Source organism: Oceanobacillus salinisoli, assembly GCF_009733865.1.
In the GTDB taxonomy this organism is placed as follows: domain Bacteria; phylum Bacillota; class Bacilli; order Bacillales; family Amphibacillaceae; genus Oceanobacillus; species Oceanobacillus salinisoli.
The window spans coordinates 346029-403699 of sequence record NZ_WOFB01000001.1; the positions used below are offsets into that span (position 1 = coordinate 346029).

Annotated in this window: 62 protein-coding genes, 1 pseudogene and 1 riboswitch (1 of these 64 only partly in view); of the genes and pseudogenes, 42 read left to right on the forward strand and 21 right to left on the reverse strand. The window is 37.6% G+C overall.

All coding sequences use genetic code 11. The annotated features are described in order from the left end of the window. Positions 1–20: 20 nt before the first annotated feature. On the forward strand, positions 21–821 hold the full coding sequence (locus GMJ66_RS01560; RefSeq protein WP_156288580.1) for an ATP-binding cassette domain-containing protein: 801 nt from the start codon (positions 21–23) through the stop codon (positions 819–821). Here GMJ66_RS01560 and GMJ66_RS01565 read toward each other — a convergent pair. Both GMJ66_RS01565 and GMJ66_RS01570 read right to left on the reverse strand, forming a co-directional pair. After that, positions 795–1067: a YqhV family protein gene (locus GMJ66_RS01565; RefSeq protein ID WP_156288581.1), complete on the reverse strand. Its 273-nt coding sequence runs from the start codon at positions 1065–1067 to the stop codon at positions 795–797. The two genes, GMJ66_RS01560 and GMJ66_RS01565, sit on opposite strands and share 27 nt — an antisense overlap. A gap of 288 nt (positions 1068–1355) precedes the next feature. Beyond that, positions 1356–1784, reverse strand: coding sequence for a DUF2512 family protein (locus GMJ66_RS01570; protein WP_156288582.1), 429 nt, complete (start codon positions 1782–1784; stop codon positions 1356–1358). Between the two features lie 233 nt (positions 1785–2017). On the opposite strand from GMJ66_RS01570, the gene GMJ66_RS01575 reads away from it, so the two are divergent. The 4 genes from GMJ66_RS01575 to GMJ66_RS01590 all read left to right on the forward strand — a co-directional run bounded on the left by GMJ66_RS01575 (position 2018) and on the right by GMJ66_RS01590 (position 4941). Continuing rightward, positions 2018–3196 carry a DHH family phosphoesterase gene (locus GMJ66_RS01575; RefSeq protein ID WP_156288583.1) on the forward strand — a complete coding sequence of 393 codons (1179 nt, stop codon included), beginning with the start codon at positions 2018–2020 and terminating at the stop codon, positions 3194–3196. Positions 3197–3431: 235 nt separating this feature from the next. Then, on the forward strand, positions 3432–3914 hold the full coding sequence (locus tag GMJ66_RS01580; protein ID WP_156288584.1) for a DUF2243 domain-containing protein: 483 nt from the start codon (positions 3432–3434) through the stop codon (positions 3912–3914). After that, a complete protein-coding gene (locus GMJ66_RS01585) occupies positions 3904–4698 on the forward strand; it encodes a cytochrome c oxidase assembly protein (RefSeq protein WP_156288585.1) in 795 nt (264 codons plus the stop codon). The genes GMJ66_RS01580 and GMJ66_RS01585 overlap by 11 nt, the downstream gene beginning before the upstream one ends. An 81-nt stretch (positions 4699–4779) precedes the next feature. Then, positions 4780–4941, forward strand: coding sequence for a hypothetical protein (locus tag GMJ66_RS01590; RefSeq protein ID WP_156288586.1), 162 nt, complete (start codon positions 4780–4782; stop codon positions 4939–4941). 124 nt (positions 4942–5065) lie between these two features. On the opposite strand, the gene GMJ66_RS01595 is transcribed toward GMJ66_RS01590, so the two are convergent. After that, complete coding sequence (locus tag GMJ66_RS01595) at positions 5066–5524, reverse strand: YndM family protein (protein ID WP_156288587.1); 459 nt, start codon at positions 5522–5524, stop codon at positions 5066–5068. A gap of 173 nt (positions 5525–5697) precedes the next feature. Between GMJ66_RS01595 and GMJ66_RS01600 the strand changes: the two genes are divergently transcribed. The 4 genes from GMJ66_RS01600 to GMJ66_RS01615 all read left to right on the forward strand — a co-directional run bounded on the left by GMJ66_RS01600 (position 5698) and on the right by GMJ66_RS01615 (position 8866). Beyond that, entirely contained in the window at positions 5698–6372 is a 675-nt protein-coding gene (locus GMJ66_RS01600; RefSeq protein ID WP_156288588.1) for a DUF421 domain-containing protein, read from the forward strand. 135 nt (positions 6373–6507) lie between these two features. After that, the gene (locus GMJ66_RS01605) at positions 6508–6774 is read left to right on the forward strand and encodes a hypothetical protein (RefSeq protein WP_197046568.1); all 267 of its coding nucleotides are present in this window, start codon (positions 6508–6510) and stop codon (positions 6772–6774) included. Positions 6775–7312: 538 nt separating this feature from the next. After that, entirely contained in the window at positions 7313–8083 is a 771-nt protein-coding gene (locus GMJ66_RS01610) for a DUF2935 domain-containing protein (protein WP_156288650.1), read from the forward strand. A 117-nt stretch (positions 8084–8200) separates the two neighbouring features. Next, positions 8201–8866 (forward strand): Dph6-related ATP pyrophosphatase, encoded by a 666-nt coding sequence (locus tag GMJ66_RS01615; protein WP_197046569.1) that lies wholly within the window; start codon positions 8201–8203, stop codon positions 8864–8866. A 187-nt stretch (positions 8867–9053) separates the two neighbouring features. On the opposite strand, the gene GMJ66_RS01620 is transcribed toward GMJ66_RS01615, so the two are convergent. Beyond that, complete coding sequence (locus GMJ66_RS01620) at positions 9054–9278, reverse strand: hypothetical protein (RefSeq protein ID WP_156288590.1); 225 nt, start codon at positions 9276–9278, stop codon at positions 9054–9056. 93 nt (positions 9279–9371) lie between these two features. After that, positions 9372–10466 carry an MGDG synthase family glycosyltransferase gene (locus tag GMJ66_RS01625; RefSeq protein WP_197046570.1) on the reverse strand — a complete coding sequence of 365 codons (1095 nt, stop codon included), beginning with the start codon at positions 10464–10466 and terminating at the stop codon, positions 9372–9374. Between the two features lie 190 nt (positions 10467–10656). On the opposite strand from GMJ66_RS01625, the gene GMJ66_RS01630 reads away from it, so the two are divergent. The 4 genes from GMJ66_RS01630 to GMJ66_RS01645 all read left to right on the forward strand — a co-directional run bounded on the left by GMJ66_RS01630 (position 10657) and on the right by GMJ66_RS01645 (position 15047). Then, on the forward strand, positions 10657–11214 hold the full coding sequence (locus GMJ66_RS01630) for a YkoP family protein (protein WP_156288592.1): 558 nt from the start codon (positions 10657–10659) through the stop codon (positions 11212–11214). Between the two features lie 258 nt (positions 11215–11472). Beyond that, positions 11473–12339, forward strand: a complete 867-nt coding sequence (locus GMJ66_RS01635) for a metallophosphoesterase (RefSeq protein ID WP_156288593.1) — start codon at positions 11473–11475, stop codon at positions 12337–12339. Positions 12340–12491: 152 nt separating this feature from the next. Then, a complete protein-coding gene (locus tag GMJ66_RS01640; RefSeq protein WP_231514779.1) occupies positions 12492–13223 on the forward strand; it encodes an endonuclease/exonuclease/phosphatase family protein in 732 nt (243 codons plus the stop codon). A gap of 354 nt (positions 13224–13577) precedes the next feature. Continuing rightward, positions 13578–15047: an alkaline phosphatase family protein gene (locus GMJ66_RS01645; protein WP_156288594.1), complete on the forward strand. Its 1470-nt coding sequence runs from the start codon at positions 13578–13580 to the stop codon at positions 15045–15047. Here the strand turns inward: GMJ66_RS01645 and GMJ66_RS01650 are convergent, their stop codons facing one another. Both GMJ66_RS01650 and GMJ66_RS01655 read right to left on the reverse strand, forming a co-directional pair. Beyond that, positions 15048–15941, reverse strand: coding sequence for a diacylglycerol/lipid kinase family protein (locus GMJ66_RS01650; RefSeq protein ID WP_331279650.1), 894 nt, complete (start codon positions 15939–15941; stop codon positions 15048–15050). It abuts the gene before it with no gap. A gap of 225 nt (positions 15942–16166) precedes the next feature. Then, positions 16167–16748: a lysophospholipid acyltransferase family protein gene (locus GMJ66_RS01655; protein WP_156288596.1), complete on the reverse strand. Its 582-nt coding sequence runs from the start codon at positions 16746–16748 to the stop codon at positions 16167–16169. A gap of 155 nt (positions 16749–16903) precedes the next feature. Here GMJ66_RS01655 and GMJ66_RS20355 point away from each other — a divergent pair, with 155 nt between their 5' ends. The 4 genes from GMJ66_RS20355 (at position 16904) to GMJ66_RS01670 (ending at position 20753) form a co-directional block, all read left to right on the forward strand. Continuing rightward, positions 16904–17050, forward strand: a complete 147-nt coding sequence (locus GMJ66_RS20355; protein ID WP_197046571.1) for a hypothetical protein — start codon at positions 16904–16906, stop codon at positions 17048–17050. Between the two features lie 109 nt (positions 17051–17159). Further along, complete coding sequence (locus tag GMJ66_RS01660) at positions 17160–18383, forward strand: zinc-dependent alcohol dehydrogenase (protein ID WP_156288597.1); 1224 nt, start codon at positions 17160–17162, stop codon at positions 18381–18383. Positions 18384–18419: 36 nt separating this feature from the next. Continuing rightward, positions 18420–19523: a class II aldolase/adducin family protein gene (locus GMJ66_RS01665; protein ID WP_156288598.1), complete on the forward strand. Its 1104-nt coding sequence runs from the start codon at positions 18420–18422 to the stop codon at positions 19521–19523. Positions 19524–19646: 123 nt separating this feature from the next. Continuing rightward, the gene (locus GMJ66_RS01670; RefSeq protein ID WP_156288599.1) at positions 19647–20753 is read left to right on the forward strand and encodes a glycosyltransferase family 4 protein; all 1107 of its coding nucleotides are present in this window, start codon (positions 19647–19649) and stop codon (positions 20751–20753) included. Between the two features lie 42 nt (positions 20754–20795). Here GMJ66_RS01670 and GMJ66_RS01675 read toward each other — a convergent pair whose 3' ends face one another. The 5 genes from GMJ66_RS01675 to GMJ66_RS01695 all read right to left on the reverse strand — a co-directional run bounded on the left by GMJ66_RS01675 (position 20796) and on the right by GMJ66_RS01695 (position 23297). Then, positions 20796–21644 (reverse strand): alpha/beta hydrolase, encoded by an 849-nt coding sequence (locus GMJ66_RS01675; protein WP_156288600.1) that lies wholly within the window; start codon positions 21642–21644, stop codon positions 20796–20798. Between the two features lie 198 nt (positions 21645–21842). Further along, positions 21843–22139, reverse strand: a complete 297-nt coding sequence (locus GMJ66_RS01680; RefSeq protein WP_156288601.1) for a hypothetical protein — start codon at positions 22137–22139, stop codon at positions 21843–21845. A gap of 118 nt (positions 22140–22257) precedes the next feature. Further along, a complete protein-coding gene (locus tag GMJ66_RS01685) occupies positions 22258–22764 on the reverse strand; it encodes a DUF3231 family protein (RefSeq protein ID WP_156288602.1) in 507 nt (168 codons plus the stop codon). Between the two features lie 146 nt (positions 22765–22910). Further along, positions 22911–23078 (reverse strand): hypothetical protein, encoded by a 168-nt coding sequence (locus GMJ66_RS01690; RefSeq protein WP_156288603.1) that lies wholly within the window; start codon positions 23076–23078, stop codon positions 22911–22913. A 12-nt stretch (positions 23079–23090) separates the two neighbouring features. Continuing rightward, positions 23091–23297 (reverse strand): heavy-metal-associated domain-containing protein, encoded by a 207-nt coding sequence (locus GMJ66_RS01695; RefSeq protein ID WP_156288604.1) that lies wholly within the window; start codon positions 23295–23297, stop codon positions 23091–23093. Positions 23298–23413: 116 nt separating this feature from the next. Here GMJ66_RS01695 and GMJ66_RS01700 point away from each other — a divergent pair, with 116 nt between their 5' ends. The 8 genes and pseudogenes from GMJ66_RS01700 to GMJ66_RS01735 all read left to right on the forward strand — a co-directional run bounded on the left by GMJ66_RS01700 (position 23414) and on the right by GMJ66_RS01735 (position 28655). After that, positions 23414–23629, forward strand: a complete 216-nt coding sequence (locus GMJ66_RS01700; protein WP_156288605.1) for a WYL domain-containing protein — start codon at positions 23414–23416, stop codon at positions 23627–23629. Positions 23630–23756: 127 nt separating this feature from the next. Next, a pseudogene (locus tag GMJ66_RS01705) lies at positions 23757–24307 on the forward strand (shikimate kinase). 592 nt (positions 24308–24899) lie between these two features. After that, positions 24900–26159 carry a uracil permease gene (gene uraA / locus GMJ66_RS01710; protein WP_156288606.1) on the forward strand — a complete coding sequence of 420 codons (1260 nt, stop codon included), beginning with the start codon at positions 24900–24902 and terminating at the stop codon, positions 26157–26159. A gap of 146 nt (positions 26160–26305) precedes the next feature. Then, positions 26306–26719, forward strand: a complete 414-nt coding sequence (locus GMJ66_RS01715) for a PfkB family carbohydrate kinase (protein WP_156288607.1) — start codon at positions 26306–26308, stop codon at positions 26717–26719. An 18-nt stretch (positions 26720–26737) separates the two neighbouring features. Next, entirely contained in the window at positions 26738–26887 is a 150-nt protein-coding gene (locus GMJ66_RS01720; RefSeq protein WP_156288608.1) for a hypothetical protein, read from the forward strand. A gap of 267 nt (positions 26888–27154) precedes the next feature. Next, positions 27155–27418: a hypothetical protein gene (locus tag GMJ66_RS01725; RefSeq protein WP_156288609.1), complete on the forward strand. Its 264-nt coding sequence runs from the start codon at positions 27155–27157 to the stop codon at positions 27416–27418. Positions 27419–27567: 149 nt separating this feature from the next. Next, positions 27568–27840, forward strand: a complete 273-nt coding sequence (locus GMJ66_RS01730) for a YppG family protein (RefSeq protein ID WP_156288610.1) — start codon at positions 27568–27570, stop codon at positions 27838–27840. A gap of 101 nt (positions 27841–27941) precedes the next feature. Continuing rightward, entirely contained in the window at positions 27942–28655 is a 714-nt protein-coding gene (locus tag GMJ66_RS01735; protein ID WP_231514780.1) for a class I SAM-dependent methyltransferase, read from the forward strand. A 552-nt stretch (positions 28656–29207) separates the two neighbouring features. Here GMJ66_RS01735 and GMJ66_RS01740 read toward each other — a convergent pair. Beyond that, positions 29208–30788, reverse strand: coding sequence for a peptide chain release factor 3 (locus tag GMJ66_RS01740; RefSeq protein ID WP_156288611.1), 1581 nt, complete (start codon positions 30786–30788; stop codon positions 29208–29210). A gap of 451 nt (positions 30789–31239) precedes the next feature. Here GMJ66_RS01740 and GMJ66_RS01745 point away from each other — a divergent pair, with 451 nt between their 5' ends. The 3 genes from GMJ66_RS01745 (at position 31240) to GMJ66_RS01755 (ending at position 34132) form a co-directional block, all read left to right on the forward strand. Next, positions 31240–31809 (forward strand): O-acetyl-ADP-ribose deacetylase, encoded by a 570-nt coding sequence (locus tag GMJ66_RS01745; RefSeq protein ID WP_156288612.1) that lies wholly within the window; start codon positions 31240–31242, stop codon positions 31807–31809. A gap of 202 nt (positions 31810–32011) precedes the next feature. Then, positions 32012–32098, forward strand: a riboswitch (cyclic di-GMP riboswitch). 82 nt (positions 32099–32180) lie between these two features. Next, positions 32181–32792, forward strand: a complete 612-nt coding sequence (locus tag GMJ66_RS01750) for a WxL domain-containing protein (protein ID WP_156288613.1) — start codon at positions 32181–32183, stop codon at positions 32790–32792. A 305-nt stretch (positions 32793–33097) separates the two neighbouring features. Beyond that, positions 33098–34132: a WxL protein peptidoglycan domain-containing protein gene (locus GMJ66_RS01755; protein WP_156288614.1), complete on the forward strand. Its 1035-nt coding sequence runs from the start codon at positions 33098–33100 to the stop codon at positions 34130–34132. 356 nt (positions 34133–34488) lie between these two features. On the opposite strand, the gene GMJ66_RS01760 is transcribed toward GMJ66_RS01755, so the two are convergent. Next, complete coding sequence (locus GMJ66_RS01760) at positions 34489–35028, reverse strand: transcription repressor NadR (RefSeq protein WP_156288615.1); 540 nt, start codon at positions 35026–35028, stop codon at positions 34489–34491. Positions 35029–35505: 477 nt separating this feature from the next. Between GMJ66_RS01760 and nadC the strand changes: the two genes are divergently transcribed. The 4 genes from nadC (at position 35506) to GMJ66_RS01780 (ending at position 39873) form a co-directional block, all read left to right on the forward strand. Further along, positions 35506–36360, forward strand: coding sequence for a carboxylating nicotinate-nucleotide diphosphorylase (gene nadC, locus GMJ66_RS01765; RefSeq protein ID WP_156288616.1), 855 nt, complete (start codon positions 35506–35508; stop codon positions 36358–36360). After that, on the forward strand, positions 36350–37378 hold the full coding sequence (locus tag GMJ66_RS01770; RefSeq protein WP_156288617.1) for a TAXI family TRAP transporter solute-binding subunit: 1029 nt from the start codon (positions 36350–36352) through the stop codon (positions 37376–37378). The genes nadC and GMJ66_RS01770 overlap by 11 nt, the downstream gene beginning before the upstream one ends. A gap of 37 nt (positions 37379–37415) precedes the next feature. Then, positions 37416–39389, forward strand: a complete 1974-nt coding sequence (locus GMJ66_RS01775) for a TRAP transporter permease (RefSeq protein WP_156288618.1) — start codon at positions 37416–37418, stop codon at positions 39387–39389. Positions 39390–39504: 115 nt separating this feature from the next. Further along, positions 39505–39873 (forward strand): hypothetical protein, encoded by a 369-nt coding sequence (locus tag GMJ66_RS01780; protein ID WP_156288619.1) that lies wholly within the window; start codon positions 39505–39507, stop codon positions 39871–39873. A gap of 53 nt (positions 39874–39926) precedes the next feature. Here GMJ66_RS01780 and GMJ66_RS01785 read toward each other — a convergent pair whose 3' ends face one another. Together GMJ66_RS01785 and GMJ66_RS01790 are read right to left on the reverse strand one after the other, a co-directional pair. Next, entirely contained in the window at positions 39927–41837 is a 1911-nt protein-coding gene (locus tag GMJ66_RS01785; protein WP_156288620.1) for a vWA domain-containing protein, read from the reverse strand. A gap of 15 nt (positions 41838–41852) precedes the next feature. Further along, positions 41853–42725, reverse strand: coding sequence for an AAA family ATPase (locus GMJ66_RS01790; protein ID WP_156288621.1), 873 nt, complete (start codon positions 42723–42725; stop codon positions 41853–41855). A gap of 290 nt (positions 42726–43015) precedes the next feature. Here GMJ66_RS01790 and GMJ66_RS01795 point away from each other — a divergent pair, with 290 nt between their 5' ends. After that, on the forward strand, positions 43016–43585 hold the full coding sequence (locus GMJ66_RS01795) for a biotin transporter BioY (protein ID WP_156288622.1): 570 nt from the start codon (positions 43016–43018) through the stop codon (positions 43583–43585). A 506-nt stretch (positions 43586–44091) separates the two neighbouring features. Here the strand turns inward: GMJ66_RS01795 and GMJ66_RS01800 are convergent. Next, positions 44092–45003: an endonuclease I family protein gene (locus GMJ66_RS01800; RefSeq protein WP_156288623.1), complete on the reverse strand. Its 912-nt coding sequence runs from the start codon at positions 45001–45003 to the stop codon at positions 44092–44094. Positions 45004–45255: 252 nt separating this feature from the next. Between GMJ66_RS01800 and GMJ66_RS01805 the strand changes: the two genes are divergently transcribed. Then, positions 45256–45981, forward strand: coding sequence for a YkgJ family cysteine cluster protein (locus GMJ66_RS01805; RefSeq protein ID WP_156288624.1), 726 nt, complete (start codon positions 45256–45258; stop codon positions 45979–45981). 169 nt (positions 45982–46150) lie between these two features. Here GMJ66_RS01805 and GMJ66_RS01810 read toward each other — a convergent pair whose 3' ends face one another. After that, positions 46151–47305: an acyl-CoA dehydrogenase family protein gene (locus GMJ66_RS01810; protein ID WP_156288625.1), complete on the reverse strand. Its 1155-nt coding sequence runs from the start codon at positions 47303–47305 to the stop codon at positions 46151–46153. 450 nt (positions 47306–47755) lie between these two features. Here GMJ66_RS01810 and GMJ66_RS01815 point away from each other — a divergent pair, with 450 nt between their 5' ends. Further along, a complete protein-coding gene (locus GMJ66_RS01815; RefSeq protein ID WP_156288626.1) occupies positions 47756–48115 on the forward strand; it encodes a DUF378 domain-containing protein in 360 nt (119 codons plus the stop codon). A gap of 122 nt (positions 48116–48237) precedes the next feature. Continuing rightward, positions 48238–49362, forward strand: a complete 1125-nt coding sequence (locus tag GMJ66_RS01820; protein WP_156288627.1) for a M20 family metallopeptidase — start codon at positions 48238–48240, stop codon at positions 49360–49362. A 307-nt stretch (positions 49363–49669) separates the two neighbouring features. Here GMJ66_RS01820 and GMJ66_RS01825 read toward each other — a convergent pair whose 3' ends face one another. Next, positions 49670–50098 carry a CBO0543 family protein gene (locus GMJ66_RS01825; RefSeq protein ID WP_156288628.1) on the reverse strand — a complete coding sequence of 143 codons (429 nt, stop codon included), beginning with the start codon at positions 50096–50098 and terminating at the stop codon, positions 49670–49672. A 214-nt stretch (positions 50099–50312) separates the two neighbouring features. Between GMJ66_RS01825 and GMJ66_RS01830 the strand changes: the two genes are divergently transcribed. Both GMJ66_RS01830 and GMJ66_RS01835 read left to right on the forward strand, forming a co-directional pair. Beyond that, on the forward strand, positions 50313–51488 hold the full coding sequence (locus GMJ66_RS01830) for a PcsB-like coiled-coil domain-containing protein (RefSeq protein WP_156288629.1): 1176 nt from the start codon (positions 50313–50315) through the stop codon (positions 51486–51488). Positions 51489–51733: 245 nt separating this feature from the next. Next, positions 51734–52711: a multicopper oxidase domain-containing protein gene (locus GMJ66_RS01835; RefSeq protein WP_156288630.1), complete on the forward strand. Its 978-nt coding sequence runs from the start codon at positions 51734–51736 to the stop codon at positions 52709–52711. 370 nt (positions 52712–53081) lie between these two features. Here GMJ66_RS01835 and GMJ66_RS01840 read toward each other — a convergent pair whose 3' ends face one another. Continuing rightward, positions 53082–53405 carry a hypothetical protein gene (locus GMJ66_RS01840; protein WP_156288631.1) on the reverse strand — a complete coding sequence of 108 codons (324 nt, stop codon included), beginning with the start codon at positions 53403–53405 and terminating at the stop codon, positions 53082–53084. Positions 53406–53613: 208 nt separating this feature from the next. Here GMJ66_RS01840 and trhA point away from each other — a divergent pair, with 208 nt between their 5' ends. Further along, a complete protein-coding gene (gene trhA, locus GMJ66_RS01845; RefSeq protein ID WP_156288632.1) occupies positions 53614–54255 on the forward strand; it encodes a PAQR family membrane homeostasis protein TrhA in 642 nt (213 codons plus the stop codon). An 11-nt stretch (positions 54256–54266) separates the two neighbouring features. Beyond that, positions 54267–55013 (forward strand): DNA/RNA nuclease SfsA, encoded by a 747-nt coding sequence (gene sfsA / locus GMJ66_RS01850; RefSeq protein WP_231514781.1) that lies wholly within the window; start codon positions 54267–54269, stop codon positions 55011–55013. Positions 55014–55264: 251 nt separating this feature from the next. Here sfsA and GMJ66_RS01855 read toward each other — a convergent pair whose 3' ends face one another. After that, on the reverse strand, positions 55265–55882 hold the full coding sequence (locus GMJ66_RS01855) for a YdhK family protein (protein ID WP_231514782.1): 618 nt from the start codon (positions 55880–55882) through the stop codon (positions 55265–55267). Positions 55883–56591: 709 nt separating this feature from the next. Here GMJ66_RS01855 and GMJ66_RS01860 point away from each other — a divergent pair. Together GMJ66_RS01860 and GMJ66_RS01865 are read left to right on the forward strand one after the other, a co-directional pair. Beyond that, on the forward strand, positions 56592–57359 hold the full coding sequence (locus GMJ66_RS01860) for a tyrosine-protein phosphatase (protein WP_156288633.1): 768 nt from the start codon (positions 56592–56594) through the stop codon (positions 57357–57359). Positions 57360–57567: 208 nt separating this feature from the next. After that, positions 57568–57671, forward strand: the start of a protein-coding gene (locus GMJ66_RS01865; protein WP_407939179.1) for a mechanosensitive ion channel family protein. It continues 730 nt past the right edge of the window; the window shows 104 of its 834 coding nt (coding positions 1–104); it begins with the start codon at positions 57568–57570; its stop codon lies beyond the right edge, outside the window.

Genomic DNA, 57671 nt, shown 5'->3' on the forward strand with positions numbered 1-57671 from the left:
AATCAAGGGGGGGAATGGAAATGAAACCGTTCGGGCAGCAGGGGATCAACGTTTCCATGAAAAAGGTTGAAAAAAATTATGAGGACCGTGAAGTTTTGAAAGGATTGGATTTACAAATAAGGGAAGGCGAATTCGTAGCAATCGTAGGTAAAAGTGGCTGTGGAAAAAGTACTTTGTTACGACTGGTTGCCGGTTTAGAAAAGGTAAATGGGGGATCAATAGAACTGGATGGAGGACCTCTAAAGGGGTTAAATAAACAAGCGCGAATGATGTTTCAGGATGGCCGACTACTTCCATGGAAACGGGTCATCGACAATGTACGCTTAGGCCTGCCTTCTCATATGAAAAATAAAGCGATTCAAGCTCTTACTCAAGTTGGATTGAAGGATAGGGTAGAAGATTATCCTTCCAAACTTTCAGGAGGGCAAAAGCAGCGAGTGGCATTGGCACGTGCATTGGTTCATGATCCAGCTTTACTCCTTCTGGATGAACCTTTAGGTGCGCTTGATGCTTTGACACGCTTGGAGATGCAAGCATTGATTGAATCCTTGTGGAAACAAAGAAAATTCACCTCTATTCTTGTAACACATGATGTGGAAGAAGCGGTGGTTATTTCAGATCGGGTCATTTTAATTGAAAACGGAAAAGTGAGCTTAAATCAGCCCATTCATTTACCCAGACCACGTCAACGTACCAATCCCGCTTTTTCTATGTATGTAGATGAAATTTTATCACGCATTCTGAATCGCAAAAACAATAAAAACTATAGTATGGTCGTAAATAAAGAGTCAGAATCACTTTTTAACTCCATAAATAATTAAGGCGACTCCTAAAAATATCCAAAAGAATTTAGAATATGATATTTTATCGGATATCCCAACGATTCCAATGGTTGTTGTAATAATTAATATTAAAGGACCGACAAAAGCAAGAGAACTATTTATAATGAGGGCTTTGTCCACCTCATTTAATTTAATCATCAGATAAGCGGCAAATATTTCAATCGAACCGGAAAGCAAACGCAATAATGCCATTGCAATAACAGCTTTTTCTATTAAGCTAAACATCTTTTTCCTCCTGTGACATGTGCTAATGACATTATATGCACAACTTGTCCATTTAAAGACTTAAAAAGAGAATCTTTCATCGTTTTAGCTGAATGTAAACAAAACCTCTCTCCAGTAAAATGGAGAGAGGTTTTGTTCCACGTTAGGAAAGTATAAAATTTTAGCATGAAGAGGATTCGACGTAGTTAAAATTTTAATGTACCAAGTATAAGAAAAACTAACACATTCGCTAAAAAACAAGCGAATGCGAGTTTTTCTAAGATAAATTTCGGGAAGTGACAGGCATCATCAGTCTTTTTTCTTAGTTTTGGGGTCGATTTCTTCACTGTATTCTGTTTGCATATGGTGGCTGCGCATAAAGTCTTTTTCTAATCCTGCAAATACTTGGCTTTTCATATAGCGGTGAAAGAATATTTCACAAATAGCAATAATAAGTGCGGCAATAAATGCAGCAGATTCTACCGGAATATTAAATGCAAACATTGCATTTCCAAGTGCCCAAATTCCTAAATAGGCGAGCACAAAGTCACCAATTACCGCTAGTACGTTACCTATTCTCGGTAACAGAAAGACATCACCAGCAAATGCAGCTGCAGATAGGAGAATACTTGTAGTTAAGATTTCTCCAAATGTAACACCATAAAAAAGTCCTAAAACAATCCATAGAATGGCGGTTGTTAATACAAATTTCATGATAAATGCTGTGAAATAACGCATGTTTTCTCTCCTTTCCTGTTTTCGGTTATTTTGTCCTTTATTATTGGAATTATTCGGTTATGAATCTGGATAAACCGAGTGCTGTTGGTTACCCTAACTGTAAAAAGAGGAGGGGTCCAAGTTTTATTGCAGAATTAAATCATGTACTATAGAAACAGAATCATTTTATCGACGAATAACACAAACGTAAAAATGAATAATATTCGACAAAGTTCGGGAGGTGACAGGCACCTATGTATAAATTGTTATCGCATAATGATTTAGATGGTGTTGGATGTGGAATTGTTGCGAAACTTGCTTTTGGGGATGATGTAAAAGTACGTTACAATTCCATTGGAGGATTGAATCGGGAAGTAGAATGGTTTTTGGATAACGAAAAGGACACATTTTTATTTATTACGGATTTATCTGTAAGTGAGGAAAATGAAAAACGATTGGAAGCGTACTATAAAAATGGTGGAAAACTGCAGTTCATTGATCATCATAAAACGGCATTGTCCTATAATGATTACGATTGGGGCCATGTTGTTGTAGAGGATGAAGAAGGAAAATTAACATCAGCAACCTCTTTATTATATGAATACTTAGTGAAACATAACTTACTTGAGCCTTCTGATGCCGTTACGGAGTTTGTTGAACTTGTGAGACAGTATGATACATGGGAATGGGAAAAAAATGAAAACGAAAAAGCGCAGCGGTTGAACGCGTTGTTTTTCCTTGTATCGATTGATGAATTTGAAGAGACGATGATAAAACGTCTACAATCAAGCGAACATTTCTATTTCGACGAGTTTGAAGAAAAAATTCTCGATATGGAAGATGATAAAATCGGACGGTACATTCGTAGAAAACGTCGGGAGCTTGTACAGAAAAAGGTTGGAGAATTATATGCTGGAGTCGTTTATGCGGAATCCTATCACTCCGAGTTAGGCAACCAGCTAGGTAAAGAAAACCCACACTTGGACTACATTGCGATTTTAAATATTGGTGGAAGAAGAATGGGATTTCGCACCATCCATGATCACATTGATGTATCAGAAGTAGCGGCAAGATTTGATGGTGGAGGACATGCGAAAGCGGCTGGCTGTTCGATGAATGACACAGCCTTTAAATTGTTTGTGGAGGAAACCTTCCATCTTGATCCATTGCATGAGGATTCCAGAAGAAATCGCTTTAATGTAAAAGCGTCTTCTTTTGGTGCATTATATCAAACTCGTTCCGATGATATTTTTCTTATCTACCCTAAAGACGAAGACCACTGGTTCATTCAAAAAAATGAAGAAAAAATGGAGCATACCTTCTCTCATTTTCAAAATGCGGAGATTTTTCTTAAGAGAAATTATCAGGCATGGCTGGCCAGAGATGAAGTGTTTGTTAAATATTTAATGAATCAGGTGAAAGAACGAAAATAAAAGGAGATTGGGACAAAAATATTCTACTAAAAGACAAATCCGGACTATGATTCAGAATTTTTCATTTAGAATTCTGAATTCGTTCGGACTTTTCTTTTTATAAGCTCTCATATCATAAAATCATTTACCTTTAATACGGATCGTTTAGCTTGTCCAAGTCTTTATTTGTTCGGGTTGTTTATAGGAGTGTATTTAAGGAAAAAATGATGACAAATGAACTTATACGGAGGCTCCTATGGCAAAGGAAATTACAGGAAATCATGTAAAATTTGCAAAGCGAAATGTCTCGGCCGGCATATTATTTGGACTTGGCTTCGTTGCATTTATAGATGAGACGGTCTTTCATCAATTATTGCACTGGCATCATTTTTATGACCAATCAACGACAGAGATTGGACTTGTTTCAGATGGATTATTCCATGCGTTCAGCTGGTTTGCAACAGTTGCCGGTTTATTTCTTGTTGCAGATCTTCGTCGCAGGCAGGCATTTTGGTTGAAACGATGGTGGGGAGGAATGTTGCTTGGTGGAGGGGCATTTCAACTGTATGATGGTGTGATTCAGCATAAGTTGATGAGAATTCACGAAATTCGCTATGTCGAAAACGTTCTCATCTATGATGTAGTGTGGAATATCATAGCGGCACTTATGATTATAGCTGGTACCATCATGATTGCGAGTACTCGCAGTCAATTAAGAGGTGTTTTCAATGGAACATAACGATCCAAGTTTAGGAACGCCGATAGAAGTATTACTTTTGATTCTCTTTGGCTTACTGATTGTATTTTACATTTTTGCTGGTTGGAGTAGTAGCAGGAAAGAACATCTAAGAACATGGCCTATCTATAGATATATTTTATGGATATTCGGTATATTATCAGCATTGACTGCCATAATTGGGCCTCTGGCAAATCGTGCACACCATGATTTTACTGCACATATGACTGGACATCTTTTAATAGGAATGCTGGCACCGCTTTTAATGGCACTCTCAGCACCATTAACTCTTTTGCTCCGTACACTTCCAGTGAAATCAGCTAAAGTGGTAACTCAGTTATTGCGAACAGTCTTTATAAAGAGGATAACCCATCCTATTGTTGCCTCTATTTTAAATATTGGTGGACTTTGGGTGCTGTATACCACTGATTTATTTGCCTTCATGCATAACAATATCTTATTGTTTTTATTCATTCATTTTCACGTGTTTATGGCCGGGTATGTGTTTACTATTGCTATGATTTATGTGGATCCAGTTGCGCATCGATATAGTTACATTTTTAGATCAGTAGTGCTCATCCTCGCTCTTTCCGGTCATGCGATGTTATCTAAATACATATATGCTAATCCTCCTTTAGGTGTTTTGCAGGAACAGGCGGAAACGGGAGCAATGATAATGTATTACGGGGGAGATTGCATTGACGTAATCCTGATTTTTATTCTTTGCTATCAGTGGTATATATCCACAAAACCTCGTGAAAGTTTCAAATGGAATCCTTCTGCCTAATAGGGCATGGTCAGGGTATGGTAAAAAGATTTAACTAGTGATACGTTTATAGCAGTAATAAAACGTACTGGAGGGGATACGATGTTTTGGTTATATATTATTATACCGATTGCCATTATCGGAGGCATTGCAGTTTATTTTGAGAAAAAGTCGGGGATGACCCCACCGGATGAAAATAAACAAAAGGATCATTTAGTTCAGGTATTGAATCAGAATGAAAAAAATATGAGGGGACCAAAATAATCTTTGGATTTTGTAAATGGAGTTAGAATAGAGAGTCTAGAGACCAAAATTATGTGTTGGGAAAAAAGGAAGGCGCAAGCTTATAGTTACTGTAAGCAGCGCCTGTTTTTGATGTGGTCATCGGTTAATGACGTTTTCGATTTTTCTTTCTAATATAATCGACATCTTCCTCTTCGGAAAATTCCGTTTGTAAACGCCTATCGGAAAACGTGTATGTGTCGCGGCGATCTTCCTCTTTTTTTAATACTTTTTCATTCATATAAATGTGGAATAAAGCTTCACTAATCGCTATAAAAAATGCACAAAAGGCAGAAACAGTTGCGATTGGTGTGGCTCCATAGATGAAAATAGCGGAAAGTATCCAAATCGCGGCAAACGCTAAACCAAAGTCAGCAATGGTTGCTATTAAATTGCCGTACCTTGGCAGAATGATTAGATCGCCAATTACATAAGCAGTACCGGTTACAAGCAAACTGATAAATAGAATTTCCATTAATGTTGCTGTTTCAAAAATGGTTAGCAGTGAGTACAGTATTACCGCTGTAATAAGAAATTTAATACCTAATGCTTTTACGTGTCTCATATCATGTATCCTTTCTTAAACATATCTGCATATAGTATTTGAGAATTTATAAAGAATATACAGCCTTTTCCATTCGACAAATTTCGGGAAGTGACAGGCACCAAAGGTTAATACATACATTTTTTGGAAATAATGTAGGCTGTAATTGTAATACATAGTAGAGGTGTGTGGGAATGTTTGATTTAACAATTGAACTTGTTATTGGTTTCATTCTGCTCTTTTTAATTGTAACGTTTGTCGGAAAGCCTATCATTAACCAGATTTCTCCGTTTACATTTATTGCAGCGATTGTTTTAAGTGAAATTCTGGGTAATGCCATATATGAACCAAAAGTCGGTGTCTTTTATATCATTTATGCCATGTTATTATGGGGTGGGCTACTATTTTTAGTGGAATATATTGGGCAAAAGTCTCTATTTTTCCGTCGTATTTCTGAGGGTAAACCAGATGCACTTATTGAAAATGGGAAGATTAACCGGGATGCTTTAAAGAAAAATAGAATGACGATAAATCAGCTGCAAAGCTTGCTCAGACAGAGTGAAATATTTTCAGTGCGGGAAGTTGCTTTTTGCTACTTGGAATCAAATGGTGCAATTAGCGTCTTGAAAAAGTCTAAGTATCAAAAAACAGCACAAGAGGATTTCAATATGCCGAAAAAGCCTGTTTATGTACCCGTAACACTTATTCGTGATGGAGAAGTGCTATGGGATGAGATGAAGGATATGGGATTTGATGAGAAATGGTTAAAAGCAGAACTTCAATCACACGGTATTACAAATAATCATTACAATAATATTCTGATAGCTGAATGGCTAAACGGGGAAGGTCTTTTTGTGCAAACATACTAACTTGAGATGATTTGTTCATCAAACAATCAGTGGGGAGAAAATCACTCATTTTAAAAAAAAAAATATAGGTGTACGTACTCTATTTTTTAATTTTTGAATAATATGAAAACGAAAATATGTTAATGGAGGTAAATTATGCATAGTCAATTTTTTAATCAAGAAGAGCCGTTTTCAACTCAAAGTGAACAAAGCCAAGTGGAAACAACGAATGAAGGATATGAAAATCAATTATCTGATCAGAGATTTGGTCCAGCAGGATATGGGTATCCGAGACCGAGACCAAGACCAAGGAGACCGTTTTATCCACCGTTTTATCCGCCATTTTATTATCCAGCGTTTCCGTTCGCTCCATATCCATTTTATGGTTATCCGTTTTTCCCTTGGTATGGCGGATTTTTCTAATTGGAATTCATTTTAAGCAGAGACTGTCTTAAAAAGGTTGTGATTGTGCCTTTTAGACAGTCTTTCTAATTTATCACGTGATTAACTGGCTGTAACATTCTCTCTTCAGGAATTCGAGAAGAATCCAAAGAATTGTAAGCGGCGGATTAGGAAAACCCGCACTGATTGAAGGTTCACTTTTGGAACAGGTATGTCTTTTGCTCAGGAAATTGCCATAAAAGAATCACTGAAGCATCCAATTGGATTAGCTACTTTAACGTTCTTTATTTGCACGTTAGGAAATATAAATTTTAGCCAAGAAGTGGTTTCGACTAGTTGGAATTTTAACGTCCAAAGTATAAGAAAACTAACACATTGGCTAAAAGACTAGCTTTTATTGTACTATTATCAATTATATTGTACTTTGGCACTTTTGGAAAAAAGTATCCAAAAGAATTCAGTACCGAGAAGCGGGTTAAATACAAAAAGAATATTAATATTATGGTTAAATGCTGAATAATATGGAGCAAAGTATAAATAAAGGGGATGTATACATTTGCTGCCAAATTATTTAGAAAGTGCTGTTTTTGAACATCAATTTTGGCTCCAAGTACTCGCAGACCACGCTCGATTTATTCATGATTCGCTTTATCCCTCAGAAAAGGAAGACGTTGAAAAGGCCAAGTTTTTTATCGAACGTCTTGACCAGCTCCTCGCTCAAGTAAATACGATTAATGCGTCAAATGCAATCTCATTTTCAAATAGGGTAGAAGAACTTACCCAGCAATTTAGGCAATTTAAACTATCGATTATTAAACGTCATTTGATCGGAGATATCGGTATTCATCTTTCTCCAACTTTTCTCAACCATATGGTAAACGAATTAGAAGAATATCAGCTCGTGTTAAGCTATCTTAAAAAAGGAGAAATACCACCAGTCTTTCATGAACTGCATCATCATTTAGTATGGCTCCTTGATGCTTCCGGTCATGCAGGCGCCATTGATGATCAAATGGATGCTGTAGAAAAAAGACTAAAGGAAAAGAGTGAAACATTTACTACTCATTTCGAGCAATTTTATGTGAAAGCTGTGGAATTAACGGGTTATTTAAGAACAAATATTCAAGCATTTCCTGCATTAAAAAGGTTTAATAATGACGTTGAAATTGAATTGGGATTGTTCAAAACCTTTTTAAATGAAATAGAAGAAATGGAACTAAGTGCGGAAGTATTAGGGACATTTACTGCTCCCATGGCAGATCACATGGCAAGGGAAGAACAATATTATTTAATGAAATTAGCGGAATCACGGGAAGCCACAGGCAATTAAATTCAAAAAAAATTTAAGGGAATTCTTAAGCAGAAAAGGATTGATTAAGCTCGGTATTGAAATAAATAACGAAAGAAAGTGGCAGTCAACAGCAGCATTAGAATAGGAGAGATTGGTTTGAAAGATATTATTGTATCTTGGAGTGGGGGAAAGGATAGTGCTTATGCAATCTATAATCTAAAGAAAAATAACCGGTATTACATAAGGGGATTATTATCAACCACTTCAATCGAAAGTCATCGTTTACCAATCCATGAGGTGAGAAGGGAACTGTTACAGGAACAAGCAGCCTCACTCGGCATCCCTCTTTATGAATTAAGGTTACCGCAAAAGGTTGGTAACAGGGAATATGAGCAGATTGTCGGACAGCAGTTTGATGAATTTAAAAAACAAGGGATATACACGATTGCTTATGCAGATTTATTTCTGGAGGATATAAAAGCGTTTCGGAATCAGCATTTAAAACGTTCAGGGATGGAAGGGATATATCCTTTATGGAAAAAAGACACCTGGAAAGTGGCGAGAGATTTTATCTCTAAAGGTTTTTATGCCATTGTAACGACTGTGGATACGGAAAAGCTTTCTGCAGAAATGGCAGGAATGATGTATGATGAATCGTTTATTCGCTCTCTTCCTGATTATGTTGACCCATGTGGTGAAAACGGCGAATTTCATACCTATGTGATGGATGGGCCGATTTTCAACGATCCGATTTTCGTAAAATCCGGGGAACGATTTAAAACGATGGAAGGCCGGTTTGCTCATGCAGAACTAATAAGGTAAATCAAATGGGAAATAAGTTACCCTGCCTCTTTATTATATAAGGCAGGGCATTTATTTTACCAACTGAATAACTGGCTGTTTGACCCGCCCCATTTTAAGAATGGGAATTAGGAATCAAACAGCCAGTAAATAACTATTGGTTCATTTCATAATCAGTGGAGGTGGAAAGAACCTCCCGAGGTTACTTTTATTCGTAATCTTGCTGCTGTTGCTGTGTTAACAGGGCACTTTGCACTTGGCTAACCGCTGTTTGAGCTGAGGCAATCTCTGCAGTAGCTTGTTTAATTGCTTCCTGTGCCATAGTTTGGTCAGAAGCAGATTTTTCAATTGCTTGTGTTAACAGCTCCTGGGTTAATGTTACATTTGCCTTAGCCTGATTTAATTGGTTTACGTCAATTTGCTGCTGTGTCATCTTGATCTCTCCTTTGTAATATATTTGACATGAATATCATTTGCCCATTTCAAGATTTTATTAGCTCATTTCCAGTACCAAGTTTTACTAACGTTAGGTAATCATACCGTCAATAAGATTAGCGATATCTTTTTTTTCAATGCTATTATGGAAAAAGTCTAAACGATTATTATCTTCTCTTAGTTTTGAAACAAGCTGATCCTCAATATTGGTTGATGAATTCCAATCTGTTAAGTGGAAAACAAGTCCCTGACTTTTTAAATAATGTAGGTTGAATTCCTCTTGTCCAGGTAATGCTTCATACACAAAGATTGGGAGTCTTTTCCATAGGCACTCTGTAATGGTAACTCCTCCAGGCTTGGTAATGATAGCATCTGCGCTGTCATATAATTGATTCATCTCCTCTTTGGAACTAAGATAGGGGATCGCCTTTACTTCAGGGTGGTGGAGATGCCGGATTTTTCGGTATAATACTTGATTTTTCCCGCAAAGTACATAATAAGTGATAGCACCGGACGGTTGTAATGAATGAAGTAATTTTTCTATGGAACCTGCGCCCATATTTCCTCCGCTAATTAGGACGGTTAATTTTTCATTCTTCTTTTGTTTCTCCGATGGTTGTTTAAAGATAGGATGTACTGGAATACCGGTAACAAAAATGCTGTTTTCAGGAATTCCTCTTTCCATCAATTCCTGTTTTATGTGTATACTAGGAACAAAATGATAGTCAATATGTTGGATTCCCCATAAATCATTCACAAAATAATCGGTATACACATTGACAACGATACCTGACCATTTTTGCTTATCCTTTAATCGGCTTAAAAGATAAGAAGGAAGCGCATGTGTGCAAATAACCAAATGGGGGTCCCGCTCTTTGAGAACATGCAGCATTTTTTTTAGAAACAAACGATCATAGAGTTGATAATTTTTACTTTTTGATTCTTTTACGACAACATATTTGTAAAGCTGACTATAAATATTAGGAGCTTTATGGATGGATTGTAAATAGATGGAAGAAATAAATGCCTCCAACTTGCCAAAGCAATGGGATAGTATTTCAAGTTTGTCATAATGAAATTCCTCAGATATTTCCGTAGAATATTCCAGCTGATTTTTTATACTGTCTGCTACGTGATGATGTCCAGACGGTATTTGTAATAAGGGCATAAATAATAGTCGGATCACGATTATCCCTCCTTTTGTCATTAGTTTGTCAGGGAAATGACGATTCATTCTTCTCTTGTAAAATTTCTGTAATAGTATCCGTAAACTAACCCAAAATAAAAATGTAATTTAACGTTTAGCGACCATTCCGTTTGGGGGAAGGGCTTCACACGGAATGCGTTTCATTTTATTGGTAAGGGGTACGATCAAAATGGATATTAGGAAAAATTGTTTACAAGTATGGAGTATATGGGATCCGATTTATTATTCTTTAACACGGCTGGAGTATGTCGAAAATGAATGGGGCACACGTACCGTTATGCGTGTAAGGTTAACGAAGTACAAGGGAAGAAATATAAAGTTAATGGATGGGACAGTCATTCATAAAAATGATATACTTTTAAAAATTCATCTGCATAATGTCAAGTTATTGCAGGAAGTTCAGAACTACGATAGTGAAATAAGAAGAGCATTAAAAATTTATAAAATTGTGGAGGAATCTCTTCCTTCCCTGGTCCATTACATTCAAATACATGGTTACACAGATAAAATTAAAGGACTGATTGGTATTACGACACTACACAAAGGCTGTCAAAAACTAGGCTTTGAAGTGTATCCCTTTCGCAACAAATATTACAAATGGTTTAAGCAATTTGCCTTATTGCCAATTCATCTTATCGCTACCGAAAATTTCAAAAGAGAAATTCCAACCCCGATGTATCTTATGATGTCAAAGAATGACCTATTTAAAAAATACCATGTGAAATAATAATAAAGACCACCATGATGGATGGTCTTTATTATTTGTGTTTAACAAATTTAAAATTTCGTCCAAACTCGGTCTTGATTGGAGTTTTCCGGAAATTTTTATCTCTTTTTCGATATAATCGAATTTTATTTCCAATCCAGCCCGCCTCCATCATGGAAAAAACAGGATAAAAGGGAAAGAATTTGAACGTATATCCATATATTACAACTAAAAAAAGCTGCCGTTCTCCTTTATAATGGACGAAGAGGAGGCGATTTAATGACATATGCAATCATTGCAATTTTAGCCATTCTATTAGGCTTTTATTTTTATAGAGGATATAAAAATACCCATTCCGTAGCGATTAATCATATTAAAATAGATAATCCGGACTCCCCAACTAATCATTCTTCTTTCCGTATCCTGCACATTTCTGATTTGCATTTAGAAAATATATCCATCACACCAGAAAGACTTTATCAAGATTTAAAAAATAAACCTATTGATCTTATTGCCCTTACTGGTGACTTTCTTGATCGAAAACGTACGATTCCAAAACTTGCTCCATATCTAGATGCACTTAATAAGCTGAACCCTGTCTATGGATCTTATGCTATTTTTGGAAATCATGACTACGTGCTTCGTCATAAGCATTTTAATGAATTAAAAGACTTATTGAATGACCGTGGGTTTAAAACGATGCAAAACGAACATGAGCAAATTGTAGTCGATGGGAAAGCATTGAATATTATTGGTATTGATGATGCCAGCACGAACCGCAGTGATCTGGAAAAATCATATGATGGATTGAAACCAGGCTATAATCTTGTATTGACCCATGATCCAAATCTTGTATTGGATATGCCAAACTATCATTTTGATTACTTGCTATCTGGTCATTTTCATGGTGGACAAATTTATTGGCCAAAACCGTATCACCTTGTTAAAATGGGTAAATTAGTTCGAATGAACATGGTGAAAGGACTGCATTATCATAACGGCCGTCCATTTTATATTAGTGAGGGGCTTGGGCAAACGGCAGTAAATATTCGTATTGGAAGCCGCCCGGAGATAACCTATCACGATATACAGCTGGATGCCGCCGAAGAAAAAGAAAATAATATGAATGATTCAATAGCCGGATAAATGACATCCTGCTATTTTTTTTGTCCAACTGATGTTCACGTAACATCAGTTGGAGAAGAAAAAACACTGATTGAAGATTCACGTTCTAACCATATTTTCGTATTCAAACATAGAATTTGGTTAAGATAATGTAGAATGAACGTATAAATGGGGTGCTCATATTGAAGCTAAATGTCATGACATATAACATACATCATGGGGTTGGGACAGACAAAAGGTTGGATTTGTCCCGAATCTCAGAAGTTATTAGAAAAAGCGATGCGGATATTATTGCCCTTAATGAAGTGGATAAGGACTTTTCCAGGCGGAGTGGCTATGAAGATCAAATTACTTTACTTGCGGATGAATTGAATATGAATAAGGCTTTTGCCCCATCTGTTTCTATAAAGACGAACGGTTCCTCAGTAAAACAATATGGAAATGCACTTTTGTCCAGATATCCAATTATCCGTCAAGAGGTGTTTCATTTTAATTTTGTTGCAGGACTTGTGGAAGGAAGGTCCCTTTTGCATGCAACCGTTGAAGTGAATAATAAGCCGATAAAAATTTATGTCACCCACTTGAGTATTAATCCTTACTTACATAATCTCCAAACCAATTACATAAAACAAGCCATCCATAACCAGTCTGATCCGTTCATCCTAATGGGAGATTGGAATATGAGGCCTGGATCAAGAAGTTGGAAAAAAATGCACCATACTTACAAAGATGTTTGGTATCAAGTCCATCATAAAGGTGGATATACTTATCCATCCCATCGCCCTCGGATAAGGTTGGACTATATATTTGTCAATCGGAGAATGGAGGTTGTGGATGCAGAGGTGATGAACGATATCCCGCAAGCTTCCGATCATTTACCATTGCGGGCACAGCTTCGTATTTAAAAGTAATTTCTCCCATTTTCTCTAATAGAGGATGTTCAAAAAGTCCGGTAAAATGACACATCGATGGGGATTTTCGACTAAGTACCGACACGTCCTGTGTCGAACGTCGAAGTCACCACACCACGCTCGGGGCTCGCTACTCAAAGCTTCGCCGCCTCGAACTTTAAGGCGCACAGGACGTGCTAGTGTCGGCGCCCGCAACAAATGTTTTCGGTGGGACGAGTAACCGCAGTCCCAGGACGATGCGATCTTAGCCGACCGGTCCTTTTCATCCTCCTTTTTGAACACGCACTAATAATTTATTCCAAGTATTCCATAATAAAAACAAACTCTTGATCGAAAGGATAATTGAAAATGACATCATCAGGTTCCCAGCAGAAAAAAGTTATCCTGCTTATGATTGATACCTTGATGGATGATTCCATTCAAGCAGCCATCGAAAAAGACCAGGTTCCCGCTTTGCAATTTTTTATGGAACATGGCAATTATTACCCGAATGTTGTTTGTCCTTTTCCTACGATGTCTGTAAATGTCGACAGCACCTTATTAACAGGTGTATATTGTGATAAGCATAAAGTTCCGGGGTTAGTTTGGTTTAATCAAAAGGAAAACAGGATTGTTAACTATGGAAGCAGCAGTAAAGAAATGTTTAAACTTGGAATCAAGCAAATTGTTTTAGATACTTTTTATAATTTAAATCATGAACATTTAAGCAGAAAACATAAAACCATTCACGAGTCATTAAAAGAGAAAGGTAATCAAACAGCTTCCATCAATGCACTATTATACAGAGGGAGTAATCCTTATAAATTGAAGATTCCATTTGTTTTATCATCGTTATACGGTATGGATAAGGAATTGAATACGTATGTTCCTGACGTATTTACGTATGGACTCGTTTCAAAGCGAAATTCAGCTGGAAAGAACGCCATGTCATTAAAGAAATACGGGTTCAATGATAAATTTTCTGTAAATGAATTGAATCACCTTATTAACCAGAATATGCTGCCACCCTTCACCATTGTGTATTTCCCTGATTTTGATCAGCGTGTACATAAAAATGGCAGAACGGATGTAAAAGGTCTTCAAAAAGTAGACAAACAATTACAGCAAATCTTAAATCAATTTAATTCTTGGGAAGAAGCGCTTGAGGAGCATATTTGGGTTGTTCTGGGGGATAATGGTCAGGCGTACATGGAGAAAGATAAGAAAAAGGCGTTGATTAATTTACCAAAGCTGTTGGAAAATTATCAAATCGTAAAATTAAAAAGAGGCGTCACAGCCGAGGATGATCTTGTTCTTGGAGTAAATGAGAGAATGACTTTTATTTATACCCTTAAACCAGAAAAAGCACCTTTAATGGATATCGTAAACATACTAAAGCAGGATAAACGGATTGACATTATTTCCTTTCAACGTGGAAAAAAAATAACCGTGTTGTCAGGAATACATCCTGGTGAACTTCATTTTCATCCAAATGGGAATTTGATGGATGAATATGGACAATCCTGGTTTATAGAGGGAAATTATGAGATTTTAGATATAGAAATACAAAATAAAAAGCTTATTTATAAGGATTATCCGGATCCGTTAGCTAGGTTATATGCTGCTTTTCATTCCCATGCTGGGGATTATATCGTAGCAAGTGCAAAACCAGGCTATGAATTTAAAGGGGAAGGATCTCCGACACATGTTGGCGGTGCTAGTCACGGTGGCCTGCATAAGCAGGATTCCCTTGTTTCCATTATTATCTGTGGGACAAATTCCACCCCTAAATACTTGCGTACAGTAGATTTGAAAGAATGGATTGAGTCACTGGTTTAGCTAAAGAACACATAGAGTAGATGGAGAAATGATAATTTTCAATGGCGTTTCACCTATCATTTCTCCATCTCCATGTGCTATCATCGGTGAATTGGAAACAATTTCTACTTCTTTTGCTCTTAATATCGTAACTGCAGGATGGTTGACATGTTTTCCTTTGAAAACAGATGGAAATATTCGTAAAAGCTGCCATCTTGAAATTTCCTTTACCATACAAATATCAAAAAACTGATCGTCGTTTTTGGCGTTAGGGCAAATCATCATACCACCTGCATAAAATGGGGAATTTGCAATAGCAATTAACCAGACATTTTGATGTTTAGCATACTTTTGATCAATCTTTAACTCGACATTTGTAGGCTTATAGTAAAATAGAACTTTTAGTACATTAATAATATAGGAGACACTCCCCATTCCTGCCAAATTCAGGAGCTTTTTGTTTTGAGATTGATTGGTTACCTGAGCTACCCGGCCATCAAAGCCAATTCCAACAATCGTTGCAAAGAACTTATCATTAATATTTCCCACGTCAATGAACTTTTGCTCTCCTTTTAAGATGCGTTCCAGAGCCTGATCATATTTTAGTGGTATTCCCATGCCACGGCAAAAATCATTTCCTGAACCTGCAGGAATAATTCCAAATGGAACCTTAGAACCGACTAATTCATTAATAATTTTGTGTACCGTACCATCTCCGCCAATTGCAATAATTGCCTTTGCATTGTTTTTTTTTATTATATTTTTTACGGATTCTGTTGCATGTTGTGGGCCATTGGTAATACATACATCATAAGCAATGTGTCTTTCCTGAAGGAGTTTTGCAACTCGATACCAGATTTTTAAAGCCCGGCCACTGCCTGAATTTTTATTTACAATAAAATAGTACAATTTCATCACCTATTTAAATCGATTTCTAACAACTATTTCCTTTGTTTCGTATAAATATACGATGTTGTTAAACTATTTTTTAGGTACAAATATTTAAAGGTGTTGCGGCATAACTATAAATTCCATACTTTTCATCCACTTGAATTGCCATCGAGATTGACAAGGAAGTAATAGAATTTAAGTATATTCGTGAAAAGAACCATCTTTCAGAAACAGTCTTCCATATATCCATCAAGCCTCTAGATTTGTTCCAAGTTCCCTGATACGACTCATGATTTGGGAGGAAAGGGTAGAGTAATCGGAGGTATTTAAATGACTTACATTAATTTCCGGTCCGATGATAATTTTAACTGGTGTTCGATATCCTTTTTTCATTTCAACGATAGCAACAGGTAGGATAGGAACATTGGACTTGCATGCGAAAAAAGCAACTCCATTTTTTGGTTTAATAATTTCTCCATTTCTACATCTTCTTCCTTCAGGGAAAATTCCCAGTACTTCTCCCTGATTAATCACTTTCAGAGCCCTGCGAACCGGACGTATAACTATTCCTTTTTGACGGTCAACCGGAATAGCATGAACGGCAGAAAAGAATAATTGACCCAGTTTATTGCGGAACAATTCCACTTTGGCCATAAAATGTATTTTTCTTTTCAAAATACAGGAAAGGAGTAGGGGGTCATAACCGCTAATATGATTTGCTGCGATAATAAACGTTTTATGATTTGGAATATGCTCTTTTCCTATTATTTCCACTTTGAATTTCGCATGAATGACTAGTTTTACAATTGGTTTTAATGACGTATATAACATGGTTTACCTTTCTCACCCTCGATTGTTAATACTAAATAGTATATTTTATGTAGTAAAATTACAAAATGTAAAGAAAATGTAATCTCATTGGTATATTATGAACCATTTTGTAAATTTTAATTACTAAGTATACTAAAAGGAGGAATTTTTTACATATGATTCCATTTTTTAAGGGTATTGTGAGCAGCATTGATCAATTGATCGAGGCGTTAGTTGAATTTGATTATGAGGAGTCTTTAAAAGAAACAGAAAAGGAAGATTCCACTTCTCACAACGAAGAACACCCATTTATCCATGATTAAATATGAAGGCGTTTTCTCTTTCTGTATCTTTACAAATAAAAACTGAATAAATAGAAGCATAGTTGGATAGGATGGTTTCTAAATAATATAAAGGGATAGGTGTTATAGATTGAAAGAATTGAAATTCGATTACAAGTTGCAACGCTATGTTTTTAGTAAAGCGGCAGGAAGATTTATGCCTTCACAATACTGGAATTCAAAGCTGTCTTGCCTAAGGTTCAGAGAAGGGCCTGAACCGGAACTCCCAAATGAAGACTGGGTCAAGGTAAAAGTTAAGTATGGAGGTATTTGTGGAAGTGACTTAAATCTAATATTTCTTCATGATAGTCCAGCCATTTCAACTTATGCTTCCTTTCCTTTTACGATCGGTCACGAAATTGTGGGGGGAATTTCGCAAACAGGCCCAGAGGTGAAAGGGCTAATCACTGGGGATCGTGTCGTCATTGATCCGATCCTTTCTTGTGAACCTAGAGGATTTTCCAAGCTGTGTCCTGCATGTCGGGAAGGAAACTTCAGCTTGTGTCTGCATAAAGCAGAAGGAACCATTTCACCCGGGTTATTAATCGGATCATGCCGTGATACTGGCGGTGGGTGGAGTTCCTATGTAGTTGCCCATAAAAGCCAAGTATTTAAGCTTCCAAGTGAAGTGGAGGATTTAAACGGCGCTATGGTTGAACCATTTAGTTGTGCGTTGCATAGTGTGTTGCAAAATCCACCTTCAAAAGGTGATACGGTATTAGTAATTGGTGGTGGGGTTATTGGAATTTGTGTCATTGCAGCTATACGTGCACTAGGGATTGATTGTAAAATTGCTGCTTTAGTAAAGCATGAAATTCAAGGTCGATTTGCATCTGATTTTGGTGCGGATGAGGTGATTTATTTGCGAAAATCGGCGTATACACAGGAGTTAGCCGAGTCCCTGGGAGGAAAAGTATTAAAGCCAATATTTGGTCCGGAAGTGATACAAGGCGGGGCAGATATTGTCTATGAATGTGTAGGGAGAAAACAGAGTATTAATGATGGAATCCGTTTTTCCCGCACTGGAGGGAAGGTCGTACTGGTAGGGCTTGCTGGCATTATAGACGGCATTGACTGGTCGATGGTGTGGCTTAATGAATTAGACATCAAGGGGAGTTTTGCTTACAGTACAGAGAATTATCAGGGCAAAAGGATGAGAACGTTTGAGATTGCTATAGAATTAATGCGGCACGGAAAGGTGAATCTATCCCCTTTGATTACGCATCAATACGCACTTAAGGATTTCAAAAGGGCATTACAAACTGCGGCAAATAAGGGATCGCGAGCAGCAATGAAAGTAGTTTTTCAGCCATAATTTAGTGAACGCTTACAAGCATAGGAGGAATGAAAATTGCATCAGTTTACAGTAACAGGAGACGTAAAAACAACCTTTCTATCATGGTTTATCGAAGGGTTAAAGGAAAAGTTCTCAAAGGAGGGATACGAATATTGCAAGGAGCCGGTTGACAATATTAGAGTGGTATTTAATATTCTTGATCAGGAAAAACCACGTCCATTTCGTCGAAAAGCTCAAGCTACCTTTGTTGTATCGATTATAGAAAGAAATTTGGAAAAGAGCGAGAAGAAGCCTGGCAATACGTTTGAATCCGCTTATCCTTATTTAGTAAGATCCTTGTCCAATCACTTAATTTACGTATTACATAATCAGGATCAGACCTATATTTACTTTGTAACACCGGAACAAGGCTTTTATAAGTTGGAGTATGAAGAAGGAGAAACGGATTCTTTCTTCCAAAAAGTTTTTGATAGATTAGAGCCAGTAGCTTCTTCCCAGTTAATTATCAATAATGAATTTCATGATGATTTACCTGAAGAATTGTGGAGTGGGAATAACTTAACTGAAAAAATGTACTTATCCGGAAAGAGACTTGATGAAATGAATTTACTTCCTGCACCATTTCCATTGGAAAATTATTTGACTTCGCGTGATATGCGGCAACTGAAGAAATTATATGGAATTGGTGGTTTAAGTTATGGAAACTTAAGCAGCAGAGAAGATGAAAAAAACTTCTGGATGAGTGCAAGTGGTGTCAACAAAGCTAACATGCGGAAAATAGGACAAGATCTCCTCTATATAACTGGATTTAATGAAGGGAGTAATGCGATGAAGATTAGTGTCCCTCCAGAAATAACACCTAAAAGAGCTTCTGTGGATGCCATCGAACATTGGATGATTTATAAGGAACATCCTGATGTAGGGGCGATTGTTCACATTCATGCATGGATGGACGGAATTAAGGCAACGGAGATTAATTATCCTTGTGGAACTATTCAGTTAGCTGAGACGGTATCAAATTTAGTTCGCCATTCACCAAATCCTTCAAGAGCAGTCATTGGACTGAAAAATCATGGTCTAACGATTACAGGTCATGATTTGGATGATATTTTTGAACGAATAGAAGGAAAAGTCATACCGCAAGTTCCGATGTCTTAAAGAATGAATGTAAGAGGGCTTTGCGGGAATATAGGCAGTTTATCTCCTATCTAAAAAGGAAGATAGGAGGTAAACTGCTTATAAAAATTGGGTAGACACATAAATTGATTTGAGGTTGGTAAAATGAAAATAGCCATGGTAACCGAAACTTTTTTACCATCTGTAGACGGTGTAGTTACGCGAATAACCTCTACAGTTAAATGGCTTAGGGATCAAGGTCATGAACTGTTGATTATTGCACCCGACGAGGGAGTAACAGAATTTGAGGGAATACAGGTAAAAGGGATTCCATCACATTCCCTTTTTTTTTATAAAACGAGAAGGGTAGCGTTGCCTAGCAGGGAAGTCGGACGAATGCTTCATGAATTTCAACCGGATATTGTACATGTTGTGAACCCGGCACTCCTTGGAATGTCGGGTATTTACTATGGCAGGAAGTGGCCACTTGTTGCGTCCTGGCATACGAATATTCCACAATATGCAGATTACTATAAAGTTCCATATTTAAAGCCTGTTTTGTGGAGTATTCTAAAAACCCTTCATAATCAAGCAGATTTAAACTTATGTACATCCAAACCTGTTCAGAACGAATTAATAAACCGGAAATTTAAAAATGTACATGTTTGGAAACGGGGGGTTGATGTACATAAGTTTGGGATGCAGTATAAGGATCAGGCTGTACGCCATTATCTTTCCGGTGGAGAGACGGATAAGACGCTTTTATTATATGTTGGGAGATTGGCCGTTGAGAAGGAGATTGAAAAAATTCGTGATATTTTAGACCGCTCCGAACGCTTCCGTTTAGCAATTGTAGGGGACGGTCCACACCGTGAAAACCTTGAATCTTATTTTCGGGGCACAGCAACTGTCTTTACTGGATTTTTGCATGGAGAGGATCTTGCAAAGGCATATGCTTCTTCCGATGTCTTTGTTTTCCCCTCTACAACGGAGACGTTAGGTCTTGTTATTCTGGAGGCTATGGCTTCAGGATTGCCTATCATTGCTGCAAATAGTGGTCCAACTGCTGCCCAGGTTTCTGACGGTGAAAATGGATTGCTGTATAATTCAAAACGGAAGGATGACTTAGTTCGTACGGCAGTGAAAATACAAGATAAAAATTTGCGAAATTACATGGCAAATCATGCATATAAAACGGCACAGTCCTTTAGTTGGTCTGCACCAAGCAAACAGCTTTTGGATTATTATCAAGACCTGTTAAGAACAGATTAATGGCCCTTTTGATTCGACAAAATTCGGGAAGTGACAGGCACCCTATATGCGGGTGTTTAGCCATGTTATCATGCTGTCCAGTGCTTGCTGCTGGTGGGGAGCATGCCATGGATGGTGGTGTCCTTCAGAAAAGATGACATGGTCCTTCTCAGGAATCGTAACCGAATCTAAAAATTGTTTGATGGAATTTGGATGAATAATGGGATCCTCTTTGTCATAAAGGCATAACAAGGGTACCTGGAATTTAGATGCTTCCATTGTGGCATGTATCCCATTTTGAATCAGTTCTGTTAACCAGCGTGGTGTATATTGAGTCGTATGAAAAGGATCTTTGACAATATCTGAACCTGGCTCTGGTAAGTACGGCTTTAGATGACGGGCTTTTCGTAATATTTCGGCCCATTTAAATGGCTGAATCGTTAATTCTGGATTAATTCGCGAAATGAAGTTCAAGGTTCTTTTTATTGCACTGGGAATTGGAAAGCGTAATCCTAATGCCGGTGAAGATAGGATAAATCCTTTTACTTGCTGTGGATATGTTTGCCCATATCGAATGGCTACCAACCCGCCCAAACTATGTCCAAATAAAAAGACAGGGATGGATGGATATCGTTTTGAAACAGTGTTAATAAGTACTTTTAAGTCATCCAAATAATCGCTAAAACGATTTATATGACCGCGGTGACCTTCAGATTGTCCAAATCCTCTTAAATCAGGAGCAACCAGGGTGATATTATGGTCCATACAGCATTCACCAATATATTCATAACGGCCAGAATGTTCTCCAGCTCCATGGATTAATATAATTACTGCTCTAGGATTAGCAGGAAACCAAGCACGATAAAACAGGGTAAGATGATCGATGCTTTTAAAATGTCCGATGGTATCCATCTTGCCTTTACCTCCAGAAAATGTATGATGATTTTAGATTAACCCATTATTTGAATTTTACACGGGCTTACAAAGGACCATTAATTGGAATGGATAGATACGAATAAAACAGCAAAAAGATAGCCAGGATATGGTATCCGGCTATCTTAAATGTAATCTTTTTCCACCAGGAGACGTCATTATAGGCCTTTTAGCTTTCTAGTCCAGACTCGTACTTCCTACATGCTGCTGAATCTGATAATTGGAAGGCATGTCTTGGGTTTGGGTCATATTAGCTTGTTGTTGCTGATTACTTTGGTTGTTATTCAACATGTTCTGGACCGGCTGTGTCATTTGTTGAACATTTGGGTTATTTAATGTGTTTTGTACAGCATTGGAAACCTGTTGTGGTATCTTTTGAATCGTCCCGTTTTGAACGCCACGAGTAATACCGTAAATAGCGGCACCAGCAGCACCAATGGTAAGCAGGGAAGTCATCATACCGCGGTTATTCATGAAATCATCCTTTGTTAATTGGATTGGGCATTCGCTTCCAAGTAGAAGCAGTTTTAGTTTTTATAAATAATGAAGATCTATACGTTTCATTGTTTTCCATTTCTACGAGAGCAGCCATCTAAACATCTGATTTCTGATGAAGCGGTGGTGGTACTAACCAACCTTTTTCTTTGTTTAAACGCAGAAACTTTGCACCTAGTACAGCTTTTTGCATGTGGAATTGACCAAACATCGTTGCGATATCTTCACGAATACTTTGTCCAATCATTGTACTGCATGTAACTAATCCAGCAGCAATATCAGCAGAAATCTTAACGGAAATTTCCTGATCCATTGCCCGAGCCCCTGTTGGAATATCTTTTAAATTTACTTCGGCACGTTCCGGGGGTGTTGGAGGAAGACCCACTCCATTCTCCTTTAACAATGTTTCCACTTCCCTTATTTCCAGCTGACATTGACTAATTGCTTCGTCAATTAAGTTGATTAAATCCGCATCTCCTGCATGATTACGAAACGTTTGATAGCCTGCTACCATCCCTTTTGTCCCAGTTACAAATGACCAGGCACCAAAGACCTCTCCATAATGCATCGGCTCATCTTTTGGATTTCCACTTAAAATTCCCATTACAAACCTCCTAATTAAATTCATAAGGTATTCACCTTTCTTTCGCTTCGTATTTATATTCTCTTTAAGTTCCTGTTTTATGCATCATAGTTAATTTATTAATTAAAAAAGTGAAGCGTCTAGAAAAGACGCTTCACTTTAGGTTTTTAGTTTCTTTCACTTGCATCGTATTCATCATAGACAAGTCTTGTAACTTGAGTGGTTTCTTTGTTTTCTTTATCTTCCTGTGTAGCATTTTTACCATATGAATCATCCAGGTCGATTCCTGGTGCTTGGGCTGTATCAGGTACCTGATTACTTTTCTTTTTATCCATAAACTATTCCTCCTAATGGATAAGATAATTTTGTTCCATTAATGCGGTTGCAATTTGTTCTTCTGTGATAATTTGGTCATCAAATTCAATTTTTATTTCACCATCATCAGTATCGATTAACACTCTTTCCATGCCGTCATACTCATTCAAAAGTTTTTCAATTTGTTGAATCGTTTGATCAGTAGTTGCCTCTTGTACAAAAAATGTTACTTCAGACATAATAAGGTCTCCTTTTAATAGGATGTTCGATATTATTATGTCAAATTGTTAAGAAATCATGTTTAGAATATGAATAATGTGATATAATAAGAACGAATGTTCGTTTTGGGGGGGTTATGAAAAACCTGTTGATTCGATCGATTAATCATAATGAAAAGTTTCGTATGATTTACCTTTCCAATACGAATCAAATATCTCAAAGAACGATTCGTGTCATACGAATGAATGAGGATAGTATATTGGCATATTGTTATGAAAAGCGAAAAGTTAGAATGTTTAATTTAAGGAATATTTTGGCTGTGGAATTAATGGGTAAGCGGTTTGGTACTTAACTCTTGCTGTTTTGTCCAATTGCATAAAAGCTGCAGACGTACTCTTATACTCCATTAGGAGGACGTTTTTTATCTGAAATTCAAGGTGTGTTATGATTTCTGCAATAATAGTGGGGAGGGTGGGAGAATGAATTTAATCATGATATTTGGTCCACAGGCGGTTGGGAAAATGACAGTGGGTCAGGAATTGGAGAAAATAACCGGTTTAAAGCTGTTTCATAATCATATGACTATTGATCTGTTATCTTCGGATTTACTAAGGAAATGTGGAGATTATCCAGTCTGTTCCGGATGGAAGTGTTTAAAGCAGCTGCAAAATGTAATAAGAATGGATTAATTTTTACGTTCATATGGGCATTTGACGAGCAGGAAGACTGGGATTTTGTCGAAGAGGTAGAAAGGATAATTACATCATACGGGGGAAATATCTATATGGTGGAACTGGGGGCGGATGTTAATGAAAGGCTGCAGCGAAATAAAACCTCGAATCGGTTAGAAAAGAAACCATCAAAAAGAAACATTGAAGCATCGGAGAATGAATTGCTTGCAACCATGAAGAAACACAGACTGAATTCAAAAAACGATGAAATAGCACGGGAAAATTACATAAAAATGAACAATACTGATCTAGGTTCAGAAGATGTTGCCAGGGTGATTAATGAAAAATTTCTATTGTAGGATGAGCATGATCTTTCCACGTTAGAAAGGGGGAGAGTTCTGATACACAAACTGCTCCCCCATTCACGAAAAAGACGAGCAAATTCCTGTTTTTTTTACCCACGTCATTAACTCGCTGTAAGATCCTTATCGAGGAGGGTTCTTGATACTTCAAGAATGATAAGTGGGGAACGGGCAGCCAGTAAACTCCTAATTCTGTTCATCCAGTAATCAGTGGGGGATGAAAAAAACTGATTGAGGATTCACGTTATCAAATGCTGGAATGGTGCTTATAATAAATCTTGACTTTTTGTCGGATTGTCTGTAATATAAAAACAAATAATAGTGAACCTTTAAATCAGTCCTGTGAGGCTGGTAAGGTTGTGCGGATGAACCTGTACTTTAATAGCAAAATAGGGATATGCCCTTTTTTGCTGCGTACAAACGTGCACCTTGCCAGGACGCCAGGCAAGGTGCTTTTTTTATTACATTAGGAAAGTATGTATTAAATTTTAGCTGAGAGGTGTGTATGACAGCTAAAATTTTAAACGTCTAAAGACGGGAAAATGCGAGTTTTTCGGAATACCAATTTCTTATAGAGGAGAGAAAAATTATGTCACAGCGTGAAATCCAAGTTGATGAACGTTTACCAATTTTGCAAAGTTTACCATTAAGCTTCCAGCACTTATTCGCGATGTTTGGTTCAACAGTATTGGTGCCAATTTTATTCGGAGTGGACCCAGCAACAATCCTTTTGATGAACGGAATTGGTACCATTCTATATATTTTTATTACGAGGGGAAAAATTCCTGCCTATTTAGGGTCCAGTTTTGCATTTATCTCTCCAGTTACGGCCGTACTAACAACTGGTGGCGGCTATGGAGCAGCATTGGGCGGATTCTTTGTCGTTGGTCTTGTGCTAGTACTTGTAGGGTTGCTGGTTAAGATAGTAGGAACTTCATGGATAGATGTCATATTCCCGCCAGCAGCAATGGGCGCAATTGTTGCAGTAATCGGATTGGAACTTGTTCCAACCGCTGCAGAGATGGCAGGATTACTGCGGCCGGCTGATGTAGCAGTGGATACGACAGCGATTACAGTAGCATTATTAACACTTGGTTCAACGATTATTTATTGGGTAACGATGAGAGGATTCTTAAAAATCATCCCAATTCTTTTGGGGATTGTGACAGGTTATATTATTGCAACGATATTTGGAATTGTAGATTACTCCGTAGTAAGTGAAGCAGCATGGATTCAAATGCCAACCTTCTACGCAATAGAGTTCAACTGGTCTGATATTTTGATTATTCTACCAGCCGCATTAGTATTAATACCAGAACATATTGGTCACTTGGTTGTCACTGGAGGTATTGTTAAAAAAGACTTGGTGAAAGACCCAGGTTTGGATCGTTCGTTATTCGGTAATGGTATTTCTACGATGATATCCAGTTTCTTTGGTTCTACTCCAAATACAACTTATGGGGAAAACATTGGAGTATTAGCAATTACCCGGGTTTACTCGACTTGGATCATTGGTGGAGCAGCACTTATTGCCGTTGTACTATCATTCTGCGGTAAATTAGCAGCCTTAATTCAGTCGATACCAACACCAGTTATGGGGGGGATCTCCCTGCTTCTATTTGGTATCATCGCTGTGAGTGGTTTGCGTATGCTGGTTGAACAAAAAGTCGATTATAATAAATCACAAAACTTAATCCTAACATGTATCGTACTTGCAATTGGAGTAAGTGGAGCTTCCTTAACCATTGGCGAAGTGGCATTATCCGGAATGGGCCTTGCAACCATTGTTGCCATTGTCCTAAGCCTATTCTTTAAACTTCTGGACATCCTAAAACTATCCAACGAATAAGGTGCCTGTTACTTCTCGAATTTTGTCGAAAGCTCTGCGTTTTTTTACTGCAGAGCTTATTCTATGATTTAGATTTGCTTTGTAGATTTTGATATGATAAAGGAAAAGCGACGAAGAAAATGTGAAAGTACATAGGAGTGACGAAATTGTACAAAACACACAAAGCAAAAATTGTTGTAATCGGCAGTTTATATATGGATATTGTTGTAGAAACAGACCGAATTCCCTTAATAGGAGAAACACTTCGTAAAAAAGTCATCCTAAATCCTGCACCAGCTTTGGATATACCGAAAGATATTTTTAACTATATCGATTATATGACGCCAAATCAAACCGAGCTTGCTTATTACACTGGCATAGATGATGTAGGTGAAAAGATTGAAACTGCTATTCTGAAAATGACCAATTTAGGTGTTTCACATGTAATTACTACACTTGGCTCTGATGGATCTGTTTATTTAAAAGAAGGTAAAAAAGTAACCTACCAAAAGGGTTACACAGTCCCAGTAGTTGACACAACTGGTGCAGGAGACTGTTATAATGCAGCATTAGCAGTATAAATAGCCAGTGGCGAAGACTTGGATAATGCCATTGATTATGCTTCAAAGGCATCTGCACTCGCTGTTACAAAATTCGGTGCACAAGCAGGTATGCCAACGAAAAAAGAAGAGAAGAGTTTCACTCAAAAAATTATAGAGAAATGTAATACAACCTCCCATTTAATTTGATATTTCTCCTCTCCTAAGTAAGTGAATACTCTAAATAAATTTCAATTCGTTCAGAAAGCGTAAGTTTCACCAATTGGTGTAACTTACGCTTTTTTTAATTTTTTTGGAGATTCTAGGATCTTAGTGCCTGTCACCTCCCGAAATTTGTCGAAGGATACTGTTATTTAAAATAGATGCCAACCTAATTTCTTTTGTTATATTTATCCCTTACAAAAGTGAATGTGCATACATACGATGCCATAAGGCGGATGATTTGGAGGTGAAAAAATGTCTAGACATTATTATGATCTATGTTGTCGTTATAAAGGAAGGGCAGTAGAAATTGTTACTAGGGATGGAAGAAGGCATCGGGGTATTATTAAACATGTCGATTCTGGAAGAGTGTATATCCAATCTATTGGAGGTAGAGGTTTAGGCGGGTTTGGTTACGGCTTTTATGGACCAGGGTTTGGCTTCGTTCCTGGATTTGGTTTTGGAATTGCCTTGGGCGCAATAACCTCCTTAGCCTTACTTCCATGGTTCTGGATATAAAGGGGTGTGAAATCGGCAGAATAGCCGATTTCTTTTTATGCAGCTAATTTAGGTGATATTGTAAATAATGCAAATCAAATGATAAAACGTGATAAACATCTTTTCAAAAAAAGTTCCTATTGAATATTTTAAGATAAAGGAGGGATTATATGTTTCCAACAGGCAGACCTAGGGGACCAGCAAGACCAACGAGGCCAATGCATCAGACGCCACCACGGCCACCGCGTGATCCTTTTATGTTTGGTGGTCCAGGGAGACCAGTACAAGGGCAGCAACAGAATTCCGGTATTCAAAATGTACTATCCATGTTTCAGTCACCAGACGGAAATCTGGATTTTGAAAAAGTAATTGGAACGGCCCAGCAAATTAATGGGATTTATAAGCAAGTAAGTCCAATGATCTCCAGATTTATTAATCGATAATATAATCCAGCACCTCAGGAAGAGTACCATTTTAAGGTGGAAACAAAATAGACTAATTTCATATGATAGTATATTCAATTTAAAGTAAGGTGGGATAAAAATTGCAGAAAACCTATTTGGATTGTTTAGCAGAACTTGGTGTTGGTGGTGCTCATCCTGGGGGATTAAAGCTTACGAAAAAAATGTTGAAACCGGAAGTCATAAACGAATCTACGAAGGTTTTAGATGCAGGTTGTGGAACTGGTCAAACAGCTGCAAATATTGTACAGCTTTACGGTTGTACAGTTACGGCGTTAGATTATAATAAAATGATGGTAAAAAAAGCAAGATCGAGATTTGATGCTTTAGGGCTTCAAACCGATGTCATCCATGGTAATACGGAGAATTTACCATTTAACAATAAAGTTTATGATATCATTTTATCAGAATCCGTTATAGCATTTTCGGATGTAACTAAAACCATCCATGAATTTAGTAGAGTATTAAAAGAAACTGGAGTGTTACTTGCTATTGAGATGGTTCTGGAAAAGGATATTCCAGAAGAGGAATTATCTATGCTTTCTGAGTTTTATAGTATTTCAAGATTTAGAACAACAGGGGAATGGATGAGAGAATTTAAAGATGCAGGTTTTAATCGAATTGAAGTGGAAAAATATGAACCTAAATTCGATGCACATGATGTTGAAAATGCGCCTGACTTTTCTTTATCTGAAGAAATGGATGATCAGTTATTTGATATTCTTGAACAGCATGAACAATACATGAAAAAATATAAAGATACCCTCGACTTCCGCATATTTCGCTGCAGCTTTTGAAGGAGCTTTCTTTAGAGGTTCTCATTTGAGTTTCTTTTTAGAAGTGCCTGTTACTTCCCGAAATTTGTCGAATTAAATAATTTTTGACAGGTTTGGTGGATAATTTCACTGAACTTTTTTTCAGTGGACATTTGTAAACAATGGTTAAATAATGTCCAGATATATAATTCCGGAATATGTGCTGCTCAAGCAGCCAATGATCTACATTTAATTCTTTCGGTACAAACCTCTTACCAAGAGGAGATATTCAACATCAAAACTGGATGGTTCAAGATACAAATGTTAAAATCGATTAAAATTCCCTATTGTCATTTATCTTAGAAGACTTAAGTCATTCCAATCTTCCAACTCATTATGCTGCTTCGAAAAGTTGCTATGAATTGGATATTAAAAAAAGAAAACCTAAATCCTCATTCAACATTCTTCCTGCTAGCTATCTACAAAATCGTGAGACTTCCGACTGTGGGGCGTCTCACGATTTAAATTCTTACATTCTATCTGTCGACATAATTCTACAAAAACCGGGAAGTGACAGGCACCAAATTAACCAAATTATTGGGCGTATTTGTTGACTTCGAATAGGTCGATTAGTTCGATTTTAGGGTTGTTTTCCTTGAACCAATTGAGGGCAAATTCGTTTTGGAAAAGAACGAGATAGTTATTATGACGGTCTCGAACAAGCATTCTTCGTTCATCAAAGAGGGATTCATCCACTTGTTGTTTTGGATCTAACCAGCGCGGAATTCTCTCACCAATCATATCAAATAGCACTTCCACATTGTATTCATTTTCCATGCGGTATTTAAATACGTCATACTGCAATTCTCCGACCGCTCCAAGAATATAGGATTCAGTACGCCTATCCTTGAATAACTGGATAGCACCTTCCTGAACAAGCTGCTCAATTCCTTTCTTAAACTGCTTGGACTTCATGACATTTTTGGCTGTCACCTTCTTAAATAGTTCAGGAGGGAACTGTGGCAGTTCATTATATTCAAACTGATTCTTTCCTTCAATTAGCGTATCGCCAATTTGATATGCATTCGGATCATATATTCCGATAATATCCCCCGCATAAGCTTCTTCAACGGTTTCCCTTGTTGAAGCAATAATTTGCTGGGATTGGGAAAGCTTCAGTGATTTCCCTGTTCTGGCAAGGTTTACATTCATACCGCGTTTAAATTTGCCAGAGCATACCCTTAGGAAAGCAATCCGGTCACGATGTGCTGGGTTCATATTGGCTTGAATTTTGAAAATAAACCCGGAAAAATCCGGGTTATCTGGATGTACAACGCCTTCTGTTGTTTTTCTTGGTTTAGGTGTTGGCGCCATCGAAATAAACGTGTCAAAAAAGATATCTACGCCAAAAGGGGCTAAGGCACTTCCGAAAAATACAGGTGTTTGTTCCCCTTTTAAGATGGCATCCAGTAAAAATGGATTTCCGGCTTCATCCAGCAATTCTACTTCATCACTTGCAGATTCAAACGTTGCCTGCTCCACTATCTCCTGATGCTTATCCAATTCATCGTAAGGAATATATGTTTCTTCTTCGTTCCCGTTATACTGTACAAATTGTTTACCATGACGGTCAAAAATTCCAAGGAATCGTTTTCCCATGCCTGCGGGCCAGTTCATCGGATATGTTTCAATATCCAGTACTTCTTCAATCTCCTCCAGCAGTTCGAATGGTTCTTTTCCTTCCCGGTCCAGTTTATTAATAAATGTAAAAATTGGAATTCCACGCATGCGGCAAACCTTAAATAGCTTTAATGTCTGTGCTTCAATACCTTTTGTAGCATCAATAATCATGACCACGCTGTCGACAGCTGTCAGTGTCCGGTACGTATCCTCACTAAAATCCTCGTGACCAGGAGTATCAAGGATATTTACCTGTAAATCCTTGTATTGAAAATTCATGACACTGGAGGTAACCGAAATTCCACGCTGTTTCTCGATTTCCATCCAGTCAGATGTTGCAAATTTACCGGATTTTTTCCCTTTAACGGTTCCAGCAGTCCGAATTAAATTTCCAACTAAGAGCAAGCGCTCAGTTAATGTTGTTTTACCTGCATCCGGGTGGGAAATAATGGCAAAAGTTTTTCTTTTATTTACTTCATTTGTTATATCAGTCATAAAAAATCCCTTTCGTTTAATAATGGGCTGTTTTCGATAAGAGTGTTGTTTCTTCAAGTAGTACCCCAGCCCATAAGCCGTCCTCAAGTGTGCATAGTACATATTTTTCCGTAGTGGGTGATTAAGGAACCAACTATTATTTCAAACCTCTCAAATTGTGTTCAGATTTTATATCACATTGGAAAACGCTCCTTCTTTTTCATATACCTATCAATCCCTATCATAATATTATAACCTTTATTAATATACTATATTAGAGCTGAATTTTGTATCGGTATAGTTGAAGGAAATTTTTTAATAGGTATTTGGTAGATAATGGGAAAAATATGACAATAGTGAAATTTAGTTATTTACAATGTTCTTTCAACTGAGTTATTGTTATAATAAATATTTGTAAAGTCTTTGTAAATTTGGGCGTATGGTTTAATAACTTGAGGAGGGACTAGCAAGTATGAAAATAGACATTAATGGAAACTCTCTAGAACTGATGATAGGAGACATTACTAAACAGTCCACAGAAGCCATTGTTAATGCTGCAAACGGGACGCTAATGGGCGGTGGAGGTGTTGACGGTGCCATTCATCAGGCTGCTGGTAGTGATTTAGTAGAAGAATGCAAGAAAATTCGTGAGGAAGACTTGGACGGCAACTATCTTCGTACAGGAAAAGCGGTAATCACAAAAGGTTATGACCTTCCTGCAAAATTTGTCATTCATACTGTTGGACCAGTGTGGGACGGGAACAAGCAAGCAGCTAAAGAGCGCTTGGTCAACTCTTATATAAACTCTCTGAAGCTGGCGAAGGAAAATGGGATCAACAGTATCTCTTTCCCATCTATTTCTACTGGAGTATATCGCTATCCCGTCCAGCTGGCATCCATTGTGGCGATAAATGCAATCATTAATTTTCTTCAAAATAATACTTTTGGTGAAGTTACGATGACATTATTTTCCGAGAAAGATTACCAGGTGTATGAAGATGCACTGAAAAAAGCTTTAGATAAACTGGATTATGCTGTATAGATGTTCAATCCCTTGGTGTCAAGGGATTTTTTGTTGTTTATAAGCTCCTGGAGGCAGGGTGTTTTCGTTTTTGGCAAGAATCAAGATTTAGCTAATATGGTAATATTTGAGGTCTATCCTTTTTTTGAAAAACCGATTATGATTAGTTTCAGAGAGTGATGAACGAAAAAAGACATAGAGATATAGAGTCTATCATCGCTTTCATTCAAAAAGGCAAAGTCGCTGAAATGCGATGACGCAAAGCCAACAGGCCTAAGGTAATGCATGCTAGGGCGGCTGGGTTACAGAAGAATGGAGAATGAGGCTCTAACGAGTTTATTTCGAGATTCTTCCGATTCAAAAAATCATTTTGTTTTGGAGGGATATTTTTTATGTCAAATAAGCAGTACGCTTCTATAAATATTCAAAAAAAGGAAGGAAATAATAGATTGAAAAAGTCATTTACGAAGTTTCTCACAGTTATGTCTGCTGCAGTAATAATGGGTTCGGTTTTTGCGGGTGATAAAGCATTTGCTTCAGAAACTACTATAAATCCTGGTTCATTAGATATGCCTACAATTAATGTACTGAATTTTAATTCTGTAACGTTAGATGGTACAATCCAAAATAGCTATGCTAATATTGACGGATTTACTATAACTGACTCGAGAGGTTCTGGTGCAGGGTGGAATGTCGTTGTAACTGCAAGTCAATTCACATCTTTAGATAATAAAGTATTACCAAAAGGAAGTTTATCGATTGCTGCACCAACCGTAACTGCGCAGGAAGGATCTTCTCTTGCCTCACTGATTGCAACAACCCCTGGGATTATCGATAAGGATGATGTAGGAGTGAAAATTTTAAGTGCACCTGCTAATGAAGGAATGGGTAAATTCGATATTGCATTTCCTGCTAACGCATTAGATTTAACATTAAATCCAAAAGATGTATATGCTGGAACATATACTTCAACTATTAAAATAAACCTAACAACAGGACCTTAATTTATATTATTTGGAACATAGCCATGGCTTATACAGCCATGGCTAATTTTCATGTTAGGTAAGCATAAACTTTTAGAAGCGGTTTGACGGAAGCTAAAATATTAACGATCCCAAGTAGTAAAAAAAAAGATGAGTGAATACGATTTTTTCTAATAAGGTAAGAAAGTTACCCCAGATTACTTAAGATGGATCACTCTCCATCTTTCACCTTTTTTTGAACGCGTACTTATAAGGAAGATGCCAAGTTTTTCATTGGATACAAGCACTCTATCTGGAAAAGATAAGTACATAAGGAGTGTTAAAGTATGAAAAGTATTTCCAGCACTGTTATTTTTTCCTGTTTAAGTGTAGTTATGTTATTTCTTTTTGGTATGAGTGACATTGCTTTTGCGCAAGAAGAAAACCTTCCATTAATGATTGAACCGATTTATCCGGAAAATCATAATCCCGAAACAGTTGGTTATTTTGATTTATCCGTAAATCAAGGGGAACGGCAAACTCTTGAAGTAAGGATTACAAACCAGCAGGATAAGGAAGTTCTAGTTAGTATTAAACCGGCAAATGCATTTACACATCCATCTGGAGGGATTATTTATGAAAACGATATAGACTCACCAGATACTCGTCTTTTAGAGAATGCTGTACGTGTTGCTGAGTATATAACGGTTGATGAAACAGTAACGATTCCTCCACGAACGTCTATAAGTATTCCTATAGACTTACATGTGCCGGAAGTAGAAGGGCAAACCTTTTTGGGTGGAATACTGTTTACTACGTATGGAGAGGAAAATGAAAATCAGGAAGAAGTGGAAGACGGAACTGCTAACTTTGTCATAAAAACAGAAACTGTTCATGCGGTTGCTGTTCAAATGAATTTAGTAAATGAAGTAGGATCGGACTTTTTACTAGGAAATGCAGGTTTTATTCCGGAAACTGCCCAAGTGTATTCGGAAATGACAAATCATGCCCAAAAGATTCAGGATGGAATAACCGGTACATATTTTGTTACAGATGGGGAGGGAAATGAGTTATTTAGTGGAAAGTTTGGTCCATTTAATATGGCACCAAATACTGCTATAAGGTTCCCGATTCGATGGGGTCATGAAATGTTGGAAGACGGTAAGTATACTCTTCATATGGAAGGACTAAGTGGGGATAAGACTTTTGAATCATCCGAAACTTTCACCATTGAAAATAGTGATGTAGAAAAGTATGTTGAGCATACACAAACTGATTTACCACAAGCCCAAATCGAAAAAGGGATACCAATGTGGGGTTGGGTTATAGGAGCAGTTTTATTTGGATTAATCATGTTTTTTATAGGGAGAAGGAGACAATAGTACACAGCAAATCTTTCATATAGACCCGCATTCTCTATCTCTATAGTGACAGCAACTCCTTAATTTACATCATTTTCTATGAGAGTCAGCTCTTGTAGTATTGTGTGGAGTGCTGCTTAAAAAATCATTTTGTAACATTACGTGCCTATTTGTGTTCGTGGGACATTAAATTTGGCTATATTGAACCCAGGTTTTCTGTCTAAAATTTTCCTTTCTTAACTTGTAAAAGTAGTACACCAATTGAAAATGGTGTACTATTTTGTTTGTATTCAGTAAGTTTATAACAAAATTACTAAACTAATTTCTTCATCTAACAATCAGTGGGGAATGAAGAAACCCCTTTGATTGGTTTAACTTTATTTGGAAATTAATATCCCAGCTTCTTTCAATGCAGCACATGCCGATTCCAACTTCTTTTTTGAATCAGCCTTAATCGTATGAAGGTGAATTCCGTCTGTTAAACTGGATAAATAAGTTGCATTGGTTTCCTGGATTTTTTGGAGAAATTGATTGGCTTCAAAGCGGCTGCTCACACGTATGGACGCAGTTAAATCACCATATACAGGATGTTCCACAATGACGTCCTTTAACGTTACTCCATGATCCACTATTAGATATAGTTCCTCTGGGGTTTGTTCTGGTGAGTGCTGACAAACGATCACCATTTGTTCTAATACTTCATCTTCATTTTGATGTAAATAGATGTATCCTTGGCTTGTTGCAACAATTGGCTCTCCCATTGCTTTTAAAAGAGACACATCCTGAACGATAACTTGTCTGGAGACATTCGTTTTTTTTGCAAATTCCGTTCCTGTGATTGGTTTAAAGGTTTCCTTTAACAAGCGGGTGATAAGTGTCTGTCTGTCAGTGGACGACATTTTATTATGTTCCTTCATTTGTTTTCCTCCCAGTTAATCCTTCTATCAGTTTGCGACTAAAAAAGTCGGAGCATTGTATTTAAATACAATATCAAAAAACCTCCGAAACTAACTATTTTGATGTGATAGGGAAAAATCACACAAATATTCTTTTATAAATTTACGTAATTCTCTTGCTATTATATTAATCTTATGTAAATATAGATGTCAAGACAGTTGAATATACTAAAACTTTATCCGAGTTTCTAATACTTTGTAATGACAAGTTCTTTCCGGTTTGTGAAAGGGTTATCAATCTCTTTTTGCGATAATGTGATTTATTTCATGAATAGAATTATAAAACTCTATTCAAGAAGGTGAAAATTATTGAGAGGAGGCAAGGTTAGAGTAAATAACAATAATAGCAATGTAAGAGTCTGCCAAAATGATTAATTTTAAATGTGAAATGAATAACGAACAAAATTTCCCGAATTATACATGTAAGGAGTTAGAATCATGAATCAAATAAAGTTGCGTACATTGCTTCAATCTTTTTTATTGGAGGATATTGGAGACAATGATATAACAAGCCAGTCTATTTTTCCACTTCGAATGATAGGGAAAGGCGTATTTCTAGCTAAGGAAGATGGGGTTCTTTCCGGTTTGCAGATTATGGAGGAAGCCTACCATTTGCTGGATCCAAAGATTGAAGTAACTCTCTGTTATTCAGATGGGGATCGAATAGCTGCCGGAGCAAAAATTGCGGAAGTGGTTGGACCAGTATCCCATTTGCTCACTGGCGAACGAGTAATTTTAAATTTAATCCAAAGAATGAGTGGAATTGCAACGATAACAAATCGATGTGTGGAAACGCTTAACGATTCCTCCATCCAAATTTGTGATACAAGAAAAACGGTTCCAGGACTGCGAATGCTTGATAAATATGCTGTTGTTTGTGGCGGAGGAAAAAACCATCGCCAAGGCTTATATGATGGGGTAATGATTAAGGATAATCACATCTCTTATTGTGGCTCCATTACGAAAGCAATTGAAGCAGTTAGGGAACAAATAGGTCATATGGTGAAAATCGAAGTTGAAACAGAAACAAAGGAAGAAGTAGTTGAATCTGTTGAGGCTGGTGCAGATGTAATCATGTTTGATAATCGTACACCAGAAGAGGTGAGGGAATTTTCGAAATATGTACCGGAATCTATTGTAATGGAGGCTTCAGGTGGAATTAACCTGGATAATCTAGCAAGTTATAGAGGGACTGGTGTTCATTATATTTCACTAGGCTTTTTAACACATTCTGTAAAAGCAATGGATATTAGCTTCCAAGTTAAAGAGGGGAATAAAAAAGATGTCGAATAGGATGAAGAGAAATATAAAGCTAAGTATTTTAGTAGTGGTAGGATTCGTGATTCTGGCTGCATGTGGTAAGGAAGAAGGAACTCCGTCCGACATTTCCGTGGATACAGGTAATGATCCCATTCAAACTACGATAATGGGTGGACGTACCGGTGGAGCATGGTCCGTATTCACAGAAGGTGTAGCGGAATCGATTCGAAGGGAAAATGATGGATCGATTGTAACCGTAGAACCTGGTGGGATTATTGAAAATCCGCTAAATGTTGGTACAAATAAGACTCCCTATGGTTTGTCTTATGCTATGACAGCTTATGCTGCTTACAGTGGCGAGGAACCGTATGACCAGGCTTTTGAAGATATTCGAGCCATTAGTGTTGTCATTCCATCCAATTATTATCAATTTATTGTTAGATCGGATGTAGAGTATAATTCGATCGATGAAATTATGGAAAAACAGCTGCCTGTCCGTTTGGCAGTTGACCAAAAAGGCTCAGCAGGTGAAATTATTACCCGGAACATCTTGCAAGAATACGGAGTAACTTATGATGATATTATATCCTGGGGCGGATCTGTGGATCATTTGGGAGATTCAAAAGCATTTGAATTGATGGCAGATAAGCGCATCGATGCGACCGGTGATGCGGTATCAGTTCCTTCCAGTAGTATTATTGAAGCAGCTACGACCAATGATTTAAAACTTTTCGGGTTAAATCCTGATATTATTGCATCCGTTTCAGAAAACCTTGGTATGGAAGCTGGGATAATTAAAGCGGGCAGCTATGATTTTTTAGAAGAGGATATAGCCACTGTCAATACACCAGCGATATTTATTGTCAACAAGGATGTACCGGAAGAGGAAGTGTATTTGGTAACGAAATCCATTTATGAAAATCTGGATTATTTAGGTACCGTCCATGAAGAATTTAAAAATTTAACGGTAGAAAAGATGGCGGAGGTTGGAAATGTTCCACTACATCCCGGTGCAGAGAAATTTTTTAAGGAAACAGGATTAATAGATTAACTTACATTCATTTCCTTTTAAGGGGGAGCTTAGTTTTATGGGCGTAAAAAAAGCGATTACAGGCTGGTTTCAAGTAGGATACAGGCGTCCTTTATCAGGCGTCCATTTAACGGTTGTTGTAGTCATTGCATTTATTCTATCTGTCTTTCAAATTTGGTCCATATTGTGGGGAAAGCTGGATCCAATGAATCAAATGGCGATTCATTTGGCGTTTATATTGGCACTGACTTTTTTAGTATACGGTTATTCGAAAAAAACACGCAATGAATCCAGGTTGGTACCAACGAAAACAGATTATGTTTCCGCAATTTTAGCGGTTAGTGCGGGGGGGTATTTTACATTCCATGCTGAACGGATTGCTGTACGTGTTCCCATTATGGAGCCTTTGACGAATTTAGATATCTTTTTTGGATTTATATTTCTTGTTTTGACTATTGAAGCGGCAAGGAGAACGATTGGCTTGCCGATTATTGTTATTGTATTTCTATTTTTTGGCTATGCATTGTGGGGACATCATTTGCCTGGGGTATGGGGACATCGGCCGTTTGGTACGGTTGAATTTTTGGATGAGCTGGCGTTTAGTTATAACGGACTTTGGGGATCACCCATCTCCGTTGCTGCATCGATTGTGTTTATGTACATGCTGTTTGGAGCGTTCTTGAAAAAAGCAGGTGCGGGGGAGTTCTTTTTCAAATTATCCACTGCCATAGCAGGGAGAACAAAGGGTGGAGCAGCCAAGGTAGCTGTTCTAACGAGTGCTTTTTTTGGTTCCATTTCCGGAAGTCCCACGGCGAATGTTGTAACAACTGGCTCATTTACAATTCCAGTCAGTAAAAAAACGGGATATAAGCCATCCTTTGCGGCCGCTATCGAAGCAGCATCTTCAACAGGCGGGAGTATATTGCCGCCGATTATGGGATCATCCGCTTTCCTAATGGCTTCTGTAACCCAATTGCCGTATGGAACCATCGTTATCGCCGCTTTCATTCCTGGAGCTCTTTACTATGTATCTTTATTGATGATGGTTCATTTTGAGGCGTTAAGATTGGATTTACCACGGGCTGATGATAAAGATATTCCGAAAATATCCGCATGTTTAAAAGAAGGCTGGTTTTACTTTATTCCGCTAATCATATTAGTTTTCTTTCTTACGCAAGGTCATAGTGCATCCCGTACTGGGTTTTACGGTATTTTAGCGATAGTGGTTGTAAGCTGGTTTCGGAAAAAGACAAGAATGGAATTCCGTGCGATTTTCGATTCGATGGTAGATGGTGCCAGATCCTCTATCCCTGTAACGACCGCCTGTGCTGCGGCAGGGATGGTGATAGCTGGAATGATGTCTACAGGACTTGGCGGGAAGTTAACGAGCATTGTTCTTGGTTTAACAGTAGGAATGCTCATTCTTACTTTGATCTTAGTTATGCTGATTTGTATTATTCTTGGTATGGGAATGCCTGTTGCAGCTGCATATATTTTAACAGCAATGTTAGCGGCACCAGCATTAATGGAGTTAGGAGTTTCAGTAATGGCAGCACATTTGTTCATTGTGTATTTCTCTATTTTCTCTGCGATTACCCCTCCTGTTGCTGTTGCTGCGTTTGCTGCAGCAGGAATTGCTGATGCAAACTCAAACAGGGTTGGATATCAGGCGGTACGTTTAGGGTTGGTTGGATTTATAGTCCCTTATATGTTTGTATTAGAACCGGCTTTATTGATGGAAGGTTCCAGAGGTGAAGTCACTGTTGCCATTGTTACTGCTTTTATAGGGGTAATTGCACTTGCTGCTAGTGTGATTGGGTGGATGGTGATAAAGATGGCTCCTATAGAGCGTGCGATTTTAATTGCGGGCGGTTTTATGACCATGTATCCAGGGGGATTATCAGACGTATTTGGAATTGCTGTCATTATTCTGGTTTATGTATTACAGCTAAGAAGACGGTCGCGAATCTTAAAGTGGAATGAGGATATGGACGTGAATGTCAATGAGAATCAATCAGTTGTCGGCAGTTAACGTCCGGCATTAATTTTCGACAAATTTCGGGAAGTGACAGGCACCAAAAATGTTAACATAGGACAGCTTGCTATGGTATATAGATATACATGTATATTAGATTAGGAGGGTTATCATGGTGAGGGATTTTTATTGGAAACATACTGGTGAAGGTCTTTGGATCATGAAGGAAAAGGATTTATATTCGGTTGGACTGACAATGGAAGTATTGACTCAATTGGAGGACATCACGTTTTTAGACCTACTTTCACTTGATGAAATCCAAAAAGATGAACCGTTTCTTCATGTAGAATCTCGTAAGGCAGTTCATGAATTTCCACTTCCACTGTCAGGAAAATTAACAAAAATCAACAATAAAATGATGGATGAGCCGGAACTACTTAATGAATTAACGTGGGTTGTGATGATCGACAGTATTTCAGAAGAGGAATTTATGAAACTGGAGCATTATAAACCGCAAAGAATGAAAAGAAAAGTAGGATGAAATTCCTTCGACAAAATACAACAAAATCCGGGAAGTGACAGGCACCTCCCGAATTAGATGGTTTTTAGGAGTAATTTTTTTAGCAGTGGTGCGAAGTGTTCTGGTAATTCCGAAACACTTGGTACCATGATTCGTTCTTTTCCGTATATATTTTTCATCGTCAGGTCTTCCGCTTCATCAATTTCGCCATCAGATAAAAACATTCCAATGACTTCCATTCCTTTTTTTCGTGCTTCCGATACAGCAAGATGCGTATCTACAATCCCATTTTGGTCGTAACCAGATGCAGCAGGTTCACCATCCGAAAAGACCAGTAAGAACTTGTTTTTCTCATGCCGTGCTTCTAGCTCTTTTGTAATCACACGAATGCTAAAGCCATCGCGATTATCTTCCTGTGGCTCGAGCTGCATAATTTTTGCGCCGTTGTTCTGATGAAAAGAATCATTGTAGGAATGGATGACATGAAAATAATTTGGCTGATAATTTTCCTTCACTTCCATTGCATCTTCCCAGAAACCGATGATGGAGTGGGGGATTTTAAATTGCTTTAATACTTCGTGAAACAGGACAATTCCACGTTTTGTCTCCTCCATTTTTCCCTGCATGGAGGCAGAACAATCAACCAGCAAAGTAAACGCTGCATCAAACTCTTTGGATTCTTGATTTTTTTTATAGAAAACGCGGGGAGTTTCATCAAGAACAACTGGCAGTAATTTTTTTGATAGGCGTCCAATAATTAAATCTCTTCTTGGTGCATTCTTTTTATGTTCAATCGTCTTTTTAATCGTGTTGGCGAGTTTTCGTTTGTACGGCTCGATATCCATCACGTATTCTTTGTAGGCCATGACATCATCACTGGTCGGTAGTTCGGCTTCTTTAACAAGGTTCACGGCATCTTTATTTTCCTCACCGAATTCATATTCCCCATTTTTGCCTTGAGTGGATTCCTGTTTTTCCAGGGACTCAAGCTCCGAGAAATCTTTGTTCTTAGACTGTCCGGAAGCACCTTGAATGGTACCCATAGCCTGGTCTGCATCCTCTGTCTCCCTGGCACCGCCGCCCATCATATTGGTTTTTGTACCGACATCCAGCTCAAACTGGAGGAATGTCTGCTTTCTGTCACTGTTTTGATTTTCCCGATGCCAGCTGGAAAATCGTTCGTCTATATATTCATTCTTGTCATCGTCGACTTCTTCTTTGTCATCATTTTTGAGTTCATCCGTCCGTGTCAACTCATCAAATAACGTATCTTTTTTCATTTCTTCCAAATGGCCAATTGGAAAAATAAAATATTCATAAATCGTATCTTTATATATTTCATCTAAGCGAAATACAATTTGCTCACTAATCCGTGCTATGTCGCTCGTTGTTTTTGCTTCAAAAACAGAATACAGAAGTGGTTTTAAGTTATCCAATTGGTTGAGCTGTGCCTCATTTACTCTTGGAAAACTTGGATCAGGGTTATCCGCCTGAATCAATAAATAGATGAGGCAAAATAATTCATCCAGTGCAAGCCCCCTTGTAACATGAGAATTCAACTCATTTTCAAACTTGTGCTTCAAATACTGTCTGCGTATGTCAAAAACCTTTCTTGTGCCAGGACGCTCTTTTTTAATTTGTTCCTCGAGGCGGATATCTTCCAGCAGAGCAAACAATTGGGAAGAGAATTTAGGCAGACTTGATTCACTAATGTTATCAAGGTAATTTTTCATTACCGTAACATTCGAGTAACGCAATGATCCAATGGTCCGTAAAAACACATCAGATTTTTGACCAGCCTCCTTATACTCTTCCTTGGCCGTATCCCACATTCGGCTTGCTGTTACTTTTTCATCAATAATATCGATGAAGGAGCCAAAGCTGAATTCAAATGCCACATTTGGATTACCGGATAGAACCGTCGTTAAGTCCTGCAGCTGCATGAAAAAGTTGGTATCCACCTTCCGATCATGAAAACGATACATGTTGTATGCTCCTATCTAAAATAGTGTTTCTGTTAAATTCATGACAAACTCCCGTTCTCTGTCCTCATCTAATTTATCGATAATCGAACGTTTAATCGCGCGTTTTGGCGGAATTATTACACTTAAGTCACAAGCATCCAACAGTGCGCGAATGGAAGCTGCATCTTCGGATAGTTTTCCTTGATACACTGCTTGAATTAAATCTGCGGATAATTTTACGAACAAGTTAATTGTTGTCTCATCCGTTAATTTCGTATTGCTCTGGATAAGATTTTTCAGTTGTTCTCCTTCAATATATGGTACTTCGATCACGACAAACCGGTTTTTCAGTGCTTCATTTAGTGGAACGGTTCCAATATACCCTTCATTGATAGCGGCAATTACACCAAAGTCTTCCTTTGCTGTAACAATGTCGTTTGTAAATGGATTAGTAATTGTTCTCCGATAGTCAAGTACACCGTTAATCAATGGCAATGTTTCAGGTTTTGCCATGTTAATTTCATCAATATATAAGAAAGTACCATTCGTCATCGCATTGATAACAGGCCCTGGAACGAATTCAATAACTTGTTTTTCATCCTCATAGGCTAAGGTTTTAAATCCTAATAAACTCTCCGCATCTAAATCAACGGAACAGTTGACACTGAACATTGGTTGATCGAATAAGTTCGAGAGGGTTTCAGCAAATTTTGTCTTTCCAGCACCTGTTGGTCCTTTCAGTAAAATGTTTTTCCCCATGCTTAGGGCTGTGATGGCATCTATCAATAGTTCGATATTTGGAGGCATGTAACCGCCCTGACGAATTAGTTCGTTAAATGTTTCCCCAGACTTTCTATGCTGTTCAAGAATCTCAGAAATCGACTCTGGCAATTGATAATTTGTATTCATAGATAAACTCCTTTCTCAAACATTGTAAAGTTTTTTACGGTGCCTGTCACTTCCCGGGTTTTGTCAATTTTTGTCGATTGTTACGTGAGAGGTGTGAATAAGGTTGTAATGATGGGTATGTATAAACTGTTCCACTATGTAAGGAGTGTCAAACTCATCTAAAAATATTGTAAACCTTATTTAAATAATTGTTGACAATAAAAGGGCATCAATCTATAATCGAAACAGTAAGAAAATTATGCAATGAACTTTATATCCATTTTAATTTAAGAAGAAAGGAACGGATTGGTATGAACAATCAAAATAGAAGATTACGAACACTTCTTAACTGTTCCATTTTTGCTGCAGTTACAGCAATTTTGGCGCAGATTGAGATTCCATTACCCCTTATTCCAATAAGTGGACAAACCCTCGCAGTCGGTATTGCAGCCACTATTCTCGGTAGTCGACAAGGTACGTTATCCATGGTATGTTATGCAGCAATTGGGGCAGTCGGTCTCCCGGTATTTGCAGGTTTTAGTGGAGGTCCACAAGTCCTTGTTGGACCATCTGGTGGATACATATTTGGATTTATTGCAGCTGCTTATGTGACGGGGCTTATTTTGGAGAAAACGAAATTTACCATTCCTATGGCGTTAGTCGCTAATATTGTAGGGATGGTAGTTACGTTGATTTTTGGAACAATTCAGTTGAAATTCGTTTTAGATTTAGGGTGGAATGCAGCAATTGCTGCAGGTGTTTATCCATTTATCGTTGTTGGATTAATTAAAGCCTTTTTGGCAAGCTGGATTGGTATAACTGTAAGACAGCGGCTGCTTCAGGCAAACCTTCTTAAAGAAAGCCAAAAGGAAGTTGCTTGAAATCGTCCAAAATAAAGGATTATATTTTCCGCATCAAAAAGCCAGTTATCAAGGGATAACTGGCTTTTTCGTTAAGTTTTTCTCAAATGATAAGAAAGTATAAATTTGCGCTTTATGTCTAGCTCCATCGCCCAGCGACTAGCGGACTTCCCTCACCTCTGTACGATAAAGAAGACTTGCCGATTGGTAAAACCAGAGGCTTAGTCGCACTTATACCCTTGCGGTGAAAGTCAACATCGACTCAGTTTTTTTAGGAAGGCGGACTAAAAGCGGGCCAGCGCTCAGGCGTCGGCATACCCCTATGAAGGGGCATGTTTCCTTTTCGCTCTTCAAGCATAAGATTCACTAAGATTTTTACATTCGTAAAAATCAAGATCATCTAATCTCCTACGGGGACTGTTCGGTTAGAACCGCCGCTTTGCACGGCAACACCGAACCACCTGGCATGGCCAGGCGCAGTCCGTACGCCGATAAACTTGCGCTTGTGCTTTTCTCATTTTTTCTAGCTACTTAAAAATACGGCTCATTTCTTCAGGAAAATCAATAAACGGATTACGATTGCCCTGTATCTCAAAAACGGCCTGATTCCTATGTTTTTCATACAAGCCAGGGGGGAATGAAATGTGCCAATGTAACAAAAGCTCCTTATCGACTTTTTCCATATGCTTGTGTTCGATTTCCTCAGGATATCGCACTAAAAAATACAACATCGCTCGGGCAGCCGTCCCTTTTCCAAATTCTGGCTCAAATAAGTCATCCTCTGCTTTACCACAAGAGGCTATTATTCGATTGGTTTGGAATTCCTCTGGATTGTAATCAGGAAAGTCATGATAGGGATAATTACTTCTGTACGAATTGCAAACTGGATCACATGTAAATAAATGATGAATATCTCCTCGCATCGGTTCTTTTTCATTGTACCAGGATTGAGGGACGACGTGTTCACAGTTGTATGGAAAATCATTTTCAATTTGAACCATTTCTGAGTGCGTTACATGGTGACCAGCCTTTACGGTCACATTTTTTATTGCTTCTTTTCGCTGTAATGAGGCAATAAAGTCTTCTTCTATGACTTCTTGCGGATTTCGGTCTTTTCCGGTATAAATACTAGTTAAATTTCCATCAGGCTGTAAATCAACCCAAGGATATACATGTTCACTTGGGTCATATCGTACTTGATTTGTATGCGATTCTTTGAGAAGCTGCTGCAAAGATTGTAAAGTTTTAGGTTTTTTAAAATCAATGCCGTTGTAATATTGTTTTTTTGCTGATTCATCCTGCTCGGCATCATAATATTTGCGGTCATCATGTTGGTAATCGGTTATTTTTTCCTTAAGTTCCAAAAGAATGGAGTTAATGCGATCACGATTGGTTGTCACCGGAAGCAGTTTATCTCTTTGCTGCTCAGTAAGTATCATTCACGTCACCTCATTTTATCTGAAATATTTGGCAAAAAGTAATGTGCCTCATATAACATATATTCAACATCTTCATCTCCATTCCTGTCTCGTTTATTTCAAAAATATGTCATTAGTTTAAAAAGTTAATGAACATAAAATCAGTCCACTGTTTAATGGTTTGCAGGGGGGTGGATGATTTATCCTGTTTACATTTTCGTGAATTTCGTTAACAATGGATATAGAGTGTGTAAAAATAAGGGAGTATTTTTAATGAATCAGTATCTTACTTTTGATGAAATACAGAATAAATGCAGTCTATTAAGTGAACGATATGAAATAGATGAAGAGAAGTTTTATCAGATTGTAGAAAAATGGGCAGAAAGACATGTGTCCATTGAAGAAAAGATATTAAATAGTTTTACAGAATTATTGCAAATGGTCAGTGATGAAATTAACAGTATGGAACAGACCGTGAACATGGAGGCTACCTGCCGCTTAGGCTGTGCTTTTTGCTGTTATTTCCCCATTATCATTAATGAGATGGAAGCAAAAATCATGAAGAAGGCAATGGAGAAGTTTCCGGAACAAAGGAAAAATAAAATTAAAAAGCATCTAGCAAGCTATTACGAGAAATATGGTGAGGTGCTGGAACAAATTACTGCAGTGGATTTCGAAGAGGATGGGGATTTTAAACATAAATATCGGAAAAGTCTTGTCCCATGCCCACTGTTAGATACGAAAACAAACCAATGCATGGCCTATGAGATTCGTCCGATTCCATGCCGGACCTATGTGAATTATACGAATCCCGACGTTTGTGAACAAAATTTAATGCCAAAGGAAACGGTTAGCTTTGAATTCCTATATGAACAATATATGGGGGCATTAAATGAATTTATGCAATTTTTGTATGAAGAGGGAGATACGGCTTTTGTAAATTATCCTGATGATGTTTATACAACGGATTATTTAGCCAATTGGCTTCGTCCTGTTTAATGGGAAATTTCCATTCTACTGATGCAGGCAAGCTCCCAATTCGTCATAACGGAAAAGGAGTTGCCTGCTATTTTTAACAAGATAGGAAAAAATCAAATTTTATAACATGTTAGAAAGTAGAATTTTATATTTTGACATCTACTAAAAGATAAGGCCAATCCTGATTTTTTTATCTATGTTCACCAATCGATTTGTCAGCTAATTGCATGATGGTCATGTCATCCATTGGTGGGTTGTGAAGACCTGCGCGAACATCCCGATAATAGCGCTGTAGCGGATTTTTACCGGATAAGCTTCTTGCCCCAACAATCCGCATTGCTAAATCAACCACTTTTAATGCGTTATTTACAACTGATAATTTCGCCGCACCAAGTTCAGGACCCATCGTTTGTCGTATCTCTTCGTTATTTTCATCCCATTTTTTCGCAACAGAATAAAGGAAGTGCTTCGATTCTAGCAACACTAATTCCATTTCCCCGATTTTTTGTTTTACATTCGGTAAGTCTGAAATGGTGCCTTCAATGCTGTTTGGAGAATATTCCTTTGCAAAACGTACTGCATATTCTTGTGCGGCTCCAGCAATACCGAGGTAACATGCGGGTATATGCAATAACCAGCCGGCAGCCTTTTTCCTGCCGGGTGTTAATTTTTCCACAAGATCGTCCCTATCAACATGAACATTCTCCAAAACAAGGTCATGACTTCCTGTAGCACGCATGGCAATCGAATCCCAGGTTTCTTCTACCCTGACACCAGTTCTTTCGCGTTTTACTAGAAAGTTTCCCACTTCATTTTTGTCCTCGATTGAAGCGCTGACTATAAAATAATCTAAAGCGGGGGAAAGTGTGGTAAATGTTTTCCTGCCATTTATTAACCATCCATTATCTGTTTCGCGAGCAAAAGTTTCCGGCTTTCCACCTCGTGTCGGACTGCCAGTTGCAGGCTCTGAGGCAGCGGTATTTAACAGAGCACCAGTTTGAACGACGTCTTCTGCCACTGTTCTATACTTATCTTTTGGCCAAATATGGTTTTCACCAAGATGCTTCATAATTCCCATGTGCCAGCCAATGGATAGTGCTGTGGATCCGTCCGATTTAGCTATCGTTTCCTGGAACTTGAGCATTTCATATAGTGATATTCCTAATCCACCATATTCTTTTGGGACAGTGAGAGAAGGGTATCCAATCGCTTTTAAATCCTGAAAATTTTCATGTGGAAATAAGGCGTGTTCATCATGTTTTATGGCACGTTCTGCAAAGGGTGCTACCGTTTTTTGGATTAATTCGATTCTCTCTTCGAATGTGTTTCTTTCCGTTATTTTCATATTTACCCTCCATTATAAAGAGTTTGATTGTTCAATTCTTATTAAACTGGTTGGAATTACTTCTATATTATTATTCCACTATTCTTTGGAAATTTCAATAAAATGAATCAAAAACGATTGTTGTGAAAAAGAAGGATTTTTTAAAGAAGTATTGGTAATGCGTAAATCCAATAAAATTAGGGGAAAAATCGAAGGAGTGTCTTCGTATTAAAATAAAGTAAAGGAGAGGGCAAAAACGGCTAGTTAAATAAAAAGTATTGGGTCCATTGAATGTATATGCTTTCCAAAGATAAGAAACGTTTGAGTGGTTTTTCCATATCCACTCTTAAAAAATGGTACAACAAATTTCGACAAAAACCGGAAAGTGACAGGCACCCTTTACGTAATAATTACAGGAAAATTACTAATGATAAGGATGTAATTTAATAAAAGATGAAGGAGGTGGATGAAATGAGGTTTTTAAATAGTCTTACATTAACATTGATTATCATTGGTGCACTTAATTGGGGGTTAATTGCTTTCTTTCAGTTTGATTTAGTTGCCGCTATCTTTGGAGGACAAAATGCATTCTTATCCAGAGTGGTGTATGGTCTAGTTGGTTTGAGCGGGTTATATTATTTAACAAGGACCATTTATCCAATAGCGGACGATGAATTGGATGGTGCGGAAAGAAGAGTAGGAAATGTGAATTATGGTACAGAGTTTGGTGAGGAAATGGATGTGGATGACGAAGCTGACGTGGATGACCCAACAGCTCATTCGATGCAGACATATGAACAATTTAGAAGACCGACTGGAAGGGAAGAGTAAGCAGATGAAAGCCTTGCTGATTGCAGGGCTTTCTATGATTTATTATCTTCCCGACAATAATCGACAAAATCCGGGAAGTGACAGGCACCAATATTAGGCACCAATATTACGGAGGAGAGAAAATGGATCGTATAAAAGAATATATGTTACACCATCATCAGCAAATTTTACAAGATATGCAATACCTTGTTGAAAGGGATTCTCCCTCAATGGATAAACAACTAACAGATGCCTGTGAGCAGCGAATTCAGAAATTGTTTTATAGATATTTTGGTTACAAAGCAGAAGAAATCAAAGAAGAAAAATATGGAAATCATCTTCGTTTTACGATGGGAAAAGGGAAAGATACCATTCTGATTTTATCGCATTTTGATACGGTATGGAATAAAGGAGACTTACCTTTTAGGGTAGACGGAGATAAAGTATATGGCCCAGGAATCCTCGATATGAAAGGCGGTCTTGTTCAGGCAATCTGGGCTTTAAAAGCGATAAAAGATTTAAAGCTCAAGTTAACGAAAAAAGTAGTTTTTCTCTGTACCAGTGATGAAGAAGTAGGTAGTCCATCTTCAAGAAGAATTATTGAAAAAGAGGCGAAAAAAAGCAAGTATGCTTTAGTTACAGAACCGCCAGTGGCCGGAACGGGAGCACTAAAAACGGGGAGAAAAGGTTCCTCCAGATATTATGTAGAAGTGAAAGGGAAATCAGCGCACGCCGGGAATCATCATCAGGATGGAATTAACGCCATTGAGGAAGCAGCAAAACAAATTATATTTTTGCAATCATTAACCGATTATCGTAAAGGTACGACGATAAATGTTGGTTCAGTAAAAGGTGGAGGCAAATTGAATGTCGTTCCTGATACTGCTGGATTAGGTGTTAATGTGCGGGCGAGAACAAGGGAAGAACAAAAACGGATTGATGCAATCATGAAAGGGTTACAGCCTCATTTAGAGGGGATAAGCATCAAAGTTCGTGGAGGGATTAACCGTCCCCCAATGAATCGTAATAAAGCAACGAGAAGACTATTTAAAATAGCTAAAAGTGTTGCAAAAGAAATTGATTTGGAATTACAGGAAGCATATGTTGGTGGCGGAAGCGACGGGAATTTCACAGCTAATTTAGGTGTACCTACCCTGGATGGTCTTGGTGCTGTCGGGGAAGGCATTCATGCAAAAGATGAACATATACTAGCCAGGGAAATTCCTGCCCGAACGTCTTTGTTGTGTAAATTGATTATTGAATTATAGGATAAATAGAATTTCGAGCAAGTTTTGCCTTTTCAGCAATTGAAAATGCGTCTATGTTTATCCTGTAGTTTCTTTGAATTTACGTGACAATTTTGACTGAAACCTCTTCAGTAATACATCTATGTAGTGATTCTCTATTTTAAAGCACCAAGAAAATATCCTCCAAGGAATATAGTAACAATTAGGATAAAATGAATAATTGCCCAACCAATCCTGCGAACTGAAGACTTCTATGGCTGATTGGGTTTCTTAGTTCATGTGGAATAAGGTTCCCGCCAATCCATTCAAAGATTAGTAAGTATATCCATCACCATGTATAAGAATCCCAAAGATCCCACTCCTTATCATATTGAATGAGTAATGTATTGGTTAGTGCCCATGTTTCTATAAATACCCCAATATGTACAATTGTCCAATAGAAAGGAATTTTCCATCCCCATTGCTTTGGACTGTAACGAACTGCAAAGAGAACGAGTATCGGAAAGGAAAGAGTAACGGCAGAAATCGGCATAAATTCAAAAGCAGGGAACAATACGTACGGGAATAAGTAAAAGTTTAGCTTAACGAAGATGAAACAAAGGATGTTCCCAACGAGAGTAGCTAAAATAAATAACAGACCATATCTTCTTGGATCTAATTTTAAAAAGAATAGTAAACCCAAAAAGCCGATGATAATTACCGTTATATGTACGAAAAATTCTATATGAAAACCTACGTTTATAAAATCTGTCTGCATTGTTTACACGTGTCCTTTTGATTTAGATACATGTATTTTTCGCAAAAATTATAAGGGTTATAAAAGATATTCCATCAATGGATTATATTACTAGCTTCTGAAATATAATTGTAATATCCCTATAATAGTCATGTCATTTAGAAATGATATGATTCTAGAGTATTACAGCTATTATTTTATCTAAAACGTATTATAAAGGAAGCAGGGGAAAAAGTTGAAAAATACATTAACTGCAATTACCTTAGCTACTACAATTGTTATAGGAACTTCATTTATTGGCAATTACAGCTATGCAGAATCAACAAAGGATTTAAATGATATACAGGATCAGCGCAAAGATATTAAAGAAGATTTATCAGAGACTGAGAGTAAAGTCACTGAAATTATTTCGGAAATAGACGGTTTGAATCATGAAATAGAACGCGTCAATCAAATTATAATAGAAAAGCAAGCGTTAATTGATGATACGGAAAAAGATATAAACAATACGATATCTGAGGTCAACGAACTTCAGGATGAAATCAAAGAATTAGAGGAAAGTATTGAAAAACGCTACGATATTTTAAAAAATAGAGTTTCTTCCTATCAACAGGCCGGCGGTTCAGTGAATTACTTAGAAGTTATATTCGGTTCTGAAAGTTTTGGTGACTTTATTAGTCGTGTTTCAACGGTCACTAAAATTGTTGAATCGGATACTTCCTTAATGGAACAGCTGGAAGACGACATCAAACAGGTAGAAGAAAATCAACAGCTTGCTCTGGAAAAGCTTGATCAACTTAATACAATGAAATTAGAACAAGAAGAAGCATTAAACGAAATCAATGAACAAAAGCAGCAAAATGAACAAAGCAAAGAAGCATTGGAAAGTAAACGAAATGAATTGACAGCATTGGTGGAAGAGTTGGAAAGTAAGGACAGAAATCTTGCTTCAATGGAATCAGAAGTGAAACAGAGCATAGAAGCTGCGAAACAAAATGAAGAACAGAAAAGTAAACCCGAACAGACAAAAGTTGCAAATGCAACAACTTCGTCTTCACAAAGTGCAAATCTGGAACATAAAAGCAAAGTAGAAGACAATACGAAAACAAACGATAAAAAAGAAGAAAAGACATTTACGGTAACGTCTACTGCCTATACAGTGCAAAGTGCTGGAGGATCAGGGATCACGTATACGGGAATTAATTTAAGGAAAAATCCTAATACGAAAGTAATTGCTGTTGATCCAAGCGTCATTCCATTAGGCTCTGTTGTCCATGTAGAAGGCTATGGTTATGCAATTGCCGGAGATATAGGCAGTGCGATTAAAGGAAAGAAAATTGATGTATATGTTCCGACCCAGCAAGCAGCAAAAAACTGGGGAGTTCGTAAAGTTAAAGTTACAATTCAATAGATAAATAGAGAAAGCATCTTTCGAAGGTGCTTTTTTTATTTTTCGACAAAATCCGGGAAGTGACAGGCACCCCCTTGAAAATGATCGTTTTTTAGTCACAAAGGGGATTTATTAAGTGCTTTAAATCACAAATTACACTCCTTATTATTCTATACTTAAATTGAAGATAGGAAACAATCCAACTACAATGCAGTTCGATATAAAGGATTGTCATTCTTATCAAATAGATAAATGAGGTGAGGGTAATGAAACGAAGTAAACGAAACTTTGGAATAGTTACTAGTCTTTTAGTGATTCCATTAATCTTGTCTGCTTGTAGTTCGGAAGCAGTGGAAGAAAATGATGTAGTTCGTGCGGATGCTAACAAAACGGAAGTTATAGGTGCTCACGAAAGTTTAATTCAGGAACCAGTAGCCCCTGAAGTAGAGCGGGATGGAAGTGATGTTTATATTCAAATGACTGCCCAAATAACAGATGTCGAAATTGCAAACACTTACAACTATAAAGCATGGACCTTTAATGGCGAAGCACCTGGCCCTGTCATTGTTGTAAATGAAGGAGACACCATTCGTTTTACATTAGAAAATTTGGATCCATCGATTCCACATAGTATGGACTTCCACGCTGTTCATACCGCACCGAATAAGGGGTTCGCTGATGTAGCACCAAATGAAGAAGGTACCTTTGTTTTCCCTGCTAATAGCCCTGGTGTATTTATGTATCATTGCGGTACCGATCCCGTATTATCACATATTGCAAATGGTATGCATGGAGTTATCATCGTTCAGCCTGCAGAGGGTTATCCAACTGATGCAGAGATTGATCAGGAATTCGTTATTATTCAAAATGAATGGTATCGATACAATGATTTAGAGGATATGACAAATGGTGAACCTTCTCAAGTTGTTTTTTCCACAAAAGCACTCCATGATGGACAAGTAAATACGAACGGCACGGTTGGTGGACTTATTGACAGGCCGCTTGAGGCAAAAGCTGGAGAGAAAATTCGCTTTTACGTTGCCAATATGGGACCTAACGAATATTCCAGTTTCCATGTCATTGGTACAGTCTTTGATGATGTATACATTGATGGCAGTCCGTTTAACCATTATAAAGGAATGCAAACGGTTGGGTTACCTGCAAGTGGTGGAGCAGTTGCAGAATTTACATTAACAGATGAAGGAGAATACAAGTTTGTAACACACCATTTCAATCATGTGTAGAAAGGTGCAGCTGGGAAAATTATTGTAAAAGGTAGAAAATAGGCTAAAACATTCGTATTTTAATAGAACGGAGGCAGGGAAATTACTTAAATACTCTATTCTAAAGACGAATGATTTTACGACAAAGAAGATTATAAAAGGCCCTTTACTTTAAGTTGTGTTGGTTTTTCATGTCGCTGTAGATATAAACTTCGACCTAGTAACGGTAACCAACTTGCATGTCGCTTAGTATAAATTATAATAGGATAAAGAATCACATTTCATATGAAAAAGGCATAACAAATGTTTTTTATAAAAAAAGGCTGTCTTTTGATAGACAGCCCTTTATTATGTTAAGAGGGACAATTAGTTATGTTTTAGTTTCATACAATTATTCCAAATCGGTTTCTAACTCAGAATCACCTTCAAGCTCTGTATCAGATTCTAATTCAGATTCTTGACCTGTTGCTGGCTCGTCTTCCAATTCTGTATCAGATTCTAATTCCGAATCCTCTGTTCCTGGTTCAGACTCTAATTCAGGCTCTGATTCAATATCGGATTCCATTTCATTTTCATTTTCATCTGTGTTGAAGTCAGTTTCTTCTTCTATGTTTTCTTCTGGAGCGTTTTCTTCCTCCGCATCACTTCCACAAGCTGCTAAAGTTAAAACAGCAGCAACAGAAGTAACCCCTATTAAGACTTTTTTAAATTTCATTTTGCATTCTCCTTTCGTTTTTGGGTACAAGTTTAAGATAATCGAAAACTGTGTGAATAATGTGGGATAAAAATTACAATCCGATTATGAAATATTACAATTTGGTATAAATGGAAAAATAAGGAATAATTGTTTGCAGATGGAATATTATTGCACCGTTCATTTTGGTATAATAAGTGAGACATAATGAAGATAGAGGGTGATTTATTTGGCTGAAACTCACAGCTTTTCAAAGGGCGAGGAGATTGCTAATGCAGTAACCCATGGCATCGGAGCGGTTTTAAGTATTGTCGGCTTAGTGATGTTAGTCGTGTTTTCGTCCCTTTATGGTACGGTTTGGCATATTGTCAGTTTTACAATCTTTGGAACGACGATGGTTTTGTTATACACATCATCAACATTGGTTCACGCTCTGCCTCAGGGTAAGGCAAAAGATTTATTTGAGATCTTTGATCACTCTTCCATATACTTATTTATTGCTGGTACCTATACCCCGTTTACGTTCCTGGTTATAGAAGGTACATTGGGGTGGACTTTGTTCGGAATTGTTTGGGGGCTTGCGGTTGGCGGCATTATATTTAAAGCTTTTTTTGTGAAAAAGTTTTTATTTACATCGACAATCCTGTATGTCCTAATGGGGTGGTTAGTTGTTGTAGGGTGGAGACAAATTGTGGAAAATTTACATATGAATGGGGTCATTTTACTAGTAATTGGTGGGCTGTGCTATACAATTGGTGCGGTTTTTTATGTTTGGCGCGGATTTAAATACCATCATATGGTGTGGCATATATTTGTATTGGCCGGCACTGCATCTCATTATTTCTGTGTATTGTTTTATTTATTAGTGTAAAAGGATTTATAATGCCAAGAAGTACGAGAAAGAGCAGCAGCTATATTATGAAAGTGCAGGAAGTGAAACCGATGAAATATCACGGTATTGTATATGGAATTTTTAGTAAAAGGATCAATCGTTTTATTGCAGAAGTAATGATACATGACAGGCTTGAAAGAGTACATGTTAAAAATACAGGCAGGCTAAAGGAATTGCTTGTCAAGGGAGCAAAAGTTGCGCTTGAACCATCAAACAATTCCAATAGGAGGACGAAATTCTCATTAACAGCAGTCTGGCGGGATGAAAAATGGATCAATATTGACTCTCAAGCACCGAATAAGGTCGTTTATGAAGCTTTGAAGAACGGAAAGATTAATGAAATTGGTTTCGTGGATTTATTAAAAAGAGAAGTAACCTATGGAAAGTCCCGTTTTGATATTTATTATGAAAGAGAGGGTCAAAAGGGATTTATGGAAGTTAAAGGAGTTACTCTTGAAAAGGATGGTATCGCAATGTTTCCTGATGCCCCAACAACCCGTGGAACTAAGCATGTATTGGAAATGATGGACGTGGTACAGAATGGCTACGAAGGGACCATTTTCTTTCTCGTTCAGATGGAAGGATGTCATACTTTTACACCTCATTCAGAAATGGACATGGACTTTGCCGAAGCACTTAAACTAGCAAATCAAAAAGGTGTACAAATGGTAGCATACGAAACGAAAGTAACAGAAAAAACGTTAAAAATCGGAAATCAACTACCAATCGAACTCTAAATGGTGCCTGTCACTTCCCGGGATTTGTCGAAATTTGTTGACGTGAGAGTGGTTGGGTGAATTAGTTTTCGTAATGAGTCCCCCCAGTACAGAAGCTGGTCTATCGTTTTTTTAAGTACTGTTTGTTATTGCTGGTTCGATTGGATAGGATTGGTTAATCGGTTTTGGCTTATTGGGGATATAATATGGTAGGCGACGGCAAGACTGGTCACCAGCCCTTTTAGCCGCCTTCGCAAATAGTAAAAAACGAATTATTCACCAGATAATTCACTTTCAGTTACCCATTTATGATTTCTTACTTCTTCACCATCGGTAGTTGTAACAAAATCAACCATATAAACGGTTGTTTCTTCAACGGAATCTATGGTTGCCGTTGCACCTTCCATACCTTCCATATGATCTGCTTCAAGGATAACTTCTTCGCCAAGCACAAAAGGCTCGCTTCCTGCTTCTGCGATTTCTTCATGAATTACCCATTTATGGTTCTCTACAGGTTCTTCACCAGTTGTTGGAGTGTAGGATACGGTATAAACCGTTGTATCATATGCACCAACAATTTCCGCTTCGGCTCCCTCCATTCCAGCCATATGGTCCGCTTGAATAGTTGCTTGGCTGCCAACTTCAAATGTAGGATTTTCTGCTTCCTCTAAACCTTCTGGTACATCTCCAGAACCGGAATGATCCATATGGGCATGGGAATCAGCATCTTCCTCCTTTTCTCCTTTATCTTCCATTTCTATGTCCATTTCTGTTTCTTCATTGCCAGTATCTGCCTGGTTTTCCTCATCGTCTGAAGTTCCACCACACGCAGATAATGTAATGACAGCAATTAAAGAAATCATTCCTATCATGAATATTTTCCAATTCAAAGTTTTACACTCTCCTTCCATTTTGCTTGTCATTAGTACATTACCCTAGAATTGTGCATTTTATTTGCAGACAATATAACAATTTAATTAAAATTTTTAGGACAAAAATCACAAGACTTCCAAAAGAGAATTTTTTAGCAAATATATTACAGTGCGTGTTCAAAATGGAGGATGAAAAGGACCGGTCGGATAAGATCGCAACGTCCTGGGATTGCGGTTACTCGTCCCACCAAAAACATTTGTTGCGAGCGCCAACACTAGTACGTCCTGTGCGCCCTAAAGTTCGAGGCGTCGAAGCTTTGAGTAGCGGACTCCAAGCGTGTTGTGGACTTCTATGTTGCCTACAGGACGTGGGGCGATTTTAGTAGAAGTTCCTTGCCATAGGTGAACAACGGAAAAGCGAGTCAACGAAGAAATTCGATGTGTCCTTATCACCGGACTTTTGAACAACTACTTACATAGAATTCTATCAAAATTGAAAATAAAAGAGTGTACTCTGTTTCTTTTATTCTTCTGACTTTTTCTCCTGTTTACCAGCCAATTTCCCAGTACCATTCAGGGGAAATTTGTTATTAACCAGAAGAGAAAGTGATATCCAAATTTTATAACATTGAGTTTCTTGGGAATATTTCGTATAATTTGGTTGAAGTAAGTTGAATACGATAGTGCTTATCATCTTACAAGTAAGAGTATTCCTGGGAGGTTCATTATGAAAAATCCAAAACTTAATTGGGTTCGATTACCGATTAAAAGCCTTGAAAACTGTAGGGAATTAGGTGGTTATAATACGGAATATGGACAGCAAACAAGATGGCATTCATTTTTAAGATCAAGTGATATGAGTCAATTAGAAGAGGGGGATATATCGTTTTTAGAAGCATATGGAGTGAAAACGGTTATTGATCTTAGGAGAGAGGAGGAAATAGCAAGGGCAAAAAATCCTCTGGCAGAAAGGGAGACTTTTGATTATAACAATGTTCCATTTATGACGAAGAGTATTTTTGATATTACAAAATATAATGAGGACCATTCGGATTTTACAATGGGGGATTTTTATATTGATTTATTAGGACAAAAACAAGCGGTGAAGAAAATATTTGAAACGATTTATCATGCGGAAGACGGTTGTATTCTTTTTCATTGCCGAGTGGGAAAAGATCGTACAGGAGTACTGGCTATGCTGCTTTTAGGATTGGCAGGTGTGGAGAGAAAGGATATTGTAGCCAATTATGAAGTTTCCTATACAAAACTGGAATCCTTACATGATGTGGAAAGCACACTTCCGGTAAACTTTTTATATTCACATCGTGACTATATTTTAAAAGCATATGATTATATTATTCAAACCTTTGGAACATTTGATAAATACCTTATAGCCATTGGTTTAACCGAGGATATGCTGGATGCGATTAAGGTTAGGCTGATTGACGATTATCATAGACAACATGAATTAAAAGAACATTTAGCAAAAAGTTAACATATTGCACACAGAAAAACTGCTATTTTTTAAGAATAGCAGTTTTTTAATAAGAGGGTTTTAGAATATATAGGGGCAGTGTACTGGATGTTTTAGCGTCTGTGATTAGGGGTAATATAACAAATATCGTCATATACATACAATTTTCCAGTGTTAACAGATTTGAGGAATGCAAAAAATATAGCATAATAATTTAGAGGTGAGAGCAGTGATAGATTGGATAGAAGGATTTAATTGGAAACACTTATTGGTGAACTTAGGGATTATTACTGTAAAACTAATTGCCGTTATCATTGTATATTTTATTGCTAA

Coding starts and splice junctions, on each gene's coding strand:
- GMJ66_RS01560 (WP_156288580.1), top strand. CDS start 21: ATGAAACCGTTCGGGCAGCAGGGGATCAACGTTTCCATGAAAAAGGTT.
- GMJ66_RS01565 (WP_156288581.1), bottom strand. CDS start 1,067: ATGTTTAGCTTAATAGAAAAAGCTGTTATTGCAATGGCATTATTGCGT.
- GMJ66_RS01570 (WP_156288582.1), bottom strand. CDS start 1,784: ATGCGTTATTTCACAGCATTTATCATGAAATTTGTATTAACAACCGCC.
- GMJ66_RS01575 (WP_156288583.1), top strand. CDS start 2,018: ATGTATAAATTGTTATCGCATAATGATTTAGATGGTGTTGGATGTGGA.
- GMJ66_RS01580 (WP_156288584.1), top strand. CDS start 3,432: ATGGCAAAGGAAATTACAGGAAATCATGTAAAATTTGCAAAGCGAAAT.
- GMJ66_RS01585 (WP_156288585.1), top strand. CDS start 3,904: ATGGAACATAACGATCCAAGTTTAGGAACGCCGATAGAAGTATTACTT.
- GMJ66_RS01590 (WP_156288586.1), top strand. CDS start 4,780: ATGTTTTGGTTATATATTATTATACCGATTGCCATTATCGGAGGCATT.
- GMJ66_RS01595 (WP_156288587.1), bottom strand. CDS start 5,524: ATGAGACACGTAAAAGCATTAGGTATTAAATTTCTTATTACAGCGGTA.
- GMJ66_RS01600 (WP_156288588.1), top strand. CDS start 5,698: ATGTTTGATTTAACAATTGAACTTGTTATTGGTTTCATTCTGCTCTTT.
- GMJ66_RS01605 (WP_197046568.1), top strand. CDS start 6,508: ATGCATAGTCAATTTTTTAATCAAGAAGAGCCGTTTTCAACTCAAAGT.
- GMJ66_RS01620 (WP_156288590.1), bottom strand. CDS start 9,278: ATGACACAGCAGCAAATTGACGTAAACCAATTAAATCAGGCTAAGGCA.
- GMJ66_RS01630 (WP_156288592.1), top strand. CDS start 10,657: ATGGATATTAGGAAAAATTGTTTACAAGTATGGAGTATATGGGATCCG.
- GMJ66_RS01635 (WP_156288593.1), top strand. CDS start 11,473: ATGACATATGCAATCATTGCAATTTTAGCCATTCTATTAGGCTTTTAT.
- GMJ66_RS01645 (WP_156288594.1), top strand. CDS start 13,578: ATGACATCATCAGGTTCCCAGCAGAAAAAAGTTATCCTGCTTATGATT.
- GMJ66_RS01650 (WP_331279650.1), bottom strand. CDS start 15,941: ATGAAATTGTACTATTTTATTGTAAATAAAAATTCAGGCAGTGGCCGG.
- GMJ66_RS01655 (WP_156288596.1), bottom strand. CDS start 16,748: ATGTTATATACGTCATTAAAACCAATTGTAAAACTAGTCATTCATGCG.
- GMJ66_RS20355 (WP_197046571.1), top strand. CDS start 16,904: ATGATTCCATTTTTTAAGGGTATTGTGAGCAGCATTGATCAATTGATC.
- GMJ66_RS01670 (WP_156288599.1), top strand. CDS start 19,647: ATGAAAATAGCCATGGTAACCGAAACTTTTTTACCATCTGTAGACGGT.
- GMJ66_RS01675 (WP_156288600.1), bottom strand. CDS start 21,644: ATGGATACCATCGGACATTTTAAAAGCATCGATCATCTTACCCTGTTT.
- GMJ66_RS01680 (WP_156288601.1), bottom strand. CDS start 22,139: ATGAATAACCGCGGTATGATGACTTCCCTGCTTACCATTGGTGCTGCT.
- GMJ66_RS01685 (WP_156288602.1), bottom strand. CDS start 22,764: ATGGGAATTTTAAGTGGAAATCCAAAAGATGAGCCGATGCATTATGGA.
- GMJ66_RS01690 (WP_156288603.1), bottom strand. CDS start 23,078: ATGGATAAAAAGAAAAGTAATCAGGTACCTGATACAGCCCAAGCACCA.
- GMJ66_RS01695 (WP_156288604.1), bottom strand. CDS start 23,297: ATGTCTGAAGTAACATTTTTTGTACAAGAGGCAACTACTGATCAAACG.
- GMJ66_RS01700 (WP_156288605.1), top strand. CDS start 23,414: ATGAAAAACCTGTTGATTCGATCGATTAATCATAATGAAAAGTTTCGT.
- uraA (WP_156288606.1), top strand. CDS start 24,900: ATGTCACAGCGTGAAATCCAAGTTGATGAACGTTTACCAATTTTGCAA.
- GMJ66_RS01725 (WP_156288609.1), top strand. CDS start 27,155: ATGTCTAGACATTATTATGATCTATGTTGTCGTTATAAAGGAAGGGCA.
- GMJ66_RS01730 (WP_156288610.1), top strand. CDS start 27,568: ATGTTTCCAACAGGCAGACCTAGGGGACCAGCAAGACCAACGAGGCCA.
- GMJ66_RS01740 (WP_156288611.1), bottom strand. CDS start 30,788: ATGACTGATATAACAAATGAAGTAAATAAAAGAAAAACTTTTGCCATT.
- GMJ66_RS01745 (WP_156288612.1), top strand. CDS start 31,240: ATGAAAATAGACATTAATGGAAACTCTCTAGAACTGATGATAGGAGAC.
- GMJ66_RS01750 (WP_156288613.1), top strand. CDS start 32,181: ATGTCAAATAAGCAGTACGCTTCTATAAATATTCAAAAAAAGGAAGGA.
- GMJ66_RS01755 (WP_156288614.1), top strand. CDS start 33,098: ATGAAAAGTATTTCCAGCACTGTTATTTTTTCCTGTTTAAGTGTAGTT.
- GMJ66_RS01760 (WP_156288615.1), bottom strand. CDS start 35,028: ATGAAGGAACATAATAAAATGTCGTCCACTGACAGACAGACACTTATC.
- nadC (WP_156288616.1), top strand. CDS start 35,506: ATGAATCAAATAAAGTTGCGTACATTGCTTCAATCTTTTTTATTGGAG.
- GMJ66_RS01770 (WP_156288617.1), top strand. CDS start 36,350: ATGTCGAATAGGATGAAGAGAAATATAAAGCTAAGTATTTTAGTAGTG.
- GMJ66_RS01775 (WP_156288618.1), top strand. CDS start 37,416: ATGGGCGTAAAAAAAGCGATTACAGGCTGGTTTCAAGTAGGATACAGG.
- GMJ66_RS01780 (WP_156288619.1), top strand. CDS start 39,505: ATGGTGAGGGATTTTTATTGGAAACATACTGGTGAAGGTCTTTGGATC.
- GMJ66_RS01785 (WP_156288620.1), bottom strand. CDS start 41,837: ATGTATCGTTTTCATGATCGGAAGGTGGATACCAACTTTTTCATGCAG.
- GMJ66_RS01790 (WP_156288621.1), bottom strand. CDS start 42,725: ATGAATACAAATTATCAATTGCCAGAGTCGATTTCTGAGATTCTTGAA.
- GMJ66_RS01795 (WP_156288622.1), top strand. CDS start 43,016: ATGAACAATCAAAATAGAAGATTACGAACACTTCTTAACTGTTCCATT.
- GMJ66_RS01800 (WP_156288623.1), bottom strand. CDS start 45,003: ATGATACTTACTGAGCAGCAAAGAGATAAACTGCTTCCGGTGACAACC.
- GMJ66_RS01805 (WP_156288624.1), top strand. CDS start 45,256: ATGAATCAGTATCTTACTTTTGATGAAATACAGAATAAATGCAGTCTA.
- GMJ66_RS01810 (WP_156288625.1), bottom strand. CDS start 47,305: ATGAAAATAACGGAAAGAAACACATTCGAAGAGAGAATCGAATTAATC.
- GMJ66_RS01815 (WP_156288626.1), top strand. CDS start 47,756: ATGAGGTTTTTAAATAGTCTTACATTAACATTGATTATCATTGGTGCA.
- GMJ66_RS01820 (WP_156288627.1), top strand. CDS start 48,238: ATGGATCGTATAAAAGAATATATGTTACACCATCATCAGCAAATTTTA.
- GMJ66_RS01825 (WP_156288628.1), bottom strand. CDS start 50,098: ATGCAGACAGATTTTATAAACGTAGGTTTTCATATAGAATTTTTCGTA.
- GMJ66_RS01835 (WP_156288630.1), top strand. CDS start 51,734: ATGAAACGAAGTAAACGAAACTTTGGAATAGTTACTAGTCTTTTAGTG.
- GMJ66_RS01840 (WP_156288631.1), bottom strand. CDS start 53,405: ATGAAATTTAAAAAAGTCTTAATAGGGGTTACTTCTGTTGCTGCTGTT.
- sfsA (WP_231514781.1), top strand. CDS start 54,267: ATGCCAAGAAGTACGAGAAAGAGCAGCAGCTATATTATGAAAGTGCAG.
- GMJ66_RS01860 (WP_156288633.1), top strand. CDS start 56,592: ATGAAAAATCCAAAACTTAATTGGGTTCGATTACCGATTAAAAGCCTT.